The sequence below is a fragment of the Streptomyces sp. HD genome (assembly GCF_028369295.1).
In the GTDB taxonomy this organism is placed as follows: Bacteria; Actinomycetota; Actinomycetes; order Streptomycetales; family Streptomycetaceae; genus Streptomyces.
Genome location: NZ_JAQMYP010000008.1, coordinates 1 through 57516 on the forward strand (window position 1 = coordinate 1; position 57516 = coordinate 57516).

Consider the following 57516-nt stretch of genomic DNA (forward strand, 5'->3'; position numbering starts at 1 on the left):
CCCCCCCCCCCCCCCCCCCCCCCCCCCCCCCCCCCCCCCCCCCCCCCCCCCCCCCCCCCCCCCAACCCGACGGCCACCTCGAAGTGCCTGTGCGGCAGGGACCGCAGCGCCGTCGGCCACAAGCGAGTGCTGGCCCTGATCACCGACCACACCGCCCACCGTGAGAACTGCCCGCTCCGCAACCCCCAGGAAGGGAGGCACGCGGCATGACCGACCCCACAACCGAGACCGAGGAACTGCCGCCGCCGTCCAACCCCCTGGCCGTCGCCCGCCGTCTCCTGCCGGACTGGCAGAGCCAGGACGGGCAGTTGGTCTGCCGGCGCTGGCGCGCGTCCTGGATGCGCTGGACGGGAACCTGCTGGCGGGAGATGGACGAAGCACAGATCCGCGCGGCTATGTACACCCGCCTCGAACACGCCGTCTACCTCGCCCCGGCCAAGGACGGGGAGTTCGAGGAACGCGACTGGGCCCCCACCAAGCAGAAGATCAGCAACCTTCTCGACGCATTGGGCGCCATCACCCTGCTGCCCACCGAGACCGACGCTCCCGCCTGGATCGACGGCGACAACGCGGCAGACACCGGGCCGATGGTGGCCTGTGACAACGGCCTGCTCAGGATCCGGGACCGCGCGCTTCTGCCGCACGGGCCCGGATTCTTCAACCTGGTCTCCGTCCCCTTCGCCTACAACCCCGCCGCGAGCGCACCGACATGGGAACGCTTCCTGGCGCAGATCTGGCCCGAGGACCCCGACGCCATCGCTGCACTTCAGGAGTGGTTCGGCTACGTGCTCTCCGGCCGGACCGACATGCAGAAGATCCTGCTCATCGTCGGCCCGTCCCGCTCCGGCAAGGGCACCATCGCCCGCGTGCTCAAAGAGCTGGTCGGCAAGGAGAACCTCGCCGGGCCCACCCTCGCCGGCCTCGGCACGAACTTCGGCCTGTCCACCCTGGTCGGCAAGCCGCTCGCGGTCATCTCCGACGCCCGGCTGTCCGGGAACGACAACAGCCAAGTCGTCGAACGGCTGCTGACGATCTCGGGTGAGGACACCATCGACATCGACCGCAAATACCGCGCGGTGTGGACCGGCAAGCTGCCGACCCGGCTGGTGATCCTGTCCAACGAACTGCCGCACTTCGGCGACTCCTCCGGCGTCATCGCCCGCCGCTTCGTCCTGCTCAACATGCGGGTGTCCTGGCTGGGCAAGGAAGACCCCACCCTCTTCGACCGGCTCACCGCCGAGATGCCCGGCATCCTCAACTGGGCTCTAGAAGGCCTCGCGCGTCTTCAGCGCACGGCCCGGATCACCGAACCGGCATCGAGCCGCGAGGCGGTCACCACCATGCAGGACACCGCCTCGCCCACGTCCGCGTTCATCCGGGAACGCTGCACCACCGGACCCACCTGCTCCGTGCCCGTAGACGCCCTGTGGACGGTCTGGCGCGAGTGGGCCGAAGACAACAACGTCCGCCCCGGCACCAAACAGGTCTTCGGCCGCAACCTGCTCTCCGTCATCCCCCAACTCACCCTCACCCGCCCCCGCGACGGCGAAAGCCGGGTACGCACCTACACCGGGGTCGCTCTCTGCGCCGCCGGCCAGAGCTAGTTCCACAATCCGCCGGGTCGCGGACCATCGCGGACCACCCCTCATGACCTGCGGATTACACCAAAGCGCAGAGCGGACCATCGCGGACCGGCCGAAGCTCCGTGGTCCGCGATGGTCCGCGCAGTCACCCCACCAAAACCGCAGGTCAAACAAGGTGGTCCGCGATGGTCCGCGACCCACAGCATTGTTAGCCCCACCGATTGGCGCTACGAGCGGACACCCGCCTCAAACCCGCCGAGGGCCCCGGCGGCCAAGCGGCCTCACTGCTTCCCGACAGCCTTGGCGATCAACTGGCCCAGCGCTGATTCGCCTTGGTCAAGCTCGGTAAGCAAACAACCCAAGCTCGCCGAGGTGACGACTGGCATCCACTTGGCGAGAAGGTCCATCGCGTCCGGCAACGTGGCGGCATACACCACCTCGCTCGACACATTCGATGACAGATCGATCAGGTAGTTCGACGGCCCCCGGTACAGATGGATGGTCACGTAGTTCGAATCCGGGTCCCCAGACCCGAAAAATTCCTTGTATCCGGCTTCAGAGACTGCCTTGTCCCAGTCTCCCTCACTCGATATCGGGGACGGAATCCGAGTCCACTCCCCGTCCCGGTACAGAAGGTCCTGGTCGTCCGATCCATCTGCGCCCCCAGGGGCCGCTAACGCTTCAGTCATGGCGCCTATCGGACACCGCTGCCCCTGCCCTCCGCAAGGGCGGGCCGCACGCCACAGCATCGTGATGCCACCCACACCCCCGCCCCGCCTCCCGCCCCGAGGAGATTCCAGCATGAGCCCCCCGACCCGTCGGCGCCGTGCGCCGAAGGACGAACTGGTACCCCTACCCGACGCATTGGAAGAGATCGGCATCAGTCGTGCCACCTGGTACCGGTGGCGCGATCGCGGTTACGCGCCGGAAGCCCGCCGTACACCGTCCGGCCGCATTTGCGTGCGCCGGAGTGTCCTGGACGCCTTCAAGGAAGAATTGGAAGCCGCGTGACTGAGTGGAGCTACACCGTCAAGATCTGGGCCATCCGGAAGCGTGATTACCGGAAGCCCTATCAACTCCGTTGGAAGGTGGGCACCCGCCCCCATTCGGAGTCGTTCCTCACTCAGGGCCTGGCGGACAGCCGCCGGGCCCAACTCATCACGGCGGCGCGCGACGGCGAGCCGTTCGACGTGGACAGCGGTCTGCCGAAATCCATGGTCGACAAGAACCGGGACATCTCGTGGTACGAGCACGCCCGGAACTACATCGCGATGAAGTGGGACGACTCCCCCGGCAACACCCGCCGCACGCTGGCTGAGGCCATGGCCACAGTGACGCCCGCCTTGGTGAAGGACACCAAGGGAATGCCGGACAAGAGAGACGTCCGACGTGCTCTCTACAGTTGGGCCTTCAACAAGAACCGGTGGGACGAGGAAACCCCTGCTGACGTGGTCAAGGTTCTGGACTGGTTCAAGCGCAAGTCACTCCCCATGTCCGCACTGTCCGACCGGCTTGTCGTTCGGGCCGCCCTGAGCGCGTTGTCAAAGAAGCTGGACGGCACAACCGCAGCGCCGGGAACAATCAGCCGAAAGCGCGCAATCTTCTATAACTCACTCGAATTCGCAGTAGACGCTGAATTGCTCAGCGACAACCCGTTGGACCGGGTCAAGTGGACAGCACCCGAGCAGGTTGTAGAGGAGGTAGATCCGGAATGCGTGCCGAATCCCGCCCAAGCGGCGAAGCTACTGGCTGCTGTGCGGGATCAGAGCAAGCGCGGCCGACGGCTCATGGCTTTCTTCGGCTGCATGTACTACGCAGCTGCACGGCCGGCCGAAGTCATCGGATTGCGAGTCGGGGACTGCGACTTGCCGCGTCGTGGGTGGGGTCTGCTCCGACTCCGTGAGACACGCCCCCGCTCCGGTACGGCCTGGACGGACAGTGGCGAGGCACACGAGAAGAAGGGACTGAAGCATCGGCCACGCAAGGCGGTGCGACGCGTGCCGATTCCGCCTGAACTGGTCGCGTTGCTGCGGTGGCATCTCACTGCGTACGGCACATCCCCTGACGGTCGGGTGTTCCAGACGATGCGCGGCGGGCTGATCCAAGACACCGGTTATGGCGAAGTCTGGGCTGAGGCTCGCTCGCGAGCCCTGGCCCCTACAGAGTTCGAGTCGGTGTTGGCCAAGCGGCCGTATGACCTTCGTCATGCTGCGGTGTCCACGTGGCTCAGCTCCGGCGTCGAACCTCAGCTTGTGGCGGAGCGCGCCGGACACAGCGTGGCCGTGCTCTTCCGCGTATACGCCAAGTTCCTCAAGGACGGAGACGAGGCCGCGAACGCCAAGATCTCTGCCCGACTGGGCCAGAGCGCGTGAGGGGCTGAAAATCCCGTCCACGCCCCGTCCACAGAGTCCGAGACGAGGCGTTCGAACGCGAGACAGAGTGAGACAGTTCGCCGATCGCCAGAGCACATGACTAAGGGCCCTGTGAGCTGCCATTTCGGCAGGTCACAGGGCCCCTAGTTCCCGTGTGGCGGCGCCAGGATTCGAACCTGGGAAGGCTGAGCCGGCAGATTTACAGTCTGCTCCCTTTGGCCGCTCGGGCACACCGCCGGGTTTGCTGCCTCGTTCGAACCGCCTTTCGGCGGTGCTCCCTGGCAACGACGTAAACAATACCCGATGCGTAGGGGTGCTTCGCCACCCGATTGATCGCCTCTCTGAGGACCAGGGGTGGCTAGGCTTGTCCGGATGCGGTCCGGGGCCTGCCCCGGGCTCGGCGGCCACCCCCACGCCCGCCGACACGCACCCCACACGCACCCCGATACAAGGAGCCACAGCACATGGCCGACTCCAGTTTCGACATCGTCTCGAAGGTCGAGCGGCAGGAGGTCGACAACGCCCTCAACCAGGCCGCCAAGGAGATCTCGCAGCGCTACGACTTCAAGGGCGTGGGTGCCTCGATCTCGTGGTCCGGTGACAAGATCCTGATGGAGGCGAACTCCGAGGACCGGGTGAAGGCTGTCCTCGACGTCTTCCAGTCCAAGCTGATCAAGCGCGGGATCTCGCTGAAGGCCCTGGACGCGGGCGAGCCCCAGCTCTCGGGCAAGGAGTACAAGATCTTCGCGTCGATCGAGGAGGGCATCTCCCAGGAGAACGCGAAGAAGGTGGCGAAGATCATTCGTGACGAGGGCCCGAAGGGCGTGAAGGCACAGGTCCAGGGCGACGAGCTGCGGGTCAGCTCGAAGAGCCGGGACGACCTGCAGGCCGTGATCGCCCTGCTGAAGGGCAAGGACTTCGACTTCGCGCTGCAGTTCGTGAACTACCGGTGAGCCGCTGACTCACGGTCGTAGGCCACAGGAGTGACGAGGAAGGGTGGGCACCCCCCGAGGGTGCCCACCCTTCTCGCCTGCTGGCTGCGGTCTGGGGTGTGCTCCTGGCTCAGTTGCGCGAGTGGCCGAACAGGATGCGGTAGGCGATCAGGAGCACGAGCGAGCCGCCGATGGCGGCGGCCCAGGTGGCGCCGTCGTAGAAGTCCTTGGTGATCGGGTGGTCCAGCCAGCGGGATGAGATCCAGCCACCGATGAACGCGCCGGAGATACCGATGATCGTCGTACCGATGAAGCCGCCCGGGTCGCGGCCCGGCAGCAGGAACTTGGCGATGGCCCCGGCCAACAGCCCCAGGATGATCCAGCTGATGATGGTCATGCCCTGAACCTGCCCTTCCGCGCTGTGCTTTCACTGTCCGACCTGTGTGATTTCGGTGCGGACAGGCTGTGCGTGGCGCGACGTGCGTGTGCTTTTCGCGCCGTGTGCCACTTGGCACTGAGACCGGCTCATGGCGCGCTTGTTCGTGCCTTGTTGAAGAAGAAGACGTCACCGTGGCACTCCTCGGTTGCACTGATCAGTAAGGATCGGACCATGACGGGCTCCAGTTCTGCTTTCGAGCTGCGGCGCACCCTGGGGGTCGGGGACGCAGTGATCATCGGACTCGGCTCGATGGTCGGGGCCGGGATCTTCGCCGCCCTGGCGCCGGCCGCGCACGCGGCCGGATCCGGGCTGTTGCTCGGGCTCGCGGTCGCCGCCGTGGTCGCCTACTGCAACGCCACGTCGTCGGCGCGGCTGGCCGCCCTGTATCCGGCCTCCGGCGGCACGTATGTGTACGGCCGGGAGCGGCTCGGGGAGTTCTGGGGGTATCTCGCGGGCTGGTCGTTCGTGGTGGGCAAGACGGCCTCCTGTGCGGCGATGGCGCTCACCGTGGGCGCCTACGTCTGGCCGGGGCAGGCACACGCGGTGGCGGTCGCGGCCGTGGTGGCACTGACCGCGGTGAACTACGGCGGCATGCAGAAGTCCGCCTGGCTGACGCGGGCGATCGTTGCGGTGGTCCTGGCTGTCCTCGCTTGTGTGGTGGTCGTGTGTCTGGGGTCCGCGGAGTCCGATGCCGGGCGCCTGGACGTCGGGGTCTCGGGCGGCGTGGGCGGGATGCTGCAGGCGGCGGGGCTGCTGTTCTTCGCCTTCGCCGGGTACGCGCGGATCGCGACCCTCGGTGAGGAGGTGCGGGATCCGGCGCGCACCATCCCCCGGGCGATTCCGCTGGCTCTGGGCATCGCGCTGGTGGTGTACGCGTGTGTGGCGGTTGCCGTCCTTTCCGTGCTGGGAGCGGAGGGTCTCGGGGAAGCGGGCGCGCCGTTGGCCGACGCGGTGCGGGCGGCCGGCGTGCCGGGGCTGGCGCCCGTGGTACGGGTGGGTGCGGCCGTCGCCGCGCTGGGCTCGCTGCTCGCTCTGATCCTGGGCGTCTCGCGGACGACGCTGGCCATGGCCCGTGACCGTCATCTGCCCGGCGCCCTGGCGGCTGTGCATCCGCGCTTCCAGGTACCGCACCGGGCCGAACTGGCCGTGGGTGCGGTGGTCGCGGTCCTGGCCGCCACGGTGGACGTGCGGGGCGCGATCGGGTTCTCCTCCTTCGGTGTGCTGGCGTACTACGCCGTGGCCAATGCCTCGGCCTGGACGCTCGACCCGAAGCCGACTGCACGGCTCGTGCCGGCGGTCGGGCTCCTCGGCTGCGTGGTGCTGGCGTTCTCCCTTCCGGGGGCATCGGTCGTTGCCGGTGCGGGCGTGCTGGCGGTGGGTGTGATCGCGTACGGCGTGCGGCGGTGGGTGTGATCGCGTACGGCGTGCGGCGGTGGGTGGTGGAGCGGTCGGGTGGCGGGGAGTAGACCGGTAGGTATGGCCGCTGGACCTCGCTGAGGGCGCGAAGCACGAGAAGTCGCCCGGTCTCTTCAGCGTCCGTATGCGGCGCGGGTCGATCGACGTCATGGGTCCACTCGGCACGCCGTCACGATCGGCCCACTCGGCAACGAGCGGTCCGCTCAGCGCCCGTCGACCGAGTCGCCAGGCGTTGGTGCAGGCCTGCTCAGGACGTCCGTGCCACCGCCGTACGTATGCGGAAGTCGGCCCAAGGGGCCATCTCCAGCTCCTCGTTCATCTCCTCGTACCAACCCGTGCCGTCGACCCAGGCGCGCAGCCAGTCGGTGAGGCTCGGGGCGTCGACATACCACGCCTGGTCGGCGTCGTCGGCGTTCGGTTCGAAGAGCAGGACGGTGGCCTGTGGACTGCGGCAGTCCACGCACGCGTACATCGCGCAGCCCCAGTGGGATATCGGAAGGACGCCTTCGGGCCAGGGCCAGTCAGGGTCCTTGCGGGTGCTCTCGCGGTTGGCGAGGTACTGCGTGACCGCGGCGGGCTCACCGGACGGAGGGCTGTCGAGCAGGGGCAACAGGCCGTACTCCGGGCCGAATCCGCCGTCTCCTATACGCAGGTAGAGGTCGGCGAGCAGCTGGGGCAGGCGGAAGCCGAGGGTGGCCTCGGCGCGGGCCAGGGTGGCCGCGTCCACAGGCTCGGGGAGCGAAGGCCAGCCCCACGGACGGGTGTTGCCGGCCTTGTCCGCCACCTTCGTCAGCAACTGCTCGTTCTCGGTCATGCATTCATGATGCAAGCCGCCACTGACAATCGGGGCGGCCTGTGGACAACCGCAGCGTTGTGGAAAACCCTGCGGCTACCGCCCCTGTCCCACCGGCTACCAGCGCGACGAGAACGGCTGGTCCGTCGGCACGATTTCGCGGCCCAGCGGAAACAGCGACACCGGGATCAGCTTGAAGTTGGCGATGCCGAACGGGATACCGATGATCGTGATGCAGAGGGCGAGGCCCGTGACGATGTGGCCGATGGCCAGCCACCAGCCCGCGAGGATCAGCCACAGGACGTTGCCAACGCAGGAGGGTGCTCCGGCGTCGCGGCGCTCGACCGTGGTGTACCCGAAGGGCCACAGGGCGTAGACGCCGATACGGAAGGCAGCGATGCCGAACGGGATGCCGATGATGGTGATGCAGAGCAGGAGGCCCGCGAGCAGGTAGGCGAGAAACAGCCAGAAGCCGCTCAGAACGAGCCAGATGACGTTGAGGATGGTCTTCACTGTGGGGGGCCTGCCATCTTTTCGAGCCGGGCGATACGGTCCGCCATCGGCGGGTGTGTAGAGAACATTCTGGACAACCCCTGACCCGGGCGGAAGGGGTTCGCGATCATCATGTGACTGGCGGTCTCGATGCGGGGCTCGGGGGGCAGCGGCAGCTGCTTGGTGCCGAGTTCGAGCTTGCGCAGCGCACTGGCGAGCGCGAGCGGGTCGCCGGTGAGCTGGGCTCCGGACGCGTCGGCCTCGTACTCCCGGGAGCGGCTGATGGCCAGCTGGATGAGTGTGGCGGCCAGCGGGCCCAGGATCATGATCAGCAGCAGGCCGAGGATGCCGGGGCCCTCGTCGTCGTCGGAGCGGCCGATCGGGATCAGCCAGGCGAAGTTGACCAGGAACATGATCACCGAGGCGAGGGCTCCGGCGACCGACGAGATCAGGATGTCGCGGTTGTAGACGTGGCTGAGTTCGTGACCGATGACGGCGCGCAGTTCGCGCTCGTCGAGGATGCGCAGGATTCCTTCGGTGCAGCACACGGCGGCATTGCGCGGGTTGCGGCCGGTCGCGAACGCGTTCGGCGCCTCCGTCGGGGAGATGTACAGGCGGGGCATGGGCTGGCGGGCCTGCGTGGAGAGCTCGCGGACCATGCGGTACAGCGCCGGGGCCTCGAACTCACTGACCGGGCGGGCCCGCATCGCGCGCAGCGCCAGCTTGTCGCTGTTCCAGTACGCGTACGCGTTCGTACCCAGCGCGATCAGGACCGCGACAACGAGCCCCATGCGGCCGAAGAAGCTGCCGATGACGATGATGAGTGCGGACAGTCCCCCGAGGAGGACTGCGGTCCTGAGCCCGTTGTGCCGGCGGTGCACGGTACGCCCTCCAAGTGGTGCGGCAGGGGAACCCTTTGCTGCTCGATCTGCGGTGCCACTGGTGCCGTGGTGTCACGTCCAGTGGACCCTTCCGTACTGGTCAACGCCAGGCGAGGGCCACGGGTTCCCTTGTCCGTACGGCGGCGGGCATGGGCCGTCCGGGTGAAGGCTCCGGCACGCGCGTGGGGCGTGGGGTGCTCCACACGCGCGTGCGGAATGCGCCAGGGCTCAGAAAAGCCCGGTGTCGGCGAAGCGCAGGATCAGCTGGGGCGCTCCCGACAGGACGATGCCGAGCACGCCGGTGAGAGCCATCGTGGCCGTCACGGGGGCGGGCAGGAGGTGCTTGACGGGCTCGCCCTCGGGAGCGCGGAACAGCAGGGCCGTCCACTGGAGGTAGTAGAACAGCGCGATCACGACGTTGACGGCCATGACCACGGCCAGCCAGCCGAGGCCCGCGTCGACGGCTGCCGAGAAAACGGTGACCTTGGCGAACAGGCCGATGATGCCCGGCGGGAGTCCGGCGAGGCAGAGCAGGAAGAAGGCCAGGATCAGGGCGGACAGCGGGTTGCGCGCGTACAGACCGCGGTAGTCGCTGACGCGGTTGAGCGGCTTTGTACGGCCGACCAGTGCGGCCACCGCGAAGGCGCCGAGGTTCACGGCGGCGTACATGAGGGCGTAGGCGACGGTGGAGCCGATGGACCGCTCGGGGTCGTCGGAGTACGCGGCGGCGGCGATCGGCACCAGGAGGTAGCCGGCCTGGCCGACGGAGGACCAGGCGAGCAGACGTACCGCGCTGTACGCGCGCGTGGCCTGCTGGCGCAGGGCGCCGACGTTGCCGACGGTCATGGTGAGGGCGGCGAGCGCCGCGAGGGCGGGGCCCCAGACGTCGGCGTAGGAGGGGAGGGCGATGATCGTGATGAGGATCAGGCCGGTGAAGCCGACCGCCTTGCCGACGACCGACAGATAGGCGGCGACCGGCAGGGGCGCACCCACATAGGTGTCCGGCACCCAGAAATGGAAGGGCACGGCGGCCGTCTTGAAGGCGAAGCCGATCAGGGTGAGGACGACTCCGGTCTGGGTGAGGATCTGAAGCTGCGCGTCGACGTTCTGGATCCGCTCGGCGATCCGGGTGAGGTAGAGGGTGCCCGTGGCGGCGTACACGAAGCTGATGCCCATGAGGCTGACCGCGGTCGCGGTGACCGAGGACAGGAAGAACTTCAGGGCCGCTTCGGAGGACTTGCGGTCGCCGTGGCGCAGGCCGACCAGCGCGAAGGCGGGGAGCGAGGCGACTTCGAGGGCGACGATGAGCGTTGCCAGGTCCCGGGAGGCGGGCAGGAGGGCGGCTCCGGCTGCGGAGGAGAGCAGCAGGAACCAGAACTCCCCTTCGGGCAGTTCCTTCTTGGCGTCCCTGAGGGCGGTGACCGACAGAAGGGCCGCGAGGAGGGCGCCGCCGAGAACCAGGAACTGGATGACGAGGGTGAAGCGGTCGGCGGTGTAGCTGCAGGTGCCGGGGTCACCGGAGAGGCAGAAGGTGGAGCGGTCGCCGTCCAGGAGGGGCAGCAGCAGGAGCGCCGAGGCTGCCAGGCCGGCCACGGACACCCAGCCGAGCAGGGCTTTCCTGCTCTCTGCCAGGAACAGGTCGGCGACGAGGACCACGAGCGCGACGACCGCCGCGACGGTGGGCGGCGCGATGGCGAGCCAGTCGACGGACTGGACCAGCGACTCGGCCAGGGGCTGGGCCAGGGAGCTCATCGGGTGCCTCCTGCGAGGAGCTGCTGCACGGCCGGGTCGGTGAGGCCGAGGAGGGTCTTCGGCCACAGTCCGGCGACGACGGTGAGGGCGACGAGCGGGGTCCAGGCCGCGAACTCGTAGCTCTGGACATCGGTGAGCCTCGGGGCTTCCTGCGGTACGGCGCCCATACACACGCGGCGGACCACGACGAGCAGGTACGCGGCGGTGAGCAGGGTGCCGAAGGCGCCGATCGTCATGAAGGTGAGGAAGGCCGGGCGGCTGAGGCCGGCGGCGGGCTCGAACGCGCCGAACAGTGCGAGCATCTCGCCCCAGAACCCGGCGAGGCCCGGCAGCCCGAGCGAGGCGACCGCGGCGAAGGCGAGCAGGCCGCCGAGGCGCGGAGCCTTGCCGTACAGCGCGGCGCCGGTCTGCTCGGCGAGCGCGTCGAGGTCGGTCGTGCCGGTACGGTCCTTCAGCGCGCCGACCAGGAAGAACAGCAGGCCGGTGATGAGGCCGTGGGCGATGTTGGCGAACAGGGCGCCGTTCACGCCGGTCGGGGTCATCGTGGCGATGCCGAGCAGGACGAAGCCCATGTGGCCGACGGAGGAGTAGGCGATGAGGCGCTTGAGGTCGCCCTTCGCACCCCGCTTGGCGAGGGCGAGGCAGGCCAGGGATCCGTAGATGATCCCGACGACGGCGAAGGCGGCGAGATACGGCGCGAAGTCGGCGAAGCCGTCGGGGGTGATCGGCAGCAGGATGCGGACGAACCCGTACGTGCCCATCTTCAGCAGGACGCCGGCCAGCAGGACCGAGCCGACGGTCGGCGCGGCGGTGTGGGCGTCGGGCAGCCAGCTGTGCAGCGGCCACATCGGCGTCTTGACCGCGAGCCCGAGCCCGATCGCCAAAACGGCGATGACCTGCACGGATGCGGTCAGTGACCGGCCGTTGTCAGTGGCGAGTGCCACCATGTCGAATGTGCCCGCCTTGATTCCGATCAGGAGCAGGCCGAGGAGCATGACCACGGAGCCGAGCAGCGTGTACAGGATGAATTTCCAGGCGGCCGCGGCCCGGCCCTCACCGCCCCAGCGGGCGATGAGGAAGTACATCGGGATCAGGACCATCTCGAAGGCGAGGAAGAACAGCAGCAGGTCGAGGACGGCGAAGGTGGCGAGGGTGCCGGACTCCAGGACGAGCAGCAGTGCGACGAAGGCCTTCGGGGTCGGGCCCGAGGGCATCTTGAAGTACGAGTAGAGCGCGCAGAGGAAGGTCAGCAGCGCGGTCAGGACGACAAGGGGGAGGGAGATGCCGTCGATGCCGAGGTGGATGCGCACGTCTAGTGCGGGGATCCAGCTGATGTCCGTGCTGGCCTGCATCTTCGACGGCTGGTCGTGGTCGAAGCCGAGCGCGAGGACGATCGCCGCGATGAGGACCGCACCGGTGACGGTTACGCCGTGCCGGAGCACCGCCTGTTCGGGCGACTTCCCCTTCAGCCCGGGCGGGGCGGGCAGAAGAGCGGCGGCGGCGCCGAGGAGCGGGCCGACGACGACGAACGCCAGAAGGAACTGCATCACGGACTCGTTGATATCGATCACGCCTGCTCACGCTCCCGTGGCGACAAGGACGGCGGCGACCGCGAGGACGACGGTGCCGGCGAGCAGCGCGCTCACATAGGTCTGCACGTTGCCGGTCTGGGCGCGCCGTACGGCGATGCCTAGCCAGCGGGGTAGAGCCCCCGCGCCTCGTACATAGGTGTCGACGACTTCGCGGTCGAGGAACCTGACGAGACTCGCGCCGCCCTGCACCGGGCGGACGAACAACGTCCGGTACACGGCGTCGAGGTGGAAGCCGACGGCCGCGTGCCGGTGCAGCGGGCCGAGCAGCAGTCGGCCGGGGTCCGACGGGTCCGGTGCGTAGGCCACCCCCCCGTATGCGGGCGCGTGGCTGGCGATGGCCTCGGCCTCGACCTTGGCGGCGTCGCCCTCGGGGTGGGCCGCGACAGCGCCCAGCGGGACACGGGCGGCGAGCGCGGTGGTGTGGCGCCAGGCGGCGTAGGTGACGATGCCTCCGACGAGGGCCACGCCGGTGCCGAGCACGGATGTGGTGAGGGTCGGGGTGAGGTCGCGGCCGTCGAACCAGTCGGGGAGCACGGGGTAGGCGAGCGCTCCGACGGCGAGGGACGGCACGGCGAGCACCCACAGCACCACGGTCATCGTCAGCGGCTGCCTGCCGTGGTCGGGGGCCTCGGCGCCCCGGCCGCGGAAGGCCAGCAACCACAGGCGCATCGCGTAGGCGGCGGTGAGCAGGGCCGTGAGCAGGCCGGCGACGAGGACGAGCCAGCCCGCAGGGCCGGGGGCATGCTCGGTGTGGCCGGTGGCGACGTGTTCGGCGGCGCCGAGGACGGACTCCTTGGAGAAGAAGCCGCTGAACGGCGGGATCGCGGCGAGCGCGAGGAGCGCCACGGTCATCGTCCAGTAGGCGTCGGGGACGCGGTCGCGCAGGTGGCCCATACGGGACATGGCCGCCAGCGAGTTGGTGCCGGCGGCGTGGATGATCACGCCGGCCGCGAGGAACAGCAGCGCCTTGAAGGCGCCGTGCGAGAGGAGGTGGAAGACAGCGGCACCGCGGTCGGCGACGGCCAGGGCGCCGGTCATGTAGCCGAGCTGGCCGATTGTCGAGTAGGCGAGGACGCGCTTGATGTCGTCCTGCGCGAGCGCGGCGAGACCGGAGCCGACCATCGTGATGGCGGCCATCACGGCGAGGACGATCATCGCGGCCTGCGAGGCCTCGAAGACCGGGAGGAGACGGGCGACGAAGTAGACACCGGCGGCGACCATCGTCGCGGCGTGGATCAGCGCGGAGACGGGCGTCGGGCCGGCCATCGCGTCGGGGAGCCAGGTGTGCAGCGGGAACTGCGCCGACTTGCCCGCCACGCCCGCGAGGAGCAGCAGGGCGATCAGCGTCGGGTGGTCGAGCCCGCCGCTCGCGACGGTGCCGAGGACCTTCGTGATGCGGAAGGACCCGGCGTCGGTGGCCAGCGCGAACAGGCCGATGAGGAAGGGGACGTCACCGAGCTTGGTCACCAGGAAGGCCTTGATGGAGGCGGCGCGGGCCTCCGGGGTCTCCCAGTAGTGGCCGACCAGGAAGTACGAGCAGATGCCCATGATCTCCCAGCCGACCAGCAGCACCATCAGGTCGCCGGAGTAGACGACGAGCAGCATCGCGGAGGTGAACAGGGAGACGAGCGCGGCGTAGGAGGGGTAGCGCGGGTCGTCGCGCAGGTAGCCCGTCGAGTAGATCTGCACGCAGGTCGCGACGACACCGACGAGTACGGCGACGAGGGCGGCGAAGCCGTCGATGTACAGGGCGAGGTCGATCGGGACCGAGCCGGTGGGCGTGAGTTCGGTGGCGGCGTTGATCGCCTGGTCGCCGCCCTGGCGCACGGCGACCACCGCGGCGAACACGAGGGACACGAGCGTCGGCAGGACGGCGAGCGGGCGGACGAAGCCGGGGGCCGTGCGGCCCAGGAGCAGGCCGGCCGCGGCGCCCAGGAACGGAAGAAGGGGGACGAGTACGGCGAGGGTGGTCGTGGTCACGCGGTGGCCTCAGCCTTCTCGGCCTGCCCGGCTGTGAGGGCGTCGTGGTCGGGGCCGTCGGTTTCGTGACCCTCGGCGGTGTCGCGGAGCTTGTCGATGTCCGAGGTGCCGCGGTTGCGGTGGACGGCGAGGACGATCGCCAGGCCGATGCCGATCTCGGCGGCGGCGATGGTGATGGTGAACAGGGTCAGGGCCTGGCCTGAGTGCAGGGTCTCCTCGGCGGCCCTGCTGAGCCAGACGTCGAAGGCGACCAGGTTGAGGTTGACGGCGTTGAGCATCAGCTCGACCGACATCAGGACCAGGATCGCGTTGCGGCGGGCGAGTACGCCGTACAGGCCGGTGCAGAAGAGGAGAGCGGAGAGTACGGCGGGATAGGCGAGGTGCATCAGCGGGCGCCTTCCTGCTCGGCCGACTTGGTTCCCTCGACCGACCCATTTCGCCCGATCGGGTGATTGCGGGAATCGGGGACGGATGGGGAACTCCCGGGCACGGCTCGGGAGTTCACCGGGGGAGAGCTCGAATCGGACTTCGCCTTGCGGGACAGGACGATCGCGCCGACCAGGGCGGCGAGGAGAAGGACGGACAGGCCCTCGAAGGGGAGGACCCAGTTCTGGAACAGGCTCTCGCCGGTGGCGCGGGTGGAGCCGGCGGCAGGGCCGTCGAGGTCGATCCAGGTCGTGCGGAAGGCGTCGACGACCACCCAGACCAGGGCGGCCGCGGCGGCGACGGCCACCGCGAGGGCTGCCCAGCGGTTGCCGGAGTCGGCGTCCGGGGAGCGGCCGATGGGGGCCTTGGTGAGCATCAGACCGAACAGAAGGAGGACGACGACGGAACCCACGTAGATGAGGACCTGCACCCAGGCGATGAACTCCGCGGTGAGCAGGAGGTACTCGACGGCGAGGCCGCCGAGTGTGACCACCAGCCACAGGGCGGCGTGCACCAGCTGCCGGGTGGTGACGGTGACCAAAGCGGCGCCGAAGGTGACCAGGCCGACGAGGAGGAAGGCGATCTCGACGCCGGTCGGGGAGAGGAAACCGTGGCTGGCGGCGGCAGGGCTCACGACTCTCCGTCCTGCGGTTCGGCCTGCGCGGCGGCCAGCTTCTCGGCGGTCTTGCGGGCGGCTGCGATCTCCTTGGGTTCCTCCGCGCCGGGATCCAAGGCGGGCGGCGCCGGGACGGTCCACATCCACTCGCGGAGCTTGTCACGTTCATGGGTGAGCTCGCGGATGTCGGTCTCGGCGTACTCGAACTCCGGGGACCAGAACAGGGCGTCGAAAGGACAGACCTCGATGCAGATACCGCAGTACATGCACAGGGAGAAGTCGATGGCGAAGCGGTCGAGGACGTTGCGGCTGCGTTCGCGGCCGCCGGGGGTCGCCGCCGGGACCGTCTCCTTGTGGGAGTCGATGTAGATGCACCAGTCCGGGCACTCCCGGGCGCACAGCATGCAGACCGTGCAGTTCTCCTCGAACAGGCCGATCACACCGCGGGTGCGGGGCGGGAGGTCGGGCTGGACGTCCGGGTACTGCGCGGTGACGGACCTCTTCGTCATCGTGCGGAGGGTGACGGCCAGGCCCTTGGCCAGGCCACTTCCAGGGATGGGGGCCATGGTTACTGGATCACCACCTTGACGACGCCGGTGAGGGCGATCTGGGCGAGGGAAAGGGGGACGAGGAGGGTCCAGGAGAGCTTCTGGAGCTGGTCCTCACGCAGGCGGGGATAGGTGACGCGGAGCCAGATCACGATGAAGGCGAGGACGGCCGTCTTCAGCAGGGTCCAGACCCAGCCGAGTCCGTCGGCGCCCCAGGGACCGTGCCAGCCGCCCAGGAAGAGGACGGTGGTCAGGCCGCACAGGACGACGATTCCGGCGTATTCGGCGAGGAGGAAGAGCGCGAAGCGGAGACCGGTGTACTCGGTATAGGCGCCGAAGATGATCTCCGAGTCGGCGACGGGCATGTCGAAGGGCGGGCGCTGGAGTTCGGCCAGGCCGGCCACGAAGAAGACGATCGCGCCGACGATCTGCCAGGGCAGCCACCACCACTCGAACGCGTCGAGGATGCCGGGGAGGGAGACGGTGCCGGCCGCCATCGCGACGGAGGCGGCGGTCAGCAGCATGGGGAGTTCGTAGGCGAGGAGCTGGGCGGCGGTGCGCAGGCCGCCGAGGAGGGAGAACTTGTTGGCGGAGGCCCAGCCGGCCATGAGTGCGCCGAGGACGCCGACGCCCATGACGGCGAGCACGAAGAAGACGCCCGCGTCGATGACCTCGCCGACCGCGCCCTCGCTCGGGCCGATGGGGATGGCGAGGAGGACGAGCAGATACGGGAGGAGGGCGACGGCGGGGGCGAGCTGGAAGATACGGCGGTCCGCGCCGGCCGGGACGATGTCTTCCTTCTGCGCGAACTTCACACCGTCGGCGACCAGTTGGGCCCAGCCGTGGAAACCGCCGGCGTACATCGGGCCGAGACGGCCCTGCATATGGGCCATCACCTTGTGCTCGGTCTGGCCGATGATCAGGGGGAACGTGAGGAAGACGACGAAGACGATCAGGAGTCGCAGGGTGACGTCGAGCGCGTCGTTCACTGCGGGCCTCCTGCGGGGTCGGTGCGGTCGCCGGTGGGTTCTGCGGGATCTCCGGCTTCGGGGGTGCCCGCGGGGTCGGACGGGCCGGGCTCGGGGGTGGGTACGGCCCCGGGCTCTTGCTGAGGTTCGGCGTCCTCGCCGCCGGTTGCGGGAGGCTCGTCGGGAGTGACGACCGGCTCGGCCTTCGGCGCCTGCCCGGCGGTGGCGGTGCCTGCCTCGCCGGGGCGGGGCCCGTCGGAGCCTGCCTCGCCAGAGCCTGCCTCGCCGGGGCGGGGCCCGTCGGAGCCTGCCTCACCGGGGCGGGGCCCGTCGGAGCCTGCCTCGCCAGAGCCTGCCTCACCGGTGCCGGGCCCGTCGGAGCCTGCCTCGCCAGAGCCTGCCTCACCGGTGCCGGGCCCGTCGGAGCCTGCCTCGTCGGTGCCGGGCTTGGGCTGTGGCTCCGGGGCATCAGGCTCCGCAGAGGTCTCCGGTGCTGACTCGGCCTCGGGCTGGAGCTGGGGCTGGGGCTGGGGCTGGGGAGCCGGCTCAGCTCGTCGCTCGGGCTCCGGTTCCGGCTCGTCGAAGGCCGGGCGGGCGTGGTGCCAGGGGGCGTCCGAGCTGCGCGGGGCCCTGGTGCTGGATGCCGGGCGCTGCGACGCCGAGCCTTCGCTTGCGCTGCGCGCGCGGCGTGCGGGAGTGGCACCGGTTGCGGACGCGTTCCTGCCGTCCTCCACTCCCTCGGTCGCCGTGTCCGCCGAAGCCTCCGTCCGCTGGCTCGCCGAGCCCTCACCGGCGCTCCTCGCCCGGCGCGGCCCGGCCGTCTTTCCGGCCCCGGCCCCGGCCCCGGCCCCGGTCCCGGTTCCGGTCGCCGCCGCGCCGCTCCCCGGCTCGGACGGGTCGGCCGCCTCCGCCGAGGTCTCGGCTCCTCCAGCGGCGGTTTGGCTCACCGAACCCTCCTCCGCCGCCGTACGCGCACGGCGTGGCGCCGCACCAGCCGCAGGGGCTCCCCCTGTGGAGGCCTCCGCCTCCGCAGAAGCCCCACCTGTCGAGGCCTCCGCCTGGCTGGCCGAACCCTCGGCAGCCGAACGGGCCCGACGCGGCGCGGCACCCTCTGGTGCTCCGACCGCCGACGCCGCCTGGCTGGCCGAACCCTCCGCAGCCGAACGGGCCCGACGCGGCGCGGCACCCTCCGGTGCTCCGACCGCCGACGCCGCCTGGCTGGCCGAACCCTCCGCAGCCGAACGGGCCCGACGCGGCGCGGCACCCTCTGGTGCTCCGACCGCCGACGCCGCCTGGCTGGCCGAACCCTCCGCAGCCGAACGAGCCCGACGTGGCCCAGCCGCCGTCGGTGCTCCAGGACCCGTAGCCCCAGACGCCTCCCCGCCCGCCTGACTCGCCTGATCTGGCTGAACCGCCTGACTCGCCGAACCCTCCGCCGCCGTACGCGCCCGCCGCACAGGGCGCTCCCCAGCAGCCCGAGCCGGACGCTCACCCGCGCCCCGAGCCGGACGTTCGCCCGCTGCGCGCGCGGCGCCTCTGGCCGGGCGGGCCGGGGCAGGGGGGAGTTGACCCTTGAGGGGGCCCCATTCGTTGGGGTCGGGGACGCCGGGGGGCAGCATCTGGCGGCGTTTCGGTCCGCCGTGTTCGGACTCGCCGGGTTCCTTGGCGCCGGGCCAGGCCTTGGCTACGCGGGCTGCCAGGACGAAATCCTTGCGGAGGGGGTGGCCCTCGAAGTTGTCGGGGAGGAGTAGGTGGTTCAGGGCGGGGTGGTCCGAGAACACCACGCCGAACATCTCGTGTGTCTCCCGCTCGTGCCAGGCCGCGCCCGCGTAGACGCCGACCGCCGAGGGCAGCGTCGGTGCCTCGTGCGGGACCGTCGTGCGGACCAGGAGGCGTCGTAGCGGAGACAGGGCGGCGACGTGGGCGGCGACGCGGAAGCCGGTGCCCGGTTCGTCGACCGCGCTCAGCCAGTCGAAGTAGGTACAGCCCAGCTCGTCGCGGGCGGTCTGCAGCGCCGCGATCCAAGAGGTCGGGGGTACGTCGACCGTCAGGACCTCGTACGACTCCTCGGCCGTGGCCTCCGGGCCGAACAGATCCTCGACGGGGGCGGGCAGCCAGCCGGTCGTCGTCATCGGTCGGCCTCCCCCGCACCGTTACCCCCGACAGCGCCTCCAGCAGCGGCGCCACCACCGTCCGAGGCCGACGGCTTCACCGCGCCACCGCCTCCGACACCACCCGCATCACCAGCACTGCCGGCACCACCCGTATCACCAGCACTGCCGGCACCACCCGTATCACCAGCACTGCCGGCACCACTTGCATCACCAGCACCGCTGGCACCCGCATCCGCATCCGCACCACCGGCACCCGGCCCACCAGCGCCCACACCCTCACTCCCCGGCGCCATCCCCGGCCCCCGAACCAACCCACTCTGCAGCGCTGCAGCCGACGGGCGTCCTGCTTCGCTTCCGTACCGCTCCCCCAGCGACTCCCGGGCGATCTTCTCCTGGAGTTTCAGGATTCCCTGGAGCAGGGCCTCGGGGCGTGGTGGGCAGCCCGGGACGTAGACGTCCACGGGGATGATCTGGTCGACGCCCTTGGTGACGGAGTAGGAGTCCCAGTACGGGCCGCCGCAGTTCGAGCAGGCGCCGAAGGAGATGACGTACTTCGGCTCGGGCATCTGTTCGTACAGGCGCTTCACGGCCGGGGCCATCTTGTCCGTCACCGTGCCGGACACCACCATCAGGTCCGCCTGGCGCGGGCCGGGGGCGAACGGGATCACGCCGAGGCGGATGAAGTCGTGGCGGGCCATCGACGCGGCGATGAACTCGATCGCGCAGCAGGCCAGGCCGAAGTTGAAGACCCAGAGGGAGTAGCGGCGGCCCCAGTTGAGGATCACCTTCATCGGCTCGGGCGCGAGGCGGGCCAGCGCGCCCAGCCGCTTCGGCTCCGGCAGCAGAACGGGCTCCGGCGAATTCACTTCCGGCGTCACGTCCATGCCAGAACGCCCTTCTTGTATGCGTAGAGCAGGCCCACGGCCAGGAAGCCGAGGAAGATGAACATCTCGACGAGCGTCGTCGCGCCGTAGCCGGGGTCGGCGAAGACCGTCGCCCAGGGGAACAGGAAGATCGAGTCGATGGCGAAGATCACGTACAGGAAGGCGTAGACGTAGTAGCGGACCTGGGTGTGGGCCCAGCCCTCGCCGACCGGGTCGACGCCGCACTCGTACGTCAGGAGTTTCTCGGGCGTGGGGACCACCGGACGCAGCAGACGGCCCGCGCCGAACGCGACGGCGACGAACAGCACGCCGATGACTGCCAGCAGTCCGACGACCGAGTAGGACTGGAAGTAGTCCGCCGAGACGACGACGTAATGCGCATCCGCCGCGACGACGACGGTCTGTTCCGACACGTCCGCCCCTCGCTCCCTGACCTCGTGACCGATGCCCCAGGAACCGGCCCTAGGACCAGTGTCCTCCGACTTGTGATCTCGTGAACGCCGATGAGCGCCGATGAACACCGGTGTTCGACGATCTGTACGCACGGGAGTCTAGGCCCTGCTAAAGACACCGTAAGCAGCCCGTCACGCCTTGAGATCCCGTCGATATGCGGCGGCCCGGGAAGAGCGCGGCACCCGGCCGGGCCCGGGGGTGGGGATTTCCCCCGGAGACGGCGGCGGTCCGCCTCATGGCGCGGCGGCGCGGCGCGCGGCACGCTAGCCCATATGACCGAACGCCCCAGCCCTTCACGGGACGCCTCCTGGCGCTCCGAAGCCGAGCAGCCACCGCTGCCGCCGGCCCGTTTCGCCTACGAGCGGCACACCTGGAAGGAGATCGCGCATCTCCTGGCGAACCTTCCGTCGTCGCTGCTCGGCTTCGTCTACGTCGTGACGGTGCTGTCCACCGGTGCCTTTCTGACGGTGACGGTGATCGGGTTCCCGTTGCTCGCGGCCGGGCTGGTGGGCGCGCGGCAGCTGGGCAAGCTGGAGCGGGCACGCGCGCGTGCGCTGCTCGGGGTGCGGGTGGACGAGCCGAGTCCGCTGCCGTTGCGCGGCGGAAGGAACGGTTTCTTCCCGCAGCTGTGGCTGGCGCTGAAGGACCCGGTCGGCTGGCGCACGATCCTGTACGACTTCATTCGCCTCCCCTGGGGCATCCTCACCTTCGTCATCACGCTGACCTCGCTGTTCGTACTGTGGCCGGTGCTGCCGTTCATCGCGCGGGGCCTCGCGAACGCGGACCGCGCGATGGTGCGCGGCCTGCTGTCGCCCTCCGACGAGCTGGAGCGCCGTATCGCCGAACTGGAGTCGGACCGGGGGGTCGTCGTGGATACGGCGGCGGCCGATCTGCGCCGCATCGAACGCGACCTGCACGACGGCGCCCAGGCCCGCCTGGTCAACCTCGCCATGGGACTGGGCCTGGCCAAGGAGAAGCTCCTGGAGGACCCCGACGCGGCGGCGGCCATGGTCGATGAGGCTCACGGCGAGGTGAAGCTCGCGCTCCAGGAGCTGCGCGATCTCGCGCGCGGCATCCATCCGGCGGTCCTGACCGACCGCGGCCTGGACGCCGCCCTGTCGGCGGTCGCCTCGCGCTGCACGGTGCCGGTGAAGGTGACCGTCGACCTGCAGTGCAGACCGGTCCAGGCCATCGAGGGCATCGCCTACTTCACCGTCTCCGAACTGCTGCAGAACATCAGCAAGCACAGTGGGGCCAAGACCGCGTCGGTGGATGTGTGGCGGGTGAACGACCGGCTGCTGATCCAGGTGTGGGACAACGGCCGCGGCGGCGCACGCCTCGACGGCGGCACGGGCATGCGCGGGCTCGCCGACCGGCTGGACGCGGTGGACGGTCTGTTCGTCATCGAGTCACCGCAGGGCGGCCCCACCACGGTGACGGCCGAACTGCCCTGGCGGGACCGCGCCGCCGAGAAGGGGTAGGGAAAACCCCCCGTTCAAGACGCCGACGGCCTCCATGTCGGGCGCAGCCGCTCTCGGAGAGGGTGGAGATACGACGGCACAGCCCCGACGGGGCTGACGGGACGAGGAGAACGGACGACGCCGATGGCCACGGAGTACGGACAGGGCTACGGGCACGGGCTCGATTTCCCCGAGCGCGGCCTTCCCGAGCAGGGCGGTGAGCGTCGGCACCGGCTGCCGGCCGGGCTGCGGGCGCCGTTCGAGGCACGCAGCTGGCGCGAGTTCGGATATGTGCTGCTGAGCTTCCCGATCAGCCTCGTGCTGTTCGTGTACGCCATCACGATGGTGTCGCTGGGCGCCGGACTGCTGGTGACGTTCCTGGGCATCCCGGTGCTGGCGGCGGGCCTGGTCGGCTGCCGCGGCTTCGGGGCGCTGGAGCGGGCACGCGCGCGTGCGTTGCTGAAGCTGGAGGTGGCCGATCCGGAACCGCTGCGGATGCGCCGGCGCGGCTTCATGGCGTGGATGGGCGCCGTACTGAAGAGCGGCACGTCGTGGCGGGCCCTGCTGTACGCGGTCCTGCACTTCCCGTGGGCGGTGTTCTCCTTCGTCGTCGCCCTGAACTTCTGGGCGTACGGCTGGGTGCTGCTGACGTATCCGCTGTGGTTCTGGGTCTTCCCGGCCTGGGTCGGTCAGGACGGTATTCAGCTGTACGGCGACGAGACCCACCACATCTATCTGGACAACCCCTTCGAGATCACGGTCACCGCGCTGGTGGGCCTTCTGTTCACGCTGGCCACGCCCTGGATCGTGCGGGCGCTGACGACGGTCGACCGGCTGCTGGTGCACGGCCTGCTCGGGCCGTCCCGGCTGGCCACGCGCGTGGTGGAGCTGGAGTCGGACCGCGGTGTCGTGGTCGATACGGCCGCCGCCGACCTGCGCCGCATCGAGCGCGACCTGCACGACGGTGCCCAGGCCCGGCTGGTCAACCTCGCCATGGGGCTGGGCCTCGCCAAGGAGAAGCTCGCCGAGGACCCGCACGCCGCTGCCCGGATGGTCGACGAGGCGCACGGCGAGGTGAAGACGGCACTGCAGGAGCTGCGCGACCTCGCGCGCGGCATCCATCCGGCGGTCCTGACCGACCGCGGCCTGGACGCCGCCCTGTCGGCGGTGGCCTCGCGGTGCACGGTGCCGGTGGAGGTGCAGGTGGATCTGGAGGACCGGCCGGTGCCGGCGATCGAGGGGATCGCGTACTTCACGGTGTCGGAACTGCTCCAGAACATCAGCAAGCACTCGCGGGCCACCTGGGCGGCCGTGGATGTGTGGCGCGTGGAGAACCGGCTGATGCTGCAGGTCGTGGACAACGGGATCGGCGGCGCGGACGTCTCCGGCGGCTCCGGGCTGGCGGGGCTCGCGGAGCGGCTGGACGCGGTGGACGGGATCCTGGTGGTGGACTCGCCGGTCGGGGGGCCCACCCGGGTCACGGCGGAGCTGCCCTGGCGGACTGTGTAGTCCGGGGCCGCGTAGTTCGGGCCGCGTAGTTCGAGCTGTGCCGTTCGGGCCTCGTAGTTCGGGCTGTGCCGTTCGGGCTGTGCCGTTCGGGCCGCGTGGTTCTGGTCGCCTGATCGGCCGCGTGCTGGCACGCTGATCTGCGGTTTGCAGGCGGATCAGGGGGACGGTGCGTTGACCGGGCGCGGGATTCTGGGACGGATACGGGGGCGGGTGTACGGGCAGCGGGCCGAGGGGCCCCTGCCCGTTCCGCAGGTCGGTGACGGGGGTGCGGCGTCGGCGGGGGCCGCACCGGGGCGGCCGTTCGATCACCGGGTGCGGGTGCTCGTGGAGATACGGGACGACCCGGACGAGATCAGGCTGGCGGAAGAGCAGTTCGAGGGACGCGGCTGGCCGATCCGGGAGCCGAGGCCCGGTGAGGGACCGGCAGCAGGACAGACACCGTCCTACGTGGCCCGGGTGGTGGAGGTACGGCTGCTGGGGGCGCGGCGAGGGGCGGCCGCGCAGGCCACCTGGGAGCTGGAGCGGCTGGCCGGGCAGAGCGGGCTGGACGTGATCGCGCGGGAGGCCGCGCTGATGCGCCGGCCGGAGACGCACAGCCGGGGCTGGGAAGTCGTACCGGTCCGGCCTCCCCTACGGGACAGGGTCCAGGCCGTGCTGAGGGACCGCCGATGGAGCCGGGAGGACCGGGCGAGCCGGGAGGGCCGAGCGAGTCGCGACAGTCGCGAGAACCGGCCGGAACGGTTCCTCTCCGTGCCTCAGGCCTCGCCACCCTCCACACCCGGCGCCGGCTCACCGGCCCCGGCACGTGACACCGGCTCACAGCCCACGACACCGAGTACCGGTGCACAATCCACGGCACCCAGGACCGGCTCACAATCCCCGCCAACGGGCACCGTCCCGCTCCCCACCACGCCGCCCACCGGCCCACAGCCCGCGACACCGGACATCCGCTCCCTGTCCACGGCACTCGACCCCCAGCCCCTCCGCGAGGGCGAGTACAGGCTGCGTCCCGTGGCCCCCCGGCCCTACAGACCTCCGTTGCTGCTGCTCGGCATCGGCGGTGCGGCGGGGGCGGGCCTCGGGGTAGTGATCGACCGTTTCGGCGCCGCGCCGGAGAAGCCCGGATGGCCGCTGGTCGTCGGCCTCGCCGTCGCCCTCGCTCTGGCGTACGCGGTCGGCGGCTGGGGACTGCGGCACGCCGTCCTCTACTCCGCCGCCGTACGCCTCGCTCTGCCGTGGACGATTCCGCTGGCCGTGCCCGTGCTGCTCGCCGGTGTGCCGCGCATCGGCGGCATCGTCCAGAGCAAGTACCTCTCGCACTTCGGTCTCCCCGACGACACCGTCACGACCGACTGGTGGGATCTGCTGGGCGCCGGGGTCTTCCCCGCCATGTGCGCGCTGGCCGGGTTCCTCCTGATCATGGGCACCGCGGGCTTCATCCACCGCGCGTACGCGCGGGCCGGGACGCGGTTCGCGGACACCATGCAGGTGGGCATCGCCTTCGGTTGCCTGGCCGCGCTGCTGCTGACCGTCGTCGCCGTGGGACGCGCCGACGCCCGGGCCGCCGCCGACCAGCGCGCCCTCGCCGCCGGCCGCACCCCCGACGACTTCCACGGCCTCGAATCCCACTTCGTCTGCATCCACCCCATCAGCGGTAAACCCCCGGTCTACGGCCCCCTCCCGCCCGCCACCCGCCCCGTCGTGACCTTCGGCCCCCAGGGCGACCGCATCTCCCTGTGGGACCCGAAAACCGAACGCGCCCTGAGCATGCGCCTCGAAGACGCCTCCTTCGTTCCCGCGCGATTCGAGCTCGGGCGGGCAGGTTGTCCACAGGCCCGATAAGGAAGACCCGATCGCGGGATACTGAGGTCGCGAGGGACGACAGGGCCGGGGGACGCTCGGCCGAACACCAAGGCTCGGGGGGCCGGGGATCGTGGAGGACAGGGTGCGGGTGGTCATCGCCGAGGATTCGGTGCTGCTCAGGGAGGGACTGACCCGGCTGTTGACCGACCGTGGGCATGAGGTCGTGGCGGGGGTCGGGGACGGAGATGCCCTGATCAAGACCATCACGGAGCTGGACGGACAGGACGAGCTGCCGGACGTGGTGGTCGCGGACGTACGGATGCCGCCCACGCACACGGACGAAGGGGTGCGGGCGGCCGTACAGCTGCGCAAGACACACCCCGGACTCGGGGTACTCGTCCTGTCGCAGTACGTGGAGGAGCGGTACGCCACGGAATTGCTGGCCGGGTCCAGCCGCGGGGTCGGCTATCTGCTGAAGGACCGCGTGGCGGAGGTTCGGGAGTTCGTGGACGCGGTCGTGCGGGTGGCCCAAGGGGGGACCGCCCTCGACCCGGAGGTCGTCGCCCAGCTGCTGGGCCGCAGCCGTAAGCAGGACGTCCTCGCGGGGCTGACCCCGAGAGAGCGGGAGGTCCTGGGGCTGATGGCCGAGGGGCGGACGAATTCCGCGATCGCCCGGCAGCTGGTGGTGAGCGACGGTGCCGTCGAGAAGCACGTCAGCAACATCTTCCTCAAGCTCGGCCTGTCCCCGAGCGACGGGGATCACCGGCGCGTGCTCGCGGTCCTCACCTATCTGAACTCCTGACGGCCTGACCTCGTGTCAGTCAAATGGGTGACCACTTTCGCGGCACCCACCGAACAGGCGCGAACACGGCAACCGAACAAAGAGCAGGGAGCGTCTTCAAAAGCAGCGCCGGGGGGCGTGTAAATCATGACAAGTCAGGGTGGAGAGCCGTCTCAAATCCATGTCCGTCATGCGAATGGCCCGGGGAGGGCGACCTTTGCGGACGTAGGGTTGATCCTGGGAAGGCTTGCGGGAAGGCCGTGCCCAGACAGCCTCAAGGGAGGTCCAGTTCAGTGACCAGCCAGGTCAGTAGCCCAACGGAGCAGGCCGACGAAGCCGTCGTGGGAGAGCAGCGCAAACCGGCAGGGGCGAAGGATGTCCGCCGGCTGGACCGGGTGATCATTCGTTTCGCGGGGGACTCGGGCGACGGTATGCAGCTCACCGGCGACCGCTTCACCTCGGAAACAGCGACGTTCGGCAACGACCTGTCGACGCTGCCGAACTTCCCGGCGGAGATCCGGGCCCCCGCAGGCACCCTGCCGGGCGTGTCCTCGTTCCAGCTGCACTTCGCCGACCACGACATCCTGACCCCGGGCGACGCCCCGAACGTGCTGGTCGCGATGAACCCGGCGGCGCTGAAGGCCAACATCGGCGACCTGCCGCGCGGTGCGGAGATCATCGTCAACACCGACGAGTTCACCAAACGGGCGATGCAGAAGGTGGGGTACGAAACCTCACCCCTGGAGGACGGCTCGCTCGACGGGTACAGCCTCCACCCGGTGCCGCTGACCACGCTGACCGTCGAGGCGCTGAAGGAGTTCGACCTCACCCGCAAGGAGGCCGAGCGCAGCAAGAACATGTTCGCGCTGGGCCTGCTGAGCTGGATGTACCACCGGCCGACCGAGGGCACCGAGAAGTTCCTGAAGTCGAAGTTCGCCAAGAAACCCGACATCGCGGCCGCCAACATCGCCGCCTTCCACGCGGGCTGGAACTTCGGGGAGACGACCGAGGACTTCGCCGTCTCCTACGAGATCGCCCCGGCGACGACCGCCTTCCCGGTCGGCACCTACCGCAATATCTCCGGGAACCTCGCGCTGTCCTACGGACTGGTCGCCGCGTCTCGCCAGGCGGACCTGCCGTTGTTCCTGGGCTCGTACCCGATCACCCCGGCCTCGGACATCCTGCACGAGCTGAGCAAGCACAAGAACTTCGGCGTACGGACCTTCCAGGCCGAGGACGAGATCGCCGGCATCGGCGCCGCACTGGGCGCGGCCTTCGGCGGCTCGCTCGCGGTGACGACGACGTCCGGTCCCGGCGTGGCCCTGAAGTCGGAGACCATCGGGCTGGCCGTGTCGCTGGAGCTGCCGCTGCTGGTGATCGACATCCAGCGCGGCGGGCCCTCGACGGGGCTGCCGACCAAGACCGAGCAGGCGGACCTGCTGCAGGCGATGTTCGGCCGCAACGGCGAGGCCCCGGTGCCGATCATCGCCCCGTGCACCCCGGCCGACTGCTTCGACGCCGCGCTGGAGGCGGCGCGGATCGCGCTGACGTACCGCACACCGGTGATGCTGCTGTCGGACGGCTATCTGGCCAACGGCTCCGAGCCCTGGCGGATCCCGGAGCTGGACGAGCTGCCGGATCTGACGGTGCAGTTCGCGCAGGGCCCGAATCACACCCTGGAGGACGGCAGCGAGGTCTTCTGGCCGTACAAGCGCGACCCGCAGACCCTCGCCCGGCCCTGGGCGATCCCGGGCACGCCCGGCCTGGAGCACCGCATCGGCGGCATCGAGAAGGAGGACGGCACGGGCAACATCTCGTATGCCCCGGCCAACCACGACTTCATGGTCCGCACCCGCCAGGCCAAGATCGACGGCATCGACGTGCCCGACCTGGAGGTCGACGACCCGCACGAGGCGAAGACGCTGGTGCTGGGCTGGGGATCGACGTACGGGCCGATCACGGCCGCGGTACGCCGTCTGCGCAACGCGGGCGAGTCGATCGCGCAGGCGCATCTACGCCATCTGAACCCGTTCCCGCGCAACCTGGGCGTGGTACTCGGGCGCTACGAGAAGGTGGTGATCCCCGAGATGAACCTCGGCCAGCTCGCCACCCTGGTCCGGGCGAAGTACCTGGTGGACGCCCACTCGTACAACCAGGTCAACGGCATGCCGTTCAAAGCGGAACAGCTTGCCAAGGCTCTCAAGGAGGCCATCGATGCCTGAGACGTCCGCGGAAGGCACGGGCACGATCGAAGCGCTCTCACTCGTCCCCAAGGCCGAGGCCCGCCAGTCCATGAAGGACTTCAAGTCCGATCAGGAAGTGCGCTGGTGCCCCGGCTGCGGTGATTACGCGATCCTTGCCGCGGTCCAGGGCTTCATGCCGGAGCTGGGCCTGGCCAAGGAGAACATCGTCTTCGTCTCGGGCATCGGCTGTTCGTCCCGTTTCCCGTACTACATGAACACCTACGGGATGCACTCCATCCACGGCCGCGCCCCCGCGATCGCGACGGGCCTGGCCGCGTCGCGCCGGGACCTGTCGGTGTGGGTGGTCACGGGCGACGGCGACGCGCTGTCGATCGGCGGCAACCACCTGATCCACGCCCTGCGCCGCAATGTGAACCTCAAGATCCTGCTGTTCAACAACCGGATCTACGGTCTGACGAAGGGCCAGTACTCCCCGACGTCCGAGGTCGGCAAGATCACCAAGTCGACACCGATGGGTTCGCTGGACGCACCCTTCAACCCGGTGTCGCTCGCGATCGGCGCGGAGGCGTCCTTCGTGGCCCGCACGGTGGACTCCGACCGCAAGCACCTCACCCAGGTGCTGCGCGAGGCGGCCGCCCACCGGGGCACGGCGCTGATCGAGATCTACCAGAACTGCAACATCTTCAACGACGGCGCCTTCGACGCCCTCAAGGACAAGCAGCAGGCCGAGGAGGCGGTGATCCGCCTGGAGCACGGGCAGCCGATCCGCTTCGGTACGGACGCCTCACGCGGCGTGGTGCGCGACGCGCAGACCGGCGACCTGAAGGTCGTGACGGTGACCGCGGAGAACGAGTCGCAGATCCTGGTCCACGACGCCCACTCCGCGTCCCCCACCACGGCCTTCGCCCTGTCCCGCCTTGCCGACCCGGACACCCTGCACCACACCCCGATCGGTGTGTTCCGCTCGGTCGACCGTCCGGTCTACGACACCCAGATGGCCGACCAGCTGGACTCGGCGATCGAACAGAACGGCAAGGGCGATCTTGCGTCACTGCTGGCGGGTGGGGACACCTGGACGGTCGTGGGCTGACCGACTGCTGACCAGCGGCCAAGTGAGGGCCTGGGTGCGCGGCACCCAGGCCCTCAAGCCGTCAGTCGGCCGGGGTCGTCGACTCGGGCGCCACGACCCACCACTCCTCCAGGGCATCCAGTCGCTCGTCCATGACCGCGTCGACAGCCCGGCCCGTCCTCGCCTCCAGCGACTCCTCGGGCAGCAGTCCGCGGTGCTCGGCCGTCCGCTGCCAGTACTCCGCGAAGACAGAATTCCTGCTCAGTATCTTCAGGTCCCCCAGGAGTTCTCCCCGATCAATTACACCGACCCGATAGGCAAGCAGAATCAGACCGTACTGGCGATTTGCAAAGATCATCTGCCGTCGCCTGTCCTCGGATATACCGTCCAAGGTACTCAAAGCCTCGGCAAGCAACGGATCATCGATCGACCGATCCAACTGCTCCGCGAAAAGGCGCTGTATCTGGATGATGTTCGCCCGGTGCATCTCTTTCGCAATGCCCGCCAGTCCGTCGGAGATGGCGCTGAGCACACCGAGAAAATCTCCTATGAGCTCTTCCTGGTTCGACATCTCCATTCCGTAACCCCCCATGTCCGGTGGCCGCACCCGGCTCAGGCACTCGGGCCGACGCACGGCGGAAAGCATCCCCGCACCAGCGTGCCCGTCGGAATGCACAGGCGCAGAGGCGGAAGGGGGGCGCACAGATGGATGCTCCGCCCCAGCCGTCCGCCCCCACTACGAGGCATGCAGGACACCCCGGCCCCTGCACCACCTACACGTCAGGAATGTCCTTCTTGGCGTGAATCAGAGTGTCTCGACTGATCACGACAATGCGCTCATAGTCGGCTCTGGCCGCGTCGGCAGGGAGGAACGCCCCCAGGGCCGCAGTGGCCTCGGTACCGATGACGGCGAAGCTTCCATCACTGAGTTCGAAAATGTCCGGGCAGGTTTCACTACTGCGACTCCCCCGCATTTTAGGGTCCGTTCCGAGACGGCGGAGGATGGCGCAATCAGCAAAGGGATTACTGGACACGAGCAGCCTCTCTTGGGAGGCGACCGTCGGGCTGGCGGTCGACACACAAGGTCAATATGCGCAGAGCACGAGGCCAATATGCACAGACTGCTGGTGAAATAGTAACCCAGTGTAATCATGTCTGTATGTCGACACACTTTTGAATCGCCGCGCAGCGATCACGCGGTTGGACTTGGCGACTCCGGTCCTACTCAGCGCCGCTCTTGCGCGCGTCGTACGCCGCCCGCGCTTTCTCCACCTCTCCCATCCGCCGCTCGGTCCACAGCGCCAGCCCGCGCACCTGTTCCGCCGCCTCGCGCCCCAGGTCGGTCAGGGAGTAGTCGACCCTCGGGGGGATGACCGGCTTGGCGTCGCGATGGACCAGGCCGTCGCGCTCCAGGGCCTGGAGGGTCTGGGTCAGCATCTTCTCGCTGACCCTGCCGATCGCCCGGCGCAGTTCGCTGAAGCGGTAGGAGCGTTCCAGCAGCTCGATCAGGACGAGGACACCCCAGCGACTGGTCACATGCTCCAGGACCAGCCGGTACGGGCACATCTGCTCGCCGAGGTCGTACTTGTTCACCGCAGGAGCGGTGGGAACGGGGGAAGCGATGGAAGCGGTGGGGTCCGTCGCGCTACTTACTGCCATGCCAGTACCTTACTTCAAAGTGGGTACTTTCGCGCAGTAAGTGCACCTCCTATGGTTAGTGCCAACGCACCCCACAAGGAGTTCTGATCATGAGCATCGTCGTCACCGGAGCCACCGGACACCTGGGCCGCCACGTCGTTGAGCAGCTGCTGGAGAAGGTTCCGGCCGACCAGGTCACCGCCGTCGTCCGCACCCCGGAGAAGGCCGCCGACCTCGCCGAGCGCGGTGTGAAGCTCGCCGTCGCCGACTACAACACGCCGGAGACCTTCGACACGCTGTTCGCGGCCGGCGACAAGGTGCTGCTCATATCCGGCAGCGAGGTCGGCAACGACCGCGTCGGTCAGCACACGGTCGTCATCAACGCCGCCAAGAACGCCGGCGTCGCCCTGCTCGCCTACACCAGCGCCCCCGGCAGCCTCACGGCCGCCCTCGCCGACGACCACCGCGGCACCGAGAAGGCGCTCCTGGAGTCCGGCCTGCCGTACGTGCTGCTGCGCAACGGCTGGTACCACGAGAACTACACGGAGAACCTCGCGCCGGTGCTGGAATACAACGCGATCACCCACGCCGCCGGTGAGGGCCGCGTCTCCTCCGCCGCCCGCGCCGACTACGCGGCCGCCGCCGTCGCCGTACTGACCGGCGAGGGGCACGAGAACAAGACGTACGAGCTGGGCGGCGACGTCGCCTGGAACTTCGCCGAGTACGCCGCCGAGCTGAGCCGGCAGACCGGCAAGGAGATCGCCAACAGCCCCGTCCCGACCGAGGCGCTGACCGGCATCCTGACCGGCGCCGGGCTGCCCGAGCCGATCGCCGCGATCCTGGCCGGCGTGGACGCCTCCATCGAGAAGGGCGAGCTGGTCATCGACAGCGGGGACCTGGCCCGCCTGGCCGGCCGCCCGACCACTCCGTTCGCCGAGGCGATCGCGGCCGCGGTCAAGAACTGACCCCTCCGGGGCGAGGGCCCGCCCTCGGCTGCCTGTACCAAGGACCCTCGACCGCCTGAGTCAAAGGCCGACCGCCCGCCCGGCGCGCAGCCCCCGGCACCACACCCCCGCTGTCATGACCGTATGGCGATACGGACATGACATGCGGGGGTATTCGGCGTTACCTTCGTGCAGGCTGTCGCAGGGGCGGGGCCGGGGTGAGCGCGCGAAGGAGGGGCCGTGGCCGGGAAGTCGCAGGGTGAACGGCGCACAGGACTGCTGAACGGCTTCGCGGCGTACGGGATGTGGGGGCTCGTCCCCCTCTTCTGGCCCCTGCTGAAGCCCGCCGGCGCGGTCGAGATCCTCGCCCACCGAATGGCCTGGTCCCTCGTCTTCGTGGCGGTCGCGCTGGTCTTCGTACGGCGCTGGGCCTGGGCGGGTGAGCTGATACGGCAGCCTCGGCGGCTGGCGCTCATCGCCGTGGCCGCGAGTGTGATCACCGTCAACTGGGGCGTCTACATCTGGTCCGTGAACACGGGCCATGTGGTGGAGGCCTCGCTCGGGTACTTCATCAACCCGCTCGTCACCATCGCGATGGGCGTGCTGCTGCTGAAGGAGCGGCTGCGGCCCGTGCAGTGGGCGGCGGTCGGCGTCGGCTTCGCGGCCGTGATCGTGCTGACGATCGGGTACGGCCGGCCGCCGTGGATCTCCCTCGTCCTCGCCTTCTCCTTCGCCACCTACGGGCTCGTGAAGAAGAAGGTCAACCTCGGCGGCATCGAGTCGCTGGCCGCCGAGACCGCGATCCAGTTCCTGCCCGCCGTGGGCTACCTGGCGTGGCTGGCGGCGCAAGGAAAGTCGACGTTCACGTCGGAGGGGACCGGGCATGCGGCCCTCCTCGCGGCCACCGGCGTCGTCACCGCCCTGCCGCTCGTGTGCTTCGGCGCGGCCGCGATACGGGTGCCGCTGTCGACGCTCGGGCTGCTGCAGTACCTGGCGCCGGTCTTCCAGTTCCTGCTCGGCGTCCTGTACTTCCACGAGGCGATGCCGGCCGAGAGGTGGGCCGGGTTCGCGCTGGTGTGGCTGGCGTTGACGTTGCTGACGGCCGACGCGTGGCGCTCCGCCCGGAGGAGCCGGGTGGCGGGGTTCAGCGTCCGGCAGGTCGAGAAGCCGAGGGCAGCTGCGGTGGACGCCTGATCCGAGGGCTGCCCCCGGTGCCCCGCTTCGGCGCCCTTGAGAGGCCTTGTCCTCGAACGCCGGACGGGCTGAATTCACTGACCGGCGATTCCTGTTGCCGCCCCACTCACCCACCCCATATGAGTGGTCGCATGACCCAGACACCCGAACCAGCGTCCACCCCCACCTCCACCCCCGCTCCCCTCCACTGGAAGCTCGTCATCGACTGCGCCAACCCGCAGTCCCAGGCCGACTTCTGGGCCGCCGCGCTGCACTACGAGGTCGAGGACAACAACGCCCTCATCGAGCGGCTCCTGGAACTCGGCGCACTGCCGCGCGAGGCCGTCGTCGAGTTCCATGCCCGGCTCGCCTTCCGGGACCTGGTGGCCGTACGGCATCCGGACGATCCGTATGACAAGGAGAGCGGGACCGGGCTGGGGCGGCGGCTGCTGTTTCAGCGGGTGCCGGAGGCGAAGACCACCAAGAACCGGCTGCATCTCGATCTGCACACGGCGGCCGGGGAGCGCGAGGCCGAGGTCGGGAGGCTGGAGCGGCTGGGGGCGAGCGTGCTGCGGCAGGTGACGGAACCGTCCGGGCAGTGGGTGGTGATGTCGGACCCGGAGGGCAACGAGTTCTGCGTGCACTGAGACACAGGGTTTTCCCTTGGGTTTTCCTCGGGTTTTTCCTTGTCTGAACGTCCTGTCCTGATAGCACTCTTGACGGAGAGTCAGGCTCACCCTCACCATCCAGGCACCCCATTCACTGTGGATCCTCTGTGGTCACCCCACGGGGGATCCGCCTGGAATTCGGAGCCCCCCACATGAAGCTCCCCGTTTCCTGGCGTGCGTCGGCGACTGCGGTAGTCGCGTCCGTCACGCTGCTGACCAGCGGTTCCATAGCCGGTGCGGCGCCCGCCGACGTCGAGGTCGCCGCCGCACCCGACATACCCGTGGCGAACGTCAAGGGCCACCTCAACCAGCTGCAGTCCATCGCCACCGCCAACGGCGGCAACCGCGCGCACGGCCGCCCCGGCTACAAGGCCTCCCTCGACTATGTGAAGGCCAAGCTGGACGCCGCCGGATACACCACGAGCATCCAGCAGTTCACGTCCTCCGGCCGCACCGGCTACAACCTGATCGCCGACTGGCCGGGCGGCGACGCCAACCAGGTCGTCATGGCCGGCTCGCACCTCGACAGCGTGTCCTCCGGCCCCGGCATCAACGACAACGGCTCCGGCTCGGCGGCGGTCCTGGAGACCGCGCTCGCCGTGTCGCGGGCCGGCTACAAGCCCACCAAGCATCTGCGGTTCGCCTGGTGGGGCGCGGAGGAGCTGGGGCTGGTCGGCTCCCGCAACTACGTCAACAAGCTCTCCTCAACCGACCGCTCGAAGATCAGCGGCTATCTGAACTTCGACATGATCGGCTCGCCCAACCCCGGCTACTTCGTCTACGACGACGACCCCGCGATCGAGAAGACCTTCAAGGACTTCTACGCCGGCCTCGGCGTCGCGACCGAGATCGAGACCGAGGGCGACGGCCGCTCCGACCACGCACCGTTCAAGAGCGCGGGCGTGCCGGTGGGCGGGCTGTTCACGGGCGCGAGCCGCACGAAGACCGCGGCGCAGGTGACCAAGTGGGGCGGTACGGCCGGGCAGTCCTTCGACCGCTGCTACCACTCGTCCTGCGACACCACGTCCAACATCAACGACACCGCCCTCGACCGCAACAGCGACGCCGTCGCGTACGCGGTGTGGAAGCTGTCGGAGTGACCCTGTGAGTCAGTGAGCGGTCACTGACTCAACTCCTGGGCGGTTCGGCCGACTTTGCGGCTCGGGCGGCGAGGCGGTCCATGCGTGCACGGGCCGACTCCAGCTCCTCGATGTCCTCGACGGCCGGACCGCCCTCCGTCATGAGCTCGCTCCACACGCCGAGCAGCTCCCGGCCCAGGTCGAGCCCCAGCGCCGGATCCCGTACGGCCCGCCAGGCCGTGGCCGCGCCGTGGAGGCTGCCGTACGCCGCCTCGGCGTCCCGGGTGCGGTGGTGTGTCCGGGCCACGTCGAGGGAGAGACGGAAGGCGCGTACCGGCTCGCCCGTCAAGTAGGAGATGTACGCGGCGAGTTCCCGCATACGGAGCACCTCGGGATGCTCCAGCCCCAACACCGCCGACGCCTCCGCCACGGTCCGGTCCGCGACCTCCGCCGCCTCTGTCGTACGTCCCGCCTTCACGGCCTCGTTGATGCGGGCCAGCTGCCCGGCGAAGGGGGAGGCGTCGGCGGTGGTGACAGGCGGCGCGTCCCCCAGAACGGCTTCGGCCACCGCGTCGAAGCCTCGGGGTGGGGTGGGTTTGGGGTCGGGGTCGGATTCAGGGTTCGAAAGGGGGACGACGAGGCCGTGGTCGGGTTGACGGCGAGTCGCAGGGGCGGGTTGGCGGTGGGTGGTCAGGTCGGGCGCTCGGCCCGGTGCCCGGTCGGCCTGCGGTGCGTCGGATCGCGGTGCGCCGACTGGCGGCACATCGGCTCGTGGTGCGTCGGCCGGCCGTACGCCGGCCTGCGGTACGTCGACCGGCAGCGGCCTCGCGTCCATCAGTGGCGGTGGGCCGAACTCCCCCAGCGGCGGCGCGACCGTGCCGGGCACGGCGTCCTGCACCGGCTCGGGCAGGGCACGCAGCTGAAAGGTGGGGGAGGCGTCCTGCGACGGGCCCGGCAAGGGGCGTAGGACATGCGTGGGCTTGTCCCGGTACGGCGTCTCGTCAGAAGCGGACGGCAGCGGCAGCGGAGTCGGCGGCGTCACGGGCGACGCGGGTGAGGCGGGCGACGCGGGTGAGGCGGGTGACCCGGGCGCCGTCGGACCCAAGGGCAGGGCAGGCGCCACGGGCGTCGGCGGCGGAGCCGTCCGTACGGGGTCCGCGGTGAAGCGGCTGGAGCCGTCCGCGTCGACCTGCAGCGGGACGACGTAACCGATGCGCTCGTCGTGGATCGTGGCGTGCACGGGGTGGCCGGAGGCGAGGGCGATGCGCTGGAGGTGGGTCAGGACGGCCTGCTGGATCTCCTCGCCGGGGCCCGCGGTGACGGGGACACCCCCGATCGACGCGCCGCCCGCGCCCGGACCGACGACAGGGACCCGCACGTCGATCGGCATGGCCACGGGGGCCGCCGAGGCCGCGGCGCGCTTCTGTTCCCGCTTCTTCGCGCGGCTGAGTCGAGACATCGCTTTCCTCACTCGCATGCGTCGGGGAGTTCACGGACGGCGGGTTCCGTTTCCATGGTGCTCCCTCCCGCCGTCCGCCCGGCTTCCCCGGCGGCACGATCCGGTCGTGCGGGCCGGACACCTTTTCAGGACACGACCGCACGTCATACACGTCGTACATGTCATACACGTACTGTCGAGTTTCCCCGGCCACCCGCGGTGCGGACGTCACCGTGGCGTCACAGACTCGTTCCAGGAGCTTGTGCCACGTCACAGCGTTCTCATGCCCGGCGCGAAGACCGGTGGCGTGACGAGGGAGGAGTGCGGGCATGCGGACTGACATGCACGTGCAACAAGGGCCGCCGGAGCTCGGCCCGGAGGTCTGGATCCGCGGGCCCGTAGCCCTTCCGGAGGATCCACCGCCCTCCCCCGCCGCCGGTCTGCCCCGGCGCTTCTCCTGGGTCGGCACCCATGGCGGAGCGGGCGTCTCCACGCTTGCCACGGTCTACGGCGGCCACGACTGCGGGCGCGACTGGCCCGGCCCGGCCGAGCCACCGTCGGTACTGCTCGTCGCCCGCACCCATGCCGCCGGGCTGGCCTCCGCCCTGAACTCCCTGGAGGTCTTCCGGCGCGGGGAGGCTCCGCACGGGCTCGACCTGGATGCCGTGGTCCTTGTCGCGGACGCGCCGGGGCGGCTTCCGCGGCCGCTCGCCGAACGCGTCAAGGTGATCGAGTCGGTGATCGACGTGTACCGGGTGCCGTGGGTGCCCGCGTGGCGGCTCGGCGACCTGAGCGGCCGGCCGCCCCGGGAGGCGGATGCGCTGGGCAGGCTTACGGGGCGCGCCCGCTGAGGCCCTTCTGGCCGATCTACGGGAAGCCGAAGGGCACCGCCGGGCGGCACTTTCACGGAAAATCATCCTATGACGACCACATCCGGCCCCCATGCGAGCCCTGGCCCCACCTCCGCCCCTCTGTCGGCCGAGGAGATCGCCGCAGCCGTGCGCTCGCGGTCCCTTCGTGCCGTCGACGTCGTCGCAACGACACTCGAACGGATCCGGCGCACCGATCCCGTCCTGAGCGCCTTCATCGAAGTGTGGGACGAGGAGGCCCTCGCGCGGGCCGCCGAGGTGGACGCGCGAGTCGAGGCCGGCGAACGGCTGCCGCTGGCCGGCGTGCCGATCGGGGTCAAGGGGCGGCACGGCCTGCGCACCGCGGGCCCGCTGCTCGCGGCGGGATGCGTGGCGGTGGGGGCGACATCCGTCCCGGGGCCGGGAACTCCCTGGCAGACCTGGGGAGTCGGCCGCTACGGCCGTACGGTCAACCCCTGGCGGCACGACCGTACGCCGGGTGGCTCCTCCGCCGGTTCCGCGGCGGCGGTGGCGGCGGGACTGGTGCCACTGGCGACCGGGAGCGACGGGGCCGGGTCGGTACGGATTCCGGCGGCGTGGTGCGGGGTCGTCGGCCTGAAGGTGACCAACGGACGACTGCCGTCGACCGACCGCACAGGGCTCATGGCACCGGGGGTGCTGGCTCGGTGCGTGGGGGATGTGGCGGCGTACTGGGGTCTGATGTCGGCGGCGCATCGGGGGGCGGGGGCGTCCCGGGGAGCGGCGTCGGGGGCGAACGGCGGAGCAACGCCGGAGGCGCCCCGGGGAGCGGCGTCGGGGGCGAACCGCGGAGCAACGCCGGCGGCTCCCCGGGGAGCGGCGTCGGAGTCGTGCGGAGGAGCAGCGTCGGAGGGCGGGCGGCCAGAGGAGCGCGGCCGTCCTGACGTGCACGCCGAGCCGGACGGCATGCACGCCGGCCCACGCGGCAAGCACGCCGAGCCGAACGGCATGTACACCGAGCCGCACGACACGTACGGCCGGCCGCAGGACGTTAACGCCACCCCGACCGCGGCCGCCTGGTCCCCCGACCTCGGCTTCGACTCCCCCGATCCGGACATCGTCGCCGTCGCCCACTCCGCGGCCGTACGCCTCGCCGAAGCCGGCGCGATTCGGCTCGTGCACCCAGGCACCCCCCTCCGCCTCGACGACCCGGCCCCCGCATGGCTCGCCCTGCGAACCCCGGGTTCCGACCTCGCCCCCGCCCACCGCATCCGGGCCGCGAACGACACCCGCCTGGACGCGCTCTTCGCCGACACGGAGCTGCTGCTGACCCCGGCCGCGCCGACCCCACCGCACGGCCACGAAGGCCCCGGCGACCGGTACTCCACCGCGCTGACCTGGGCGTTCAACCTGAGCGGGCATCCGGCGATCAGCATTCCGGCGGGGTTCGACCCCGATGGCTGTCCGGTCGGGCTCCAGTTGGTGGCGGCGCATGGGCGGGAGGCTCTGCTGCTCGATGTGGCGCGGGCGGCCGAGGTGGCGATCGGACCCTGGACAAGTTCTTGCGTGCGCATATAATGCATAGGCGAGTTATTGTCGTACGCCGACCTTTTGGGGGATCCCATGACCCGCCGCTTCCTGTTCGCCCTCGGCAGCAGCCGCCCGGACGGCAACACCGAGTTGCTGGCCCGCCGGGCCGCCGAGCAGCTGCCCGAGGGGGTCGAGCAGCAGTGGATCGACCTGGCCGCGCATCCGCTGCCCGACTTCGAGGACCTGCGGCACGACAGCGACCATGTGCGCCCGACGGAAGGGAACGTGGCGCTGCTGCTCGACGCGACGCTCACGGCGACGGACGTCGTCATCGCCTCCCCGCTGTACTGGTACTCGGTGTCCGCCCACGTCAAGCGCTACCTCGACTACTGGTCGGGCTGGCTTCGCACACCGGACCTCGACTTCAAGGCGACCATGGCGGGGCGCACCCTGTGGGGTGTCACCGCGCTCGCGCACGAGGAGCAGGAGGTCGCTGATCCGCTGGTCGGCACACTCAGCAACTCCGCCGCATACCTGGGGATGCGTTTCGGCGGCGTACTGCTCGGCAACGGCAGCAAGCCCGGTGACGTACTGAACGACACCGAGGCCCTGGCCCGCGCGAAGACGTTCTTCGCTCAGGAGCCGCCGCTCGCGCGCTTCCCGTACGAGAGTGCCTGAGATTTACGCCGTAATGTCCTTCGCCATGAACCTCGCCCACGCCGCCGAGCCGAACACCGCAGCGTAGAGGGACTGTATGCCCAGGTTCTTGACGAGGTCGTCCCAGTAGACGGGTTCGCGCATGAGGTCGGCGAAGGACAGCCAGTAGTGGGAGAAGAAGTACGGCTGTATCGCGTGCAGCTGGGGGATCTGGTCGAGGATCTGGACGGTGATCAGCAGGCCGACCGTCGTCGCCATCGCCGCGATGCCGCTGTTGGTCAGCGTCGAGACGAACAGGCCGAGGGCGGCCACGCCTATGAGTGACGCGGCGACGACCAGGGCGATCAGCAGGGCACGGCCGAGGCCTTCGGCGAAGCTGATCCGGGTGCCGGAGATGGTCGTCAGATCGCCGAGCGGGAACAGCAGCGCCCCGACCGTGAGTGCCGAGACCGCGACCACGAGGGTCGCCACCAGGCAGAACGTCATCGTGGTCGCGTACTTGGTGAGCAGCAGACGGGTGCGGCCGGCGGGGGCGACGAGGAGATAGCGGAGGGTACCCGCGTTCGCCTCGCCCGCGATCGCGTCACCCGCTATGACGCCGATCGCCATCGGCAGGAAGAACGGGAGCGTCGCGGCCAGTGCGGTGAAGACCAGGAAGAGGCCGTTGTTGGTGATCTGGGAGATGAACGCCGGGCCGCCACCGCCCTGCGGACCCCCGCCTCCCATCGACGAGCCGTCGCCGGTCTCGATCTTCACGGCGATCCCGACCAGGATCGGTACGGCGGCCAGGACAGCGAGCAGCGCGAGCGTGCGCCAGCGCCGGAACGTGGTGATCAGTTCGCTGCGGAGGAGTCCGAAGGTCCACAACGGACTGGTCTTTCGGGCCCCTTCGGCCCCTCCTCCCGGCCGCATCGGCCCGCTGCCTCGCAGGGTGGGCTCGTCACCCTGCGGCATCGCCTCAGCCCGCGACATCGAACCCCTCCCCCGTGAGTGCCACGAACGCGTCCTCCAGGGAGGCCCGTTCGACACCGAAGCCGCGGACCCGGACCCCGGCGGTCACCAACGCCGCGTTGACGTCGGCGAGATCACGCTCCGGCGGCTCTGCGGTCACCCGGTCCTCGTTGATGACGACGTCACCGGCGCCCTGCTCCTTCAGCACCCGGGCCGCGTCCGAGGTGTCGGGCGTGCTCACGACGAGCCGGCCGCGCATCCCGGCGGCCATCTCCGCCACCGCGCCCTGGGTGATCAGCCGGCCCTGCGCCATCACCGCGGCGTGGGTGCAGACCTGCTCGATCTCGTCGAGGAGGTGGGAGGAGAGGAAGACGGTCGTGCCGTCGGAGGCCAACTCCCTGATCAGGGCACGGATCTCACGCATGCCCTGTGGGTCGAGGCCGTTGGTCGGCTCGTCGAGCACGAGGAGCCTGCGCGGCTGGAGCAGCGCTGCCGCGAGCCCGAGCCGCTGCTTCATGCCGAGCGAGTACGCCTTGGCCTTCTTGCCCGCGGCGGCCGTCAGGCCCACCCGGTCCAGCGCGGACGCGACGCGGGTGCGCCGGGTGCGCGGATCGGCGGTCGGGTCGGCGGCGTCGTAGCGGAGGAGGTTGTCGCGGCCGGAGAGGAAGCCGTACAGGGCGGGCCCCTCGATGAGCGCCCCGACGTGCGGCAGTACGGCGCGCGTGGAGCGGGGCATGGGATGCCCGAGCACGCGCGCCGTACCGGAGGTGGGCTCGATGAGGCCCATCAGCATGCGGATCGTGGTGGTCTTGCCGGAGCCGTTCGGCCCGAGGAACCCGAAGACGCTGCCCGCCGGGACGGTCAGATCGAGACCGTCCACGGCGAGCTGCCCGCCGCGGTAGCGCTTGGTGAGCGCACGGGTGGCGATCACCGTGCCGACGTCATCGGCCTGGTCGGCCCGGACGCCGGGGGCATCCGGGGGGATCCGGTCGGCCTGATCGACCTCGTCGCCCTCCACGACGGGCAGTTCCTCCATGGGCTCCTCGGGCTCCTCGACTGGTGATGCGGGTGCGGCGGCCGGCTGTGGGTCACTTGGCCGAGTTGGCCGCCTTCACGAGCGCGTCCTTGTCGACCGCGCCCACGTAGACCTTGCCGTCGTCCGTGACCAGGGCGTTGATCAGGCGGGTCTTGAAGACCGTGCCCGAGCCGAACTTGCCGCTGACCTTGTCGCCCAGGGAGTCGAGGAAGCCGCCCAGTTGGCCGCCGCCGGCCTCGGCGCCGGACGGGATGCCCTCGCCGCCGGTGTCGAAGACGGCCACGGAGTTCCAGCCCTCGCCGATGACCTCGGGGCCGCCCTCGGGTGCCTTGCCCGGCTTGCCCTCGGACTTCGGGCCGCCGAACTCCTTCTCGAACTGCTTGCGGAGCTCGTCCTCGGACTTCGCGGAGCCGTGCTCGCCGGCCGCCTCTTCCAGCGCACCCTCCTCGGTGACCTTCGCACCCTTCGGCGGGGTGAAGTCGAAGGTGGAGGCGTCCGGCTTGTCGAAGCTGACCTGGGTGAAGCCCGCGTCGATCACGGCCGCGCCGCCGCTCGACGGGGTCAGCGTGAACTTCAGCGGCATACCGGTCTTGGCGTCCACGGCCACGGTGATCGCGCCGACCGTGGTGCCGGACTGCTTCGGCTTGATGAGCAGGCGGTAGGCGTCCCGGCCCGCGACGTGCGAGGTGCCGTCGACGGTGACGGACGTGGTGTCGTCGGCCGCCTTGAGGGCTTCCTCGGTGAGTTCCTTGGGCGTGGTGGGTACCTCTTCGGCCTTCCCCTTCTTGCCCTTCTCCCCCTGCGGCTCGTCGGCGGTGCCGTGGAAGACCTCGTTCGACTTGCTGTCGTAGCCCCAGATGTCCTTGCCGTTGTGGATCAGGCTGTACTCGGAGGCGTTCTCCAGCAGGGAGAGCTTCTGCTTGTCCTCGCCGTCGAGGGCGACGCGCAGGGTGTGTGTGCCGGACGCGAGCTCGGTGAGCTTGGCCGTGGGGTCGGCGGACGATCCGTCACCCGAACCCGAGCCCATGGCGCCGGAGGCGAAGCTCGACTCCAGGCCGCCGAGGTCGGGCAGGCCCAGATCGGTGGTGATCTTGAAGGTGCCGGACATCTGCTGCACGTCCGACTTGGCGATCTTCTCGATGAGTTGCTGCGCGGTGATCTCCGGCAGGTCCGGGTCGCCGGAGTCGGCGAGCGCCGGGACCAGCCCGATGGTCGCCGCCGCGACTCCCACGACCGCGACCGGAACGACGTACCGCGCGGCCTTGCGCCGCCCGGAGCGCAGCTCGTCGCCCTCCCCGGCGGTCGTACTGTCGTCGGATGCGTACGGTGCCATGTGTGCCTTACCTCCGTCGTCGGCGGCGGCTGTCCTACCTCGCCCGCGGGCCTTACGACCCCGCACTCGTCCACCCCTGAGCCGCCATTCTCACCCGAATCGGTGAGGAGTGGTGATTTCCGTGGTTTCCATCTGACCAAATCCGCCATGGAGATTCGTCAACCTCCGGAGCCAACTCCTCGTACACCTGCGGTATGACACACGGAGGCGGCGCCTCCCCCGACCCGTAGGGGTTGGTGGGAAGACGCCGCTGTGCGTGCGCGCTGTCAGCCGTTGATGAACACGTAGTCGGCCTGGTAGGGCACCCCGACGATGTCGCCCGCCGTGCAGGAGCCGGCCGGGGCCACACCCCCTACGGTGTTCAGCCGCATGATCTCGGCGGTGTCGGCGAGAAGGCCGTGGTGCTTGCCGGACTGAGTGGCCTTCAGGTCGAGTTCCGGGATGTTCTTGTCGCCGTTCGGCGTCTTGGAGATGACGGACCCGGTCACCGCGCTGCCGTCCCGCGCGATCCACTGCGGCGTACCGGAGTTGGGCGCGACGAAGGAGTGCGCGATACCGCCGCCGAGCACGGCGCTGACGTCCCGCTGAGCGAAGGCGTACCCGCCGCCCTGGGCCGGCTTGCACTCGTAGATCTGCTTGCCCTTGATGACGGATGCCTGGAAGTTGTCGAGCGCGTCGCCGAAGTCGAACTTGGCGACGGTGACCTTGTGGAGCTGGCCTCGCACGGCACCGCCCGGGAACTCGGCGGTGTGCAGGTTGGCGTAGAACGAACTCGGGTCGGTCTTCAGGGCGTTGAGGACGGCGGGGTCCTTCACGGTGACGGTGCCCGTGACGCTGTGCCCCTTGCTCTTGCCGAGAAGGCCGCCGAAGTCGACCTTGATGCCGCCGTTGGTGCCCTTGGCACCCTGGTGGATGTGCAGGGCGGTCGGCTTGCCGGTGCCGCGCCAGGCGACGGCGACGGACACCTTGTCGTCCTTGACCTTCACGAACTCCAGGGCGGCACCGTCCTTGTCCCCGACGGCGGGCCCGCCCTCGACGGGCACCTCGTTCGCCCCACGGAGGGAGGCGGCGAGGACGGTGCCCCCGCTGCCGCCGCTGAGGGCCCCGCTCTGGCTCACGATCCCCTGCGCGTCACTTCCGGCGTGGCCCGCGTGGTCGGTGCGGTCACCCCCGGCGGCGAAGGCGGGAATCACCGCGGCGGCGACACCACCGGCGGCGACCACCGCGACAGCGGTGACGATCAGACTCTTACGGCGCTTCGAGTACGTCGCGTCCATGCCCATGATTCTGTTTTCTCCCCGTAATGCCGCTGACGCCCCCTGCGTCAGCTTCTGGGCATTCATACGGAGAGGATCTTAGTTTGGACTCAGTCCAGAATTGTGACGTGCATCACAGATGACTTGCCAGGGTCAGCCGGATCAATCCGGGGGCGAGCCCCCCTCACCCGGCCCGATGCACCACCGCGTCGCACAGCTCCATCAACGCGGCCTTGGCGTCGACGTCCGGCAGCGGCGCAAGCGCGGCCCGCGCGTCCTCCGCATACCGCACCGTGTCCCGCCGAGCCTGCTCCAACGCCGGGTGCACCCGGAGCTGAGCCAACGCCTCCGCGAGCCGCGCGTCGTCACTCAGGTCGGAATCCAGCAGCTCGCGGAGCGCGACATCCTCCGCCAGCCCCAACCGCTCGGCCCGCTCCCGCAGCCGCAGCACGGGCAGCGTCGGAATCCCCTCCCGGAGATCCGTCCCGGGCGTCTTCCCGGACTCACGGGATTCACTCGCGATGTCCAGCACGTCGTCCGCCAACTGGAAGGCGACGCCCAGCCGCTCCCCGTACTGGGTCAGCACATCGACCACCGTCTCGTCGGCGCCCGACATCATCGCCCCGAACCGGCACGACACCGCCACCAACGACCCGGTCTTCCCGCTGAGCACATCGAGGTAGTGCTCCACCGGATCCCGCCCGTCCTGCGGCCCCGCCGTCTCCAGGATCTGCCCGGTGACCAGCCGCTCGAACGCCTCGGCCTGCACCCGCACCGCCTCGGGCCCGAGGTCGGCGAGGATGTGCGACGCGCGCGCGAACAGGAAGTCCCCGGTCAGCACGGCAACCGAGTTGTCCCAGCGGGCGTTGGCGCTGTCGACCCCGCGCCGTACCGCCGCCTCGTCCATCACGTCGTCGTGGTACAGCGTCGCCAGATGGGTCAGCTCCACCACCACGGCCGACGGTACGACGCCCGGCGCATAGCGATCCCCGAACTGGGCAGCGAGCATCACAAGCAACGGCCGGAACCGCTTCCCACCCGCTCGCACCAGATGCTGGGCGGCTTCGGTGATGAAGGGGACCTCACTCTTGGTGGCTTCGAGCAGTCCCTCCTCGACAGCCGCCAATCCGGCCTGGACATCGGCTTCCAGAGCCTGGTCCCGCACGCTCAGCCCGAACGGCCCGACGACGGTCACGAGGGGTCTCCTGTCTGCTGGTGTCCACTGGCGGTTACACGGTTTGTCGATAGGTCGCTGCCATCACTCAAGTCAGCGTATCCGGTCACGTTTCGATCACCGATGCCGCCCACCCGTCCACCACGGGCGGTATCGGATCACGACCGGTATGTTTTTGATCACCTGATAAGGCCGGACATCTATCCATTTACAGTGAAGTAGCGGGCCGTGTCCTGAACCGACGTCGGCATCGAGCCAGGCAACGGGCCCCCGCCCCGCGACCACCACGCCTTGTTCGGCCAGCCCAGAGGCCTGCTCGCCCTGTCCGGCCTGGAGGACTGGGAACGCTTCTCGTTCCTCGGCATGCAGGCCATCCTGGTGCTGAACTTCGCCGACACGGTCTCCTCCGGCGGTATGGGCATGTCGGCCGGAACTGCCGCCTCCGTGTCCGCCGCCCACGGCACCCTCGTCTGTCTCGTCTCCGTCGCCGGCGGCCGGCTCGCCGACCGCATCCTCGGCTCGTACCGCGCGGTGCTGTGGGGCGGCGTCCTGATCGCCTGCGTCCACTACGCCATGGTGGTGCCGACCGCCGCCTTCACCTGGTCGGGCCTCGGCCTGATCAGCGCGGGCACGGGCCTGCTCAAACCCAATGTCACCACTATGGTCGGCAAGCCCCACCGCACCGACGACGACCGCCGTGACGCCGGCTTCGCGCTCTACTACCTGGCGATCGACATCGGCGCCTTCGCGGGCCCGCCGGCCACCGGCCGGCTCGGCGACCGCAGGGGCCGGCACTGGGGCTTCTCGGCGGCCGCGATCGGCATGCCCCTCGGCCTGGCCCAGTACGTCGTCGGCCGCCGCCACCTGGCCGGACGGAGGCACGCCGCCGAGTTCGGGCACCGCCGGCCGCACGCGTCCAACAAGATCGCGACCGGCGTCGTCCTCGGCGGCCTGTCGTTCCTGCTGATGGTGCTGCCGACGTCCGGGCACCCCTCCGACGACCACCTGAAGCTCTACGACGGCGTCTCCAAGCCCGCCCGCTTCGGCGTCAACGGCGCGATCGCGGTGGCGGCAGGGTCGGCCGTGCCGGCCTCTGCAGGCCGGCTGCGCCGCACGATGCACCCGGTGCACCGACCTGACGGGGGGCCCGCTCATGCACATCCGTACGTCCTTCCCCTTCGAGACGACTCATGACGACCTCTGGATCCCGCTCCCGGACGGGACACTGCTCCACGCGCGCGTGTGGCGCCCGCTGACCGACGAGCCCGTACCGGCGCTCCTGGAATACCTGCCGTACCGCCTGACCGACCGGACCGCACCGCGCGACCACCAGCGCCATCCCTGGTACGCAGGCCACGGCTACGCCTCCGTACGCGTGGACGTGCGGGGGGCACGGCAACAGCGAGGGCAGGCCGACGGACGAGTACTCGGCTACGGAACTGGCCGACAGTGTCGAGGCGGTCGACTGGCCGGCCGCCCAGCCCTGGCGCAACGAACGGGTGGGCATGTTCGGCATCTCCTGGGGCGGCTTCAACTCCCTTCAGATCGCGGCCCTCGCGCCCGGGCCGCTCAAGGCGATCGTCACCGTCTGCTCCACGGACGATCGCTATGACAACGACGTGCACCACATGGGAGGTTCCGTTCCTCGCGGTCGACATGCACGCCTGGGCCGCGACGATGCTCGCCTTCGTCTCCCGTCCGCCCGACCCGCGGTACGTCGGTGAGGCCTGGCGGGACATGTGGCTCAAGCGGCTGGAGTCCGTCGACCCGTTCATCCACACCTGGCTGGAGCACCAGACCCGCCACGACTGCTGGCGCCACGGCAGCGTCTGCGAGGACTGCGGCACGATCGACGCCGCCGTCCTGGCGGTGGGCGGCTGGCACGACCCGTACCGCGACACCGTCCTGCGCCTCGTCGAACACCTCCCCGCCGACCGCGTCCGCGGCCTGATCGGCCCCTGGTCGCACCAGTACCCCGACCGGGGCCTGCCGCCGGGTCCGGCGATCGGCTTCCTCCAGGAGACCCTGCGCTGGTGGGACCACTGACTCAAGGGCGTGGACACCGGCGTCATGGCCGGGCCCCTGCTGCGCTCGTACGTCCGCGACTCGCACCGCCCGGCCACGGTGCCCGGCGGCTGGGTCGGCGAGCCGGCCTGGCCCTCTCCCCACGTGCGCGGCATGACGTACGCCTGCCAGGGCGCCCCCGTCCTGGTCCGTTCCCCCATCCACACCGGCCTCGACGCCGACCGCTTCTTCCCCTTCGCCAACGACGCCGACCTGCCGCCCGACCAGCGGGAGGAGGACGCGTGCGCTCGGCGTACTTCGACCTCGAAGTGGGCGAGGAGACCCGGGTGTTGGGGCGGCCGAGGCTGCGGCTACGGCTGACGTCGGAGGTGCCGCGCGGGCAGTCGTCGCGCGGCTCTGCGACGTGGCACCCGACGGCTCGTCCACCCTGGTCACACGGGGCATGCTGAACCTGTCGGCGCGCCACGGCCGGGACCGCACGGCGCCGTGGGAGCCGGCTTCACCCTGGAACCGGCGGGGAGTTCCCTGGAAGTTCCGGTACGCGCACGCGCGTTGGACGAGACGGCGAACGACACAGCGATCACCTTCGAGGAACCGGAGCAGGCGGAACCGCTCGGCGTGAACCCCCCATCACGCTGGACGAACCGCGTCCCGAGCGACTCGTCGTACGGGACTTGGCCAAGGGCGAGTGGCGCATGGAGGTTGACCCCGTTACGGCGGCACGCGCGTGTACCCCGACGGTCTGGAGTCCACCGAGGACGCGCTGGAGACGTACACGATCAACGAATCGGATCCCCTGTCGGCCCGCACCGCTCGGACTGGTCGATCCGCCGGCACCGCCCCGAGTCGGCCTGGGACACCACCGTGCGCACGCGCTCGGATATCAGCCACGAAAAGGGATATTTCACCACCCCCAACGAGGGGATTCACCTGGAGGGCGAAGAGGCACTCTTCCGCCGAACACGGGAGAAACGGACTCCACGGACAGCCGAATAACTGCGAGTTGGAGCCATTGCCCTATTTGCCGCTCTTGTGGACGCCAGTGAGTTGAGTCACGCGGCAGGGACGGCGCGCCCGGCCCGGCGCACCCCGTCTCCCCTTGCATCAAGCCCAAGTTGAGGCTTGGCAACCGCAAAGGATCAAGCGCCCCATACACACCAGACCATGGTCAACCGGCACGACAGGCACCGATGGCACTTGTTCCGGGCATGTGCTCTCGCATACGTTCCCGCACGTCGGGCGGACGCCGAATCCTGCCGCCGCCCGAGTCACCCACCCACCCACGCACTCACACACGCACGGCAGGAGCGGGGGACCCAGGTAAGTCGCCGGACCGGACGCCTTGATGGCGCACCGGAGCGGCTCGGGGTGAAGTCGCGCCGCCACAGGACGGCACGACCGGGCACCTCCCCGCCCGAACCCGACAGCTCACCTCGCAGGCGTCGGAGAGGAACTGCGCCATGCCCCGAGGCAAGCACCGCCGCCCCCGCACCAACCCGCTCACCCGCCACGCCGTCGTCGCCGGAACCGGCACCGCCGCCCTCGCCCTCCCGCTGCTGGGCGCGACCGCCGCGAGCGCCGTGGAACCGGCCCAGACCGCCACCACGGCGAAGGTCCCGTCCGTCACGTACACCACGAGGAAGGGCGACACGCTCTACGACATCGCAGACCGGTACGACGCCCAGGGCGGCTGGCGGCAGCTCTACAAGGACAACCGCAAGGCCATCGGCGACGACCCCCGGCTGATCCACACGGGCCTCGACCTGGAGGTCCGGGCCACGAAGAAGGCGAGCACGACGGCCGGCAAGGCGTCCGCGCCCGCCAAGAAGTCCGCCGTCGCCAAGGCCACCCAGGCCTCCGTGAAGTCGTACCCGAACAACCTCGACGGCTGGATCCGCAACGCTCTGGACATTATGTCGCAGAACGGAATTCCCGGGTCATACGATGGCATTCACCGCAACATCATGCGTGAGTCGTCCGGCAACCCGAGCGCCATGAACAACTGGGACTCCAACGCTGTCGCGGGCACCCCGTCCAAGGGCCTCCTGCAGGTCATCGACCCGACCTTCGCGACCTACCACGTGCCGGGGACGGTGTTCGACCCCTTCGACCCGGTCGCGAACATCGTGGCCGCGTGCAACTACGCCGCCGCGCGCTACGGCTCGATCGACAACGTGAACGGGCCTTACTAGGACAGAATAAAAGGTTCTTATTGGGTGAAATCGGCCAGGCTGCTCGTAAACAGCCTTTCGAGGACGACGGCGATGCCGTCGTCCTCGTTCGACAGGGTGACCTCGTCGGCGACCGCCTTCAGTTCGGCGTGGGCGTTGGCCATGGCCACACCGCGGGCGGCCCAGTCGAACATGGGGATGTCGTTGGGCATGTCCCCGAAGGCGATGGTCTGGTGCGGGCCGAGGCCGAGATGCTCGGCGGCGAGCGCGAGACCGGTCGCCTTGGTGATGCCACATGGCTGGAGTTCGACGGTGCCCGGCCCCGACATGGTGACGGTGGCCAGGGAGCCGACCACCGAGCGCGCCGTCGCCGCCAACTCGTCGTCCGAGAGGCTCGGATGGCGCAGCAGCACCTTGCTGATCGGCTCGCACCACAGGTCGTCCCGATGCTGCACGCGCACGGCGGGCAGGGTGGGGTGCGGCATCAGATACCCGGGCTCGATGAGCGTGAGCCCGTCGACACCGTCCTGGTCCACGGCCGCGTAGACCTGCCCCACCTCGGCCTCGATCTTGCCGAGCGCGGTCTCGGCCAACTCCCGGTCCAGGGTGACCGACCACAGCAGACGGTCCGCACCGGCGTCGTACAACTGCGCGCCCTGTCCACACACCGCGAGCCCCATGCTGCCCAAGTCGTCGAGGAGCGGCCGCACTCGGGGCGCCGGCCGCCCCGTCACGACGAGGTGCTGGGCGCCGCCCGCCGCCACCAGTGCGAGGGCGTCGATGGACCGGTCCGAGAGCGTGTCGTCGCCTCGGAGCAGCGTCCCGTCCAGGTCAGTGGCGATGAGTGAATATGCGATAGGTGCGGCCATGATCAGAGAATACGGACAGGACGCCCCATCGACTCGACGCGAACCGGACGGCTGCTGTGTTCACATGTGTTGACACCTGTTCCGGTTGCCGTTCTGGTTCCGGTTCTGTCTGCGATCCTGTCCGCAGTGCCCCTTCCGCACGGCAACTTCCTTCCGCTTGTGGCGATTTCACCCCCACGTGGTGCCCGCGGGCTCCTTGATGGTGGTGTTGATGCGGTTGAACATGTTGGTAACGGAAATGGTGAGGATCAGCGCCGACAACTCCTTCTCGTCGAAGTGGTCGGCCACCTCGTCCCACAGCGCGTCCGGCACCGACTCGTGCGAACGGTCCGCGAGCCTCGTCATCGCCTCGGTCAGCTGCAGCGCGGCCCGCTCCGCGTCGGTGAACCAGGGCGCATCGCGCCAGGCGGAGACGGCGTCGATCCGCTCGTCGCTCGTCCCTGCCTTGCGCAGATTGACCGTATGGCCGTGCACACAGGCGCCGCACCCATTGATCTGGCTCGTGCGCAGCCCCACGATCTCGGCCAGCTCCTGCGACAGACCGGCCTCGCCGATCGCCTGGAAGAGGGTGCCGATCCCCTTCATCGCGCCGGACAGGACATACGCCGGGTTGGTCATCCGTGCCTGCATGGTTCTCGCCTCCGGTGTCAGTGCTTCCGTGTTTCCGTCTTCACTGCACTGACGGAGCGCAGGACCTGGTTGTGACCGGTCGGCCGAAGATTTTTTTTCGCGCCCCGGAACACCGGCCCGATGCGGCTACCAGGGGGTTCGCCGACATCCGCGCGCAAGGTCGGCACTGCCCAAGACAGACGACTCACCCGTAACGTGTGCCCCGACCACATGGCAATGGCATACGGAGCGGATGAGAGTGAGGCAGCACCCCATGCCCCCCTTCGATCTCCCCGAGGGCGACCCCTTCGGCACGCACAACCTTCCGTACGGCGTCTTCTCCCTCCCCGGCTCGGACTCCGCGCGCAGGGTCGGCGTCCGGCTCGGCGACCACGTCCTCGACGCGGGCAAGGCGGCCTACACGCTCGGCTCGCCGTACGCCTCGCTGCTCGCGCAGGACTCCCTGAACCCACTGCTCGCCGCGGGCCCCACCACCTGGTCGGACGTACGGCGCGCGCTGACGGCGTGGGTGACGGTGCCGGCGCACCAGGAGGCCATCGCGGACCTCCTCCACCCTCTGTCCTCGGTGACCCTGCACCTCCCCTTCGAGGTCGCTGACTACGTCGACTTCTACGCCTCCGAGAACCACGCCCGGAACGTCGGCCAGATCTTCCGCCCCGACGCGGCGGACTCCCTGACCCCCAACTGGAAGCATCTGCCGATCGGTTACCACGGCCGCTCGGGCACGGTGGTGGTCTCCGGCACGGATGTCGTACGACCGTCCGGCCAGCGCAAGGCCCCCGCCGACCCGGCGCCGGTGTTCGGCCCGTCGGTCCGCCTGGACATCGAGGCCGAGGTCGGCTTCGTGGTCGGCACACCGTCGCAGATGGGCAGGCCGGTTCCGCTGGGCGACTTCCGCGAGCACGTCTTCGGCCTCTGCCTGCTCAACGACTGGTCGGCACGCGACATCCAGGCCTGGGAGTACGTCCCCCTCGGCCCGTTCCTCGGCAAGTCCTTCACCACGTCCGTGTCGGCGTGGATCACCCCGCTGGACGCCCTGGACGAAGCCCGGGTCGCACCGCCGGAGCGGACACACCCCCTGCTGCCGTACCTGGACGACTCCGGCGGCGAAACGGAACCCGGCGGCTACGACCTGCGTATCTCCGTGGCCATCAACGGCCACGTCGTCTCCGAACCGCCCTTCTCCACCATGTACTGGACGGCCGCCCAGCAACTCGCCCACATGACCGTGAACGGCGCCTCCCTCCGCACCGGCGACCTGTACGGCTCGGGCACCGTGAGCGGCCCGACGGAACGCGAGCGCGGGTCACTGCTGGAACTGACGTGGAACGGCCGGGACCCGCTTGAACTCCCGGACGGCAAGCGGGCGTTCCTGGAGGACGGCGATGTCGTGACGCTGTCCGCGTGGGCACCCGGGCCGGACGGGGTGCGGGTCGGTCTGGGCGAGGTCACGGGGCGGGTCGTATCGGCCTGACGCCGTGACTCCGGCCCGGAACTGACGGGGTATTCGGCGGGTCTTTCCCCCTGACTCCTGCGACAGTCGCCGTCATACTGGCTGGCGGTGGGAAGCGAACAGCGATCGGCGTTCGCGGCCCACCGCCCCGCACAGCCGCCCCCGCACCTTCCCTGACCAGGATCCGGAGCCCTTGGCATGACCGCCTGCCTGCTCCTGTTGAGCATCGTCGCTCTGACTGCCGCCGTACCCGTCCCGCGCGCGCTGACCCGAGCCACCTGGCCCGAACGGGAACCCGTGGTCGCGCTCTGGGTGTGGCAGTGCCTGGTCGCCACCGTCCTGCTGTGCTGCCTGACAGCCCTGGCCCTGGGCACCGCCGCCGTCTTCGGCACGGTCCGCGTCCAGCTCTTCGCTCCGGCACCGCCGCCGGTGACCGAGGCGTACGACCTCTCGGCCGCGCCTGCCTGGGCCGCCGCGCTCACCGTGCTCCTTGCCTGCGGGGCCGCCTGGACGACCGCGATGCTGGCCCGCGAGCTGGCCGAGGCCCGGCGGCGACGCGGCCAGGCCAGGGCCCATCTGCGGGAACGCGCCCCCGACCTGCCTGCCGGCCTGGGCTCGGCGCGCGGCCCGCTGCTGGTGCTGGAGGACGAGTACCCGGACGCCTGGTGGATGCCCGGCAGCCCGCCCCAGTTGATCGTCACCACGGGCGCCCTGCACCGCCTGACCGACCACCAGCTGGACGCCGTCCTCACCCATGAACGTGGCCATGCCCAAGCCCGCCACGACTGGTTGCTGCACCTCTCCACCGCGCTTGCCACCGGCTTCCCCCGCATCCCGTTGTTCGCCCACTTCTGCGACCAGACCCACCGCCTGGTCGAACTGGCCGCCGACGACACCGCGTCCCGCCGCTGCGGTCACCTGACGACGGCCCTGGCCCTGATCGAGCTCAACCAGCACCGGGGCGTTCTCTCCTGCGCCTCCACCAACCGCCTGCTGGGCGAGCGCGTCAACCGCCTCCTCCAGCCGCCGCCGCGCCTGGGGCGCCGCCACCGCGCCCTCACGACGACGCTGGCGGCACTGGTGCCGCTGCTCCCCCTGTTGATCACGTTCGCGCCGGGGCTGACGGCGTTGAGCTGACCGCGCTGCCGGGGGCTGCCGCCGGGCAGGCCGAGATAGCCGGAGCGGGCCAGTCACCGCCCCCGCTCGCGCCCCCCTATGCCTATGCCTATGCCTATGCCTATGCCGAGTCTCGACGCCCAGACCCAGCCTCGACGTCCAGGCCCAGCCCGACACCTAGACCCAATCCCGGCGCCCAGGCCCACTCCAAGCGCCTCAGACCAGTCCCGACACCCAGGCCCACTCCCGACGCTCAGGCCTACTCCCGACGCCGAGGACCAATCCCGGAGCCTAAGACCAGTCCCGACGTCCGGCCCCAGTCCCCACGCCTAAAGCGTGTTGCAGAACTCGGACCGATCTCCAGAAAGCTGCTTCGAAGGCCCCGTCAGGACGGAGGAAATCGGCGCACAATCGGGCAGTTGATCTTGCCGCGGGTGGCCGGATCCTACTGTGATCGTCGTTCTGCAACAGCCTTTAGGCCCAGTCCTCCGGCTCCGGCTCCGGTTCCATCTCGGGCCAGTCGTCCGGCCCGTGATCAGCTCCGTGATCGACCCCATGATCAGCCCCGGAAGCCACCTCAGCCGCCGCCCCCGCATCGGACTCCGCCCGCATGGAGCCCAGCACCTGGAGCACCCCCTCCCCATACGTGGCCAGCTTCTTCTCGCCGACCCCGCTGACGCCGCCGAGCTCCCGCACCGACGCCGGCCACGCCGTCACGATCTCCCGCAGCGTCGCGTCATGGAAGATCACGTAGGCCGGAACGCCCTGCTCCCGAGCCTGCTCGGCACGCCAGGCCCGCAGCGCCTCGAAGGCCGGCACCAGCGCCTCCGGCAGCTCCGCCACCGCGGCCTTCGCCTTGCGCTCCCCTCGCCCCGAGCCTCCGGAACCCGACGCCGACCGCGAGGTCGCCGGCTTCTTCGGCTCCTTGCGCAGCGGCACCTCCCGCTCCCGCCGCAGCACCGTCCCACTGGCCTCCGTCAGCACGAGCGTGCCGTACTCCCCCTCGACCGCGAGCAGCCCCTGGGCCAGCAACTGCCGGATGACGCCCCGCCATTCGCCCTCGCCCAGCTCCTCGCCGATGCCGAACACGGACAGCTGGTCGTGGTCGAACTGGATCACCTTGCCCGTGCGCTTGCCCAGCAGGATGTCGACGATCTGCAGCGCCCCGAACTTCTGCCCGCGCTCCCGCTGCAGCCGCACCACCGTCGACAGCACCTTCTGCGCCGCGACCGTGCCGTCCCAGGTCTCCGGCGGGGTCAGACAGGTGTCGCAGTTGCCGCAGCCCACCGGATCGGGGTCCTGGCCGAAGTAGGCGAGCAGCTGACCGCGCCGGCACTGGGCGGTCTCGCACAGCGCCAGCATCGCGTCCAGGTGGGAGGCGGCCCGGCGCCGGAACGCCTCGTCTCCCTCGCCCGACTGGATCAGCTTGCGCTGCTGTATGACGTCGTTGAGGCCGTAGGCCATCCAGCCCGTGGAGGGCAGGCCGTCACGTCCCGCGCGGCCCGTCTCCTGGTAGTAGCCCTCGACCGACTTGGGCAGGTCGAGGTGGGCGACGAACCGCACGTCCGGCTTGTCGATGCCCATCCCGAAGGCGATGGTCGCCACCACGACCAGGCCCTCCTCCCGCAGGAACCGGGACTGGTGCGCCGCGCGCGTGCCCGCGTCCAGACCCGCGTGGTACGGCACCGCCTCGATGCCGTTGCGGGTCAGGAACTCGGCCGTCGCCTCCACGGACTTGCGTGACAGGCAGTACACGATGCCCGCGTCGCCCGCGTGCTCGTCCCGCAGGAAGCTCAGCAGCTGCTTCTTCGGGTCCGCCTTGGGCACGATCCGGTACTGGATGTTGGGCCGGTCGAAGCTGGCCACGAAATGCCGGGCCGTCGGCATGTTCAGCCGCTGGGTGATCTCCTGGTGCGTCGCACGCGTGGCCGTCGCCGTGAGCGCGATGCGCGGGACGTCCGGCCAGCGCTCGCCGAGCAGCGAGAGGGCCAGATAGTCGGGGCGGAAGTCGTGGCCCCACTGGGACACACAGTGCGCCTCGTCGATCGCGAAGACGGCGATCTTGCCGCGCGACAGCAGGTCCAGCGTCGAGTCGAGCCGCAGCCGCTCCGGCGCCAGGTACAGCAGGTCCAGCTCACCCGCGAGGAACTCCGCCTCCACCACCCGCCGCTCGTCGAAGTCCAGCGTGGAGTTGATGAACCCGGCACGCACACCGAGCGCCCGCAGCGCGTCCACCTGGTCCTGCATCAGCGCGATGAGCGGCGAGACGACTACGCCCGTACCCGGTCTGACCAGGGACGGGATCTGGTAGCAGAGCGACTTGCCGCCGCCGGTCGGCATGAGCACGACGGCGTCCCCGCCCGCCACCACATGCTCGATGACCGCTTCCTGCTCGCCCCGGAAGGCGTCGTACCCGAAGACCCGGTGCAGCGTGGCCAGCGCCTCGCTCCCGGCCGCGCCTGCCGCCGCTGCCACCTCGGTCACCCCTGGCATCTCTCTGATCCCGCCCGTCGCACGCATCGCCATGTCCCCCGTACGTCGTCCCTCGACCACTGCATCCACGATAGGCGCCGCCACCGACAGCACCGGAGTTATCCACAGGCTTGCGCCCCACCCGCCCGTAATCGACCGATGGCCTTCGGTGAAGGACCGGTGGACGGGCGCACTCGACACAAAGCGGCCCGGCACCCCTGCGGAAAGGGATGCCGGGCCACTGTCGCACCACGAGGGCGAGCACCGCGTCAGCGCACGAACACTCCCGCCTGGCTCGCCAGGTCCAGGAAGTACTGCGGCGCCACGCCCAGCACCAGCGTGACCGCCACACCGACCCCGATCGCCGTCATCGTCAGCGGCGACGGCACCGCGACCGTCGGCCCCTCCGGCTTCGGCTCGCTGAAGAACATCAGGACGATGACGCGGATGTAGAAGAACGCCGCGATCGCGGACGAGATCACACCGACCACGACCAGCGGGCCCGCCCCACCCTCCGCCGCCGCCTTGAACACGGCGAACTTCCCGGCGAAGCCGGAGGTCAGCGGGATGCCGGCGAAGGCCAGCAGGAACACCGCGAACACGGCCGCGACCAGCGGCGAACGGCGGCCCAGACCGGCCCACTTGGACAGGTGCGTCGCCTCACCGCCGGCGTCGCGCACCAGCGTCACCACCGCGAACGCGCCGATCGTCACGAACGAGTACGCGGCCAGGTAGAAGAGGACGGACGACACACCGGACGGCGTCGCGGCGATGACACCCGCGAGGATGAAGCCGGCGTGCGCGATGGACGAGTACGCCAGCAGCCGCTTGATGTCGGTCTGCGTGATCGCGACGATCGCACCGCCCAGCATGGTGACGATCGCGACGCCCCACATGACCGGCCGCCAGTCCCAGCGCAGGCCGGGCAGCACGACGTACAGAATGCGCAGCAGCGCACCGAACGCGGCCACCTTGGTCGCCGCCGCCATGAACCCGGTCACCGGCGTCGGCGCACCCTGGTAGACGTCCGGCGTCCACATGTGGAACGGCACCGCGCCCACCTTGAACAGCAGGCCCATGACGATCATCGCGGCGCCGATGAGCAGCAGCGCGTCGTTGCCCATCGTGTCGGCGAGCGCCGGGGTGACGTCCGGGACGGTGCCGTCGACGACCTGCGCGATCGTCGCGTACGACACGGAGCCCGCGTAGCCGTAGAGCAGCGCGATGCCGAACAGGGTGAACGCGGACGCGAAGGCACCCAGCAGGAAGTACTTGACCGCGGCCTCCTGCGACATGAGCCGCTTGCGGCGGGCCAGCGCGCACATCAGGTACAGCGGGAGCGAGAGGACTTCCAGGGCGATGAACAGCGTCAGCAGGTCGTTGGCCGCCGGGAAGATCAGCATGCCCGTGACGGCGAACATCAGCAGCGGGAACACCTCGGTGGTGGTGAACCCGGCCTTCACCGCGGCCTTCTCGCTGTCGCTGCCCGGCACGGACGCCGCCTGCGCGGCGAAGGAGTCGACCCGGTTGCCGTGCGTCTGCGGGTCGAGTCGCCGCTCGGCGAAGGTGAACAGGCCGACCAGGCCCGCCAGCAGGATCGTGCCCTGCAGGAAGAGCGCCGGTCCGTCGACGGCGATCGCGCCCATCGCGGCGATGCCCGACTTGGTCGTGGCGTACCCGCCGGCCGCCAGCGCCACGACCGCGGCGAAGGCAGCGACGAGCGCCACGACGGAGACGAACAGCTGGGCGTAGTAACGCGCCTTGCGCGGCACGACCGCCTCGACGAGTACCCCGACGATCGCCGCGCCGACGACGATCAGGGTGGGCGACAGCTGCCCGTACTCGATCTTCGGCGCGCCGATCTTCGCGATCGGGTCGGCCGCGGTTGTCCACAGGCTGTGGACGGCTGATGCGCTCACTTGGCCGCCTCCACCTCGGGCTGGGGGTCCTTCTTCTGTACGTCGGACATGGTCTGCTGGACCGCGGGGTTGACGATGTCCGTGACGGGC

Annotated in this window: 49 protein-coding genes, 1 tRNA gene, 3 pseudogenes and 1 riboswitch (1 of these 54 only partly in view); of the genes and pseudogenes, 23 read left to right on the forward strand and 30 right to left on the reverse strand. The window is 69.9% G+C overall.

Going from position 1 to position 57516, the window contains the following annotated elements; translation table 11 throughout:
* Positions 1-206 precede the first annotated feature (206 nt).
* On the forward strand, positions 207-1604 hold the full coding sequence (locus tag POF73_RS10105) for a DNA primase family protein (RefSeq protein WP_272114221.1): 1398 nt from the start codon (positions 207-209) through the stop codon (positions 1602-1604).
* A 260-nt stretch (positions 1605-1864) separates the two neighbouring features.
* Here POF73_RS10105 and POF73_RS10110 read toward each other — a convergent pair whose 3' ends face one another.
* On the reverse strand, positions 1865-2089 hold the full coding sequence (locus POF73_RS10110; RefSeq protein WP_272114222.1) for a hypothetical protein: 225 nt from the start codon (positions 2087-2089) through the stop codon (positions 1865-1867).
* 295 nt (positions 2090-2384) lie between these two features.
* On the opposite strand from POF73_RS10110, the gene POF73_RS10115 reads away from it, so the two are divergent.
* Both POF73_RS10115 and POF73_RS10120 read left to right on the forward strand, forming a co-directional pair.
* Positions 2385-2594, forward strand: a complete 210-nt coding sequence (locus tag POF73_RS10115) for a helix-turn-helix transcriptional regulator (RefSeq protein ID WP_272114223.1) — start codon at positions 2385-2387, stop codon at positions 2592-2594.
* Positions 2591-3955 carry a tyrosine-type recombinase/integrase gene (locus POF73_RS10120; RefSeq protein ID WP_272114224.1) on the forward strand — a complete coding sequence of 455 codons (1365 nt, stop codon included), beginning with the start codon at positions 2591-2593 and terminating at the stop codon, positions 3953-3955. The genes POF73_RS10115 and POF73_RS10120 overlap by 4 nt, the downstream gene beginning before the upstream one ends.
* Before the next feature lie 155 nt (positions 3956-4110).
* Here POF73_RS10120 and POF73_RS10125 read toward each other — a convergent pair.
* Positions 4111-4192 (reverse strand) — tRNA-Tyr (locus POF73_RS10125).
* Positions 4193-4419: 227 nt separating this feature from the next.
* Between POF73_RS10125 and POF73_RS10130 the strand changes: the two genes are divergently transcribed.
* Complete coding sequence (locus tag POF73_RS10130; RefSeq protein WP_019756392.1) at positions 4420-4908, forward strand: YajQ family cyclic di-GMP-binding protein; 489 nt, start codon at positions 4420-4422, stop codon at positions 4906-4908.
* A 109-nt stretch (positions 4909-5017) separates the two neighbouring features.
* Here the strand turns inward: POF73_RS10130 and POF73_RS10135 are convergent, their stop codons facing one another.
* Positions 5018-5284, reverse strand: coding sequence for a GlsB/YeaQ/YmgE family stress response membrane protein (locus tag POF73_RS10135; RefSeq protein ID WP_272114225.1), 267 nt, complete (start codon positions 5282-5284; stop codon positions 5018-5020).
* Positions 5285-5497: 213 nt separating this feature from the next.
* Here POF73_RS10135 and POF73_RS10140 point away from each other — a divergent pair, with 213 nt between their 5' ends.
* On the forward strand, positions 5498-6739 hold the full coding sequence (locus POF73_RS10140) for an APC family permease (RefSeq protein ID WP_272114227.1): 1242 nt from the start codon (positions 5498-5500) through the stop codon (positions 6737-6739).
* Between the two features lie 250 nt (positions 6740-6989).
* Here POF73_RS10140 and POF73_RS10145 read toward each other — a convergent pair whose 3' ends face one another.
* The 13 genes and pseudogenes from POF73_RS10145 to POF73_RS10205 all read right to left on the reverse strand — a co-directional run bounded on the left by POF73_RS10145 (position 6990) and on the right by POF73_RS10205 (position 20201).
* The gene (locus POF73_RS10145; RefSeq protein ID WP_272114228.1) at positions 6990-7556 is read right to left on the reverse strand and encodes an SMI1/KNR4 family protein; all 567 of its coding nucleotides are present in this window, start codon (positions 7554-7556) and stop codon (positions 6990-6992) included.
* 96 nt (positions 7557-7652) lie between these two features.
* The gene (locus tag POF73_RS10150; RefSeq protein ID WP_272114229.1) at positions 7653-8048 is read right to left on the reverse strand and encodes a YccF domain-containing protein; all 396 of its coding nucleotides are present in this window, start codon (positions 8046-8048) and stop codon (positions 7653-7655) included.
* A complete protein-coding gene (htpX, locus tag POF73_RS10155; protein ID WP_272114231.1) occupies positions 8045-8908 on the reverse strand; it encodes a zinc metalloprotease HtpX in 864 nt (287 codons plus the stop codon). The genes POF73_RS10150 and htpX overlap by 4 nt, the downstream gene beginning before the upstream one ends.
* A gap of 228 nt (positions 8909-9136) precedes the next feature.
* The gene (locus tag POF73_RS10160) at positions 9137-10660 is read right to left on the reverse strand and encodes an NADH-quinone oxidoreductase subunit N (RefSeq protein WP_272114232.1); all 1524 of its coding nucleotides are present in this window, start codon (positions 10658-10660) and stop codon (positions 9137-9139) included.
* Positions 10657-12231 (reverse strand): complex I subunit 4 family protein, encoded by a 1575-nt coding sequence (locus POF73_RS10165; RefSeq protein WP_272114233.1) that lies wholly within the window; start codon positions 12229-12231, stop codon positions 10657-10659. The genes POF73_RS10160 and POF73_RS10165 overlap by 4 nt, the downstream gene beginning before the upstream one ends.
* A gap of 6 nt (positions 12232-12237) precedes the next feature.
* Positions 12238-14232, reverse strand: coding sequence for an NADH-quinone oxidoreductase subunit 5 family protein (locus POF73_RS10170; RefSeq protein ID WP_272114234.1), 1995 nt, complete (start codon positions 14230-14232; stop codon positions 12238-12240).
* Entirely contained in the window at positions 14229-14618 is a 390-nt protein-coding gene (nuoK, locus tag POF73_RS10175; protein WP_217205729.1) for an NADH-quinone oxidoreductase subunit NuoK, read from the reverse strand. The genes POF73_RS10170 and nuoK overlap by 4 nt, the downstream gene beginning before the upstream one ends.
* Positions 14618-15292 carry an NADH-quinone oxidoreductase subunit J family protein gene (locus POF73_RS10180; protein ID WP_272114236.1) on the reverse strand — a complete coding sequence of 225 codons (675 nt, stop codon included), beginning with the start codon at positions 15290-15292 and terminating at the stop codon, positions 14618-14620. Before POF73_RS10180 ends, nuoK begins: the two co-directional genes overlap by 1 nt.
* Entirely contained in the window at positions 15289-15840 is a 552-nt protein-coding gene (locus POF73_RS10185; RefSeq protein WP_272114237.1) for a NuoI/complex I 23 kDa subunit family protein, read from the reverse strand. The genes POF73_RS10180 and POF73_RS10185 overlap by 4 nt, the downstream gene beginning before the upstream one ends.
* Before the next feature lie 2 nt (positions 15841-15842).
* Complete coding sequence (locus POF73_RS10190) at positions 15843-16811, reverse strand: complex I subunit 1/NuoH family protein (RefSeq protein ID WP_272114238.1); 969 nt, start codon at positions 16809-16811, stop codon at positions 15843-15845.
* Entirely contained in the window at positions 16808-18922 is a 2115-nt protein-coding gene (locus POF73_RS10195; protein ID WP_272114239.1) for an NADH-quinone oxidoreductase subunit C, read from the reverse strand. The genes POF73_RS10190 and POF73_RS10195 overlap by 4 nt, the downstream gene beginning before the upstream one ends.
* Before the next feature lie 274 nt (positions 18923-19196).
* Positions 19197-19788 (reverse strand): annotated as a pseudogene (locus POF73_RS10200) (NADH-quinone oxidoreductase subunit B); the annotation flags it as partial.
* Positions 19779-20201, reverse strand: coding sequence for an NADH-quinone oxidoreductase subunit A (locus POF73_RS10205; RefSeq protein ID WP_272114240.1), 423 nt, complete (start codon positions 20199-20201; stop codon positions 19779-19781). The pseudogene POF73_RS10200 and the gene POF73_RS10205, both read right to left, overlap by 10 nt.
* Before the next feature lie 312 nt (positions 20202-20513).
* Here POF73_RS10205 and POF73_RS10210 point away from each other — a divergent pair, with 312 nt between their 5' ends.
* The 6 genes from POF73_RS10210 (at position 20514) to POF73_RS10235 (ending at position 29088) form a co-directional block, all read left to right on the forward strand.
* Positions 20514-21722 (forward strand): sensor histidine kinase, encoded by a 1209-nt coding sequence (locus tag POF73_RS10210; protein WP_272114241.1) that lies wholly within the window; start codon positions 20514-20516, stop codon positions 21720-21722.
* Positions 21723-21845: 123 nt separating this feature from the next.
* Entirely contained in the window at positions 21846-23210 is a 1365-nt protein-coding gene (locus POF73_RS10215) for a sensor histidine kinase (protein ID WP_272114244.1), read from the forward strand.
* Between the two features lie 210 nt (positions 23211-23420).
* Positions 23421-25052 carry a hypothetical protein gene (locus POF73_RS10220; RefSeq protein ID WP_272114245.1) on the forward strand — a complete coding sequence of 544 codons (1632 nt, stop codon included), beginning with the start codon at positions 23421-23423 and terminating at the stop codon, positions 25050-25052.
* A gap of 103 nt (positions 25053-25155) precedes the next feature.
* On the forward strand, positions 25156-25815 hold the full coding sequence (locus POF73_RS10225) for a response regulator transcription factor (protein ID WP_334313588.1): 660 nt from the start codon (positions 25156-25158) through the stop codon (positions 25813-25815).
* A 272-nt stretch (positions 25816-26087) separates the two neighbouring features.
* Positions 26088-28016 carry a 2-oxoacid:acceptor oxidoreductase subunit alpha gene (locus POF73_RS10230; protein ID WP_272114248.1) on the forward strand — a complete coding sequence of 643 codons (1929 nt, stop codon included), beginning with the start codon at positions 26088-26090 and terminating at the stop codon, positions 28014-28016.
* Positions 28009-29088: a 2-oxoacid:ferredoxin oxidoreductase subunit beta gene (locus POF73_RS10235; protein ID WP_272114249.1), complete on the forward strand. Its 1080-nt coding sequence runs from the start codon at positions 28009-28011 to the stop codon at positions 29086-29088. The genes POF73_RS10230 and POF73_RS10235 overlap by 8 nt, the downstream gene beginning before the upstream one ends.
* 61 nt (positions 29089-29149) lie before the next feature.
* Here POF73_RS10235 and POF73_RS10240 read toward each other — a convergent pair whose 3' ends face one another.
* The 3 genes from POF73_RS10240 to POF73_RS10250 all read right to left on the reverse strand — a co-directional run bounded on the left by POF73_RS10240 (position 29150) and on the right by POF73_RS10250 (position 30633).
* Positions 29150-29638, reverse strand: coding sequence for a DUF6082 family protein (locus POF73_RS10240; protein ID WP_272114250.1), 489 nt, complete (start codon positions 29636-29638; stop codon positions 29150-29152).
* A 202-nt stretch (positions 29639-29840) separates the two neighbouring features.
* Positions 29841-30041 (reverse strand): hypothetical protein, encoded by a 201-nt coding sequence (locus POF73_RS10245; RefSeq protein WP_272114421.1) that lies wholly within the window; start codon positions 30039-30041, stop codon positions 29841-29843.
* A 247-nt stretch (positions 30042-30288) separates the two neighbouring features.
* Entirely contained in the window at positions 30289-30633 is a 345-nt protein-coding gene (locus POF73_RS10250; RefSeq protein WP_272114422.1) for a winged helix-turn-helix transcriptional regulator, read from the reverse strand.
* Between the two features lie 182 nt (positions 30634-30815).
* On the opposite strand from POF73_RS10250, the gene POF73_RS10255 reads away from it, so the two are divergent.
* From POF73_RS10255 to POF73_RS10270, 4 genes are all read left to right on the forward strand, one after another.
* A complete protein-coding gene (locus tag POF73_RS10255) occupies positions 30816-31670 on the forward strand; it encodes an SDR family oxidoreductase (RefSeq protein ID WP_272114251.1) in 855 nt (284 codons plus the stop codon).
* Positions 31671-31889: 219 nt separating this feature from the next.
* The gene (gene rarD / locus POF73_RS10260) at positions 31890-32843 is read left to right on the forward strand and encodes an EamA family transporter RarD (RefSeq protein WP_272114252.1); all 954 of its coding nucleotides are present in this window, start codon (positions 31890-31892) and stop codon (positions 32841-32843) included.
* A gap of 131 nt (positions 32844-32974) precedes the next feature.
* Positions 32975-33469 (forward strand): VOC family protein, encoded by a 495-nt coding sequence (locus POF73_RS10265; protein WP_272114253.1) that lies wholly within the window; start codon positions 32975-32977, stop codon positions 33467-33469.
* Between the two features lie 173 nt (positions 33470-33642).
* Positions 33643-34590, forward strand: a complete 948-nt coding sequence (locus POF73_RS10270; protein ID WP_272114254.1) for a M28 family metallopeptidase — start codon at positions 33643-33645, stop codon at positions 34588-34590.
* A gap of 28 nt (positions 34591-34618) precedes the next feature.
* On the opposite strand, the gene POF73_RS10275 is transcribed toward POF73_RS10270, so the two are convergent.
* On the reverse strand, positions 34619-36028 hold the full coding sequence (locus tag POF73_RS10275; RefSeq protein ID WP_272114255.1) for a tetratricopeptide repeat protein: 1410 nt from the start codon (positions 36026-36028) through the stop codon (positions 34619-34621).
* 308 nt (positions 36029-36336) lie between these two features.
* On the opposite strand from POF73_RS10275, the gene POF73_RS10280 reads away from it, so the two are divergent.
* From POF73_RS10280 to POF73_RS10290, 3 genes are all read left to right on the forward strand, one after another.
* The gene (locus POF73_RS10280; RefSeq protein ID WP_272114257.1) at positions 36337-36858 is read left to right on the forward strand and encodes a DUF6668 family protein; all 522 of its coding nucleotides are present in this window, start codon (positions 36337-36339) and stop codon (positions 36856-36858) included.
* A 69-nt stretch (positions 36859-36927) separates the two neighbouring features.
* Positions 36928-38412: an amidase gene (locus POF73_RS10285; protein ID WP_272114258.1), complete on the forward strand. Its 1485-nt coding sequence runs from the start codon at positions 36928-36930 to the stop codon at positions 38410-38412.
* A gap of 45 nt (positions 38413-38457) precedes the next feature.
* Complete coding sequence (locus tag POF73_RS10290; protein ID WP_272114259.1) at positions 38458-39042, forward strand: flavodoxin family protein; 585 nt, start codon at positions 38458-38460, stop codon at positions 39040-39042.
* Positions 39043-39045: 3 nt separating this feature from the next.
* On the opposite strand, the gene POF73_RS10295 is transcribed toward POF73_RS10290, so the two are convergent.
* The 5 genes from POF73_RS10295 to POF73_RS10315 all read right to left on the reverse strand — a co-directional run bounded on the left by POF73_RS10295 (position 39046) and on the right by POF73_RS10315 (position 44792).
* Positions 39046-39933 (reverse strand): ABC transporter permease, encoded by an 888-nt coding sequence (locus POF73_RS10295; RefSeq protein WP_272114423.1) that lies wholly within the window; start codon positions 39931-39933, stop codon positions 39046-39048.
* Positions 39934-39979: 46 nt separating this feature from the next.
* Entirely contained in the window at positions 39980-41008 is a 1029-nt protein-coding gene (locus POF73_RS10300) for an ABC transporter ATP-binding protein (protein WP_272114260.1), read from the reverse strand.
* Between the two features lie 52 nt (positions 41009-41060).
* Complete coding sequence (locus tag POF73_RS10305; protein ID WP_272114261.1) at positions 41061-42341, reverse strand: LolA family protein; 1281 nt, start codon at positions 42339-42341, stop codon at positions 41061-41063.
* Between the two features lie 266 nt (positions 42342-42607).
* Entirely contained in the window at positions 42608-43618 is a 1011-nt protein-coding gene (locus tag POF73_RS10310) for a CHRD domain-containing protein (protein WP_272114262.1), read from the reverse strand.
* Between the two features lie 163 nt (positions 43619-43781).
* Positions 43782-44792: a polyprenyl synthetase family protein gene (locus tag POF73_RS10315; RefSeq protein ID WP_272114263.1), complete on the reverse strand. Its 1011-nt coding sequence runs from the start codon at positions 44790-44792 to the stop codon at positions 43782-43784.
* 228 nt (positions 44793-45020) lie between these two features.
* Between POF73_RS10315 and POF73_RS10320 the strand changes: the two are divergent.
* From POF73_RS10320 to POF73_RS10330, 3 genes and pseudogenes are all read left to right on the forward strand, one after another.
* Positions 45021-45902 (forward strand): annotated as a pseudogene (locus tag POF73_RS10320) (oligopeptide:H+ symporter); the annotation flags it as partial.
* A gap of 22 nt (positions 45903-45924) precedes the next feature.
* Positions 45925-47792 (forward strand): annotated as a pseudogene (locus tag POF73_RS10325) (CocE/NonD family hydrolase).
* A gap of 289 nt (positions 47793-48081) precedes the next feature.
* Positions 48082-48251, forward strand: a riboswitch (cyclic di-AMP (ydaO/yuaA leader).
* A gap of 5 nt (positions 48252-48256) precedes the next feature.
* A complete protein-coding gene (locus tag POF73_RS10330; RefSeq protein ID WP_272114264.1) occupies positions 48257-48988 on the forward strand; it encodes a transglycosylase SLT domain-containing protein in 732 nt (243 codons plus the stop codon).
* Positions 48989-49005: 17 nt separating this feature from the next.
* Here POF73_RS10330 and POF73_RS10335 read toward each other — a convergent pair whose 3' ends face one another.
* Both POF73_RS10335 and POF73_RS10340 read right to left on the reverse strand, forming a co-directional pair.
* Positions 49006-49836, reverse strand: coding sequence for an HAD family hydrolase (locus tag POF73_RS10335; protein WP_272114265.1), 831 nt, complete (start codon positions 49834-49836; stop codon positions 49006-49008).
* A 168-nt stretch (positions 49837-50004) separates the two neighbouring features.
* The gene (locus tag POF73_RS10340) at positions 50005-50466 is read right to left on the reverse strand and encodes a carboxymuconolactone decarboxylase family protein (protein ID WP_272114266.1); all 462 of its coding nucleotides are present in this window, start codon (positions 50464-50466) and stop codon (positions 50005-50007) included.
* A 253-nt stretch (positions 50467-50719) separates the two neighbouring features.
* Between POF73_RS10340 and fahA the strand changes: the two genes are divergently transcribed.
* Positions 50720-51940, forward strand: coding sequence for a fumarylacetoacetase (fahA, locus tag POF73_RS10345; RefSeq protein WP_272114267.1), 1221 nt, complete (start codon positions 50720-50722; stop codon positions 51938-51940).
* A 177-nt stretch (positions 51941-52117) separates the two neighbouring features.
* Complete coding sequence (locus POF73_RS10350; RefSeq protein ID WP_272114268.1) at positions 52118-53056, forward strand: M56 family metallopeptidase; 939 nt, start codon at positions 52118-52120, stop codon at positions 53054-53056.
* A gap of 453 nt (positions 53057-53509) precedes the next feature.
* On the opposite strand, the gene recQ is transcribed toward POF73_RS10350, so the two are convergent.
* The 3 genes from recQ to POF73_RS10365 form a co-directional block, all read right to left on the reverse strand.
* Positions 53510-55555: a DNA helicase RecQ gene (recQ, locus tag POF73_RS10355; protein ID WP_443049480.1), complete on the reverse strand. Its 2046-nt coding sequence runs from the start codon at positions 55553-55555 to the stop codon at positions 53510-53512.
* A 221-nt stretch (positions 55556-55776) separates the two neighbouring features.
* Positions 55777-57426 (reverse strand): NADH-quinone oxidoreductase subunit NuoN, encoded by a 1650-nt coding sequence (gene nuoN / locus POF73_RS10360; RefSeq protein WP_272114271.1) that lies wholly within the window; start codon positions 57424-57426, stop codon positions 55777-55779.
* Positions 57423-57516, reverse strand: partial view of an NADH-quinone oxidoreductase subunit M gene (locus POF73_RS10365; protein WP_272114272.1) — the end only. Its footprint extends 1478 nt past the window's final position; only the last 94 of its 1572 coding nucleotides appear in the window; its start codon lies beyond the right edge, outside the window; the stop codon is at positions 57423-57425. Before POF73_RS10365 ends, nuoN begins: the two co-directional genes overlap by 4 nt.

Bases quoted from the DNA above. Each gene is read 5' to 3' on its own strand.
- fahA (WP_272114267.1), top strand. From the start codon at position 50,720: ATGCCCCCCTTCGATCTCCCCGAGGGCGACCCCTTCGGCACGCACAAC.
- POF73_RS10290 (WP_272114259.1), top strand. From the start codon at position 38,458: ATGACCCGCCGCTTCCTGTTCGCCCTCGGCAGCAGCCGCCCGGACGGC.
- recQ (WP_443049480.1), bottom strand. From the start codon at position 55,555: ATGCGTGCGACGGGCGGGATCAGAGAGATGCCAGGGGTGACCGAGGTG.
- POF73_RS10305 (WP_272114261.1), bottom strand. From the start codon at position 42,341: ATGGCACCGTACGCATCCGACGACAGTACGACCGCCGGGGAGGGCGAC.
- POF73_RS10145 (WP_272114228.1), bottom strand. From the start codon at position 7,556: ATGACCGAGAACGAGCAGTTGCTGACGAAGGTGGCGGACAAGGCCGGC.
- POF73_RS10140 (WP_272114227.1), top strand. From the start codon at position 5,498: ATGACGGGCTCCAGTTCTGCTTTCGAGCTGCGGCGCACCCTGGGGGTC.
- POF73_RS10255 (WP_272114251.1), top strand. From the start codon at position 30,816: ATGAGCATCGTCGTCACCGGAGCCACCGGACACCTGGGCCGCCACGTC.
- POF73_RS10270 (WP_272114254.1), top strand. From the start codon at position 33,643: ATGAAGCTCCCCGTTTCCTGGCGTGCGTCGGCGACTGCGGTAGTCGCG.
- POF73_RS10185 (WP_272114237.1), bottom strand. From the start codon at position 15,840: ATGGCCCCCATCCCTGGAAGTGGCCTGGCCAAGGGCCTGGCCGTCACC.
- POF73_RS10245 (WP_272114421.1), bottom strand. From the start codon at position 30,041: ATGCGGGGGAGTCGCAGTAGTGAAACCTGCCCGGACATTTTCGAACTC.
- POF73_RS10115 (WP_272114223.1), top strand. From the start codon at position 2,385: ATGAGCCCCCCGACCCGTCGGCGCCGTGCGCCGAAGGACGAACTGGTA.
- POF73_RS10310 (WP_272114262.1), bottom strand. From the start codon at position 43,618: ATGGACGCGACGTACTCGAAGCGCCGTAAGAGTCTGATCGTCACCGCT.
- POF73_RS10330 (WP_272114264.1), top strand. From the start codon at position 48,257: ATGCCCCGAGGCAAGCACCGCCGCCCCCGCACCAACCCGCTCACCCGC.
- POF73_RS10280 (WP_272114257.1), top strand. From the start codon at position 36,337: ATGCGGACTGACATGCACGTGCAACAAGGGCCGCCGGAGCTCGGCCCG.
- POF73_RS10210 (WP_272114241.1), top strand. From the start codon at position 20,514: ATGACCGAACGCCCCAGCCCTTCACGGGACGCCTCCTGGCGCTCCGAA.
- POF73_RS10135 (WP_272114225.1), bottom strand. From the start codon at position 5,284: ATGACCATCATCAGCTGGATCATCCTGGGGCTGTTGGCCGGGGCCATC.
- POF73_RS10300 (WP_272114260.1), bottom strand. From the start codon at position 41,008: ATGGAGGAACTGCCCGTCGTGGAGGGCGACGAGGTCGATCAGGCCGAC.
- POF73_RS10195 (WP_272114239.1), bottom strand. From the start codon at position 18,922: ATGACGACGACCGGCTGGCTGCCCGCCCCCGTCGAGGATCTGTTCGGC.
- POF73_RS10160 (WP_272114232.1), bottom strand. From the start codon at position 10,660: ATGAGCTCCCTGGCCCAGCCCCTGGCCGAGTCGCTGGTCCAGTCCGTC.
- POF73_RS10285 (WP_272114258.1), top strand. From the start codon at position 36,928: ATGACGACCACATCCGGCCCCCATGCGAGCCCTGGCCCCACCTCCGCC.
- nuoK (WP_217205729.1), bottom strand. From the start codon at position 14,618: ATGCACCTCGCCTATCCCGCCGTACTCTCCGCTCTCCTCTTCTGCACC.
- POF73_RS10240 (WP_272114250.1), bottom strand. From the start codon at position 29,638: ATGTCGAACCAGGAAGAGCTCATAGGAGATTTTCTCGGTGTGCTCAGC.
- POF73_RS10335 (WP_272114265.1), bottom strand. From the start codon at position 49,836: ATGGCCGCACCTATCGCATATTCACTCATCGCCACTGACCTGGACGGG.
- POF73_RS10130 (WP_019756392.1), top strand. From the start codon at position 4,420: ATGGCCGACTCCAGTTTCGACATCGTCTCGAAGGTCGAGCGGCAGGAG.
- POF73_RS10215 (WP_272114244.1), top strand. From the start codon at position 21,846: ATGGCCACGGAGTACGGACAGGGCTACGGGCACGGGCTCGATTTCCCC.
- POF73_RS10265 (WP_272114253.1), top strand. From the start codon at position 32,975: ATGACCCAGACACCCGAACCAGCGTCCACCCCCACCTCCACCCCCGCT.
- POF73_RS10235 (WP_272114249.1), top strand. From the start codon at position 28,009: ATGCCTGAGACGTCCGCGGAAGGCACGGGCACGATCGAAGCGCTCTCA.
- POF73_RS10295 (WP_272114423.1), bottom strand. From the start codon at position 39,933: ATGCGGCCGGGAGGAGGGGCCGAAGGGGCCCGAAAGACCAGTCCGTTG.
- POF73_RS10105 (WP_272114221.1), top strand. From the start codon at position 207: ATGACCGACCCCACAACCGAGACCGAGGAACTGCCGCCGCCGTCCAAC.
- POF73_RS10350 (WP_272114268.1), top strand. From the start codon at position 52,118: ATGACCGCCTGCCTGCTCCTGTTGAGCATCGTCGCTCTGACTGCCGCC.
- POF73_RS10275 (WP_272114255.1), bottom strand. From the start codon at position 36,028: ATGTCTCGACTCAGCCGCGCGAAGAAGCGGGAACAGAAGCGCGCCGCG.
- POF73_RS10340 (WP_272114266.1), bottom strand. From the start codon at position 50,466: ATGCAGGCACGGATGACCAACCCGGCGTATGTCCTGTCCGGCGCGATG.
- POF73_RS10250 (WP_272114422.1), bottom strand. From the start codon at position 30,633: ATGTGCCCGTACCGGCTGGTCCTGGAGCATGTGACCAGTCGCTGGGGT.